The organism is Pedobacter sp. ASV28 (genome assembly GCF_016428855.1).
Lineage (GTDB): Bacteria > Bacteroidota > Bacteroidia > Sphingobacteriales > Sphingobacteriaceae > Pedobacter.
On the sequence record NZ_JAELTN010000006.1, the window covers coordinates 1 to 57,671 of the forward strand.

46 protein-coding genes, 2 tRNA genes and 1 pseudogene (1 of these 49 running past the window's edge) are annotated in these 57,671 nt (G+C 45.9%); 26 read left to right on the forward strand and 23 right to left on the reverse strand.

The window, feature by feature from the left end:
- The 3 genes and pseudogenes from JHD79_RS03215 to JHD79_RS03225 form a co-directional block, all read left to right on the forward strand.
- Nucleotides 1-208: hypothetical protein (locus tag JHD79_RS03215; RefSeq protein WP_199117760.1), on the forward strand; the 208-nt coding region annotated here is incomplete at its 5' end.
- Nucleotides 192-665 (forward strand): annotated as a pseudogene (locus tag JHD79_RS03220) (redoxin domain-containing protein); the annotation flags it as partial. The gene JHD79_RS03215 and the pseudogene JHD79_RS03220, both read left to right, overlap by 17 nt.
- An 85-nt stretch (nt 666-750) precedes the next feature.
- Nucleotides 751-948, forward strand: coding sequence for a cold-shock protein (locus JHD79_RS03225; RefSeq protein ID WP_199117761.1), 198 nt, complete (start codon nt 751-753; stop codon nt 946-948).
- A 66-nt stretch (nt 949-1,014) separates the two neighbouring features.
- Here JHD79_RS03225 and JHD79_RS03230 read toward each other — a convergent pair whose 3' ends face one another.
- The 5 genes from JHD79_RS03230 to JHD79_RS03250 form a co-directional block, all read right to left on the reverse strand.
- On the reverse strand, nt 1,015-2,784 hold the full coding sequence (locus tag JHD79_RS03230) for a peptide MFS transporter (protein ID WP_199117762.1): 1,770 nt from the start codon (nt 2,782-2,784) through the stop codon (nt 1,015-1,017).
- 82 nt (nt 2,785-2,866) lie between these two features.
- On the reverse strand, nt 2,867-3,796 hold the full coding sequence (locus tag JHD79_RS03235) for a hypothetical protein (protein ID WP_233164542.1): 930 nt from the start codon (nt 3,794-3,796) through the stop codon (nt 2,867-2,869).
- Nucleotides 3,797-3,813: 17 nt separating this feature from the next.
- Nucleotides 3,814-4,992 (reverse strand): acetyl-CoA C-acyltransferase, encoded by a 1,179-nt coding sequence (locus JHD79_RS03240; RefSeq protein WP_199117763.1) that lies wholly within the window; start codon nt 4,990-4,992, stop codon nt 3,814-3,816.
- Between the two features lie 163 nt (nt 4,993-5,155).
- Nucleotides 5,156-5,338, reverse strand: a complete 183-nt coding sequence (locus JHD79_RS03245) for an Arc family DNA binding domain-containing protein (protein WP_199117764.1) — start codon at nt 5,336-5,338, stop codon at nt 5,156-5,158.
- A gap of 262 nt (nt 5,339-5,600) precedes the next feature.
- Nucleotides 5,601-6,458: an SPFH domain-containing protein gene (locus JHD79_RS03250; protein WP_199117765.1), complete on the reverse strand. Its 858-nt coding sequence runs from the start codon at nt 6,456-6,458 to the stop codon at nt 5,601-5,603.
- A 141-nt stretch (nt 6,459-6,599) separates the two neighbouring features.
- Between JHD79_RS03250 and JHD79_RS03255 the strand changes: the two genes are divergently transcribed.
- The 8 genes from JHD79_RS03255 to JHD79_RS03290 all read left to right on the forward strand — a co-directional run bounded on the left by JHD79_RS03255 (nt 6,600) and on the right by JHD79_RS03290 (nt 12,272).
- Nucleotides 6,600-8,675 carry an HD family phosphohydrolase gene (locus JHD79_RS03255; protein ID WP_370583301.1) on the forward strand — a complete coding sequence of 692 codons (2,076 nt, stop codon included), beginning with the start codon at nt 6,600-6,602 and terminating at the stop codon, nt 8,673-8,675.
- A 67-nt stretch (nt 8,676-8,742) separates the two neighbouring features.
- Nucleotides 8,743-8,829: transfer RNA gene (locus tag JHD79_RS03260), tRNA-Ser, on the forward strand.
- A 23-nt stretch (nt 8,830-8,852) separates the two neighbouring features.
- Nucleotides 8,853-8,926: transfer RNA gene (locus tag JHD79_RS03265), tRNA-Pro, on the forward strand.
- Nucleotides 8,927-9,235: 309 nt separating this feature from the next.
- Nucleotides 9,236-10,474 carry a site-specific integrase gene (locus JHD79_RS03270; protein ID WP_199117766.1) on the forward strand — a complete coding sequence of 413 codons (1,239 nt, stop codon included), beginning with the start codon at nt 9,236-9,238 and terminating at the stop codon, nt 10,472-10,474.
- A 171-nt stretch (nt 10,475-10,645) separates the two neighbouring features.
- Nucleotides 10,646-10,909 (forward strand): helix-turn-helix domain-containing protein, encoded by a 264-nt coding sequence (locus tag JHD79_RS03275; protein WP_199117767.1) that lies wholly within the window; start codon nt 10,646-10,648, stop codon nt 10,907-10,909.
- Nucleotides 10,910-11,249: 340 nt separating this feature from the next.
- Nucleotides 11,250-11,708, forward strand: a complete 459-nt coding sequence (locus tag JHD79_RS03280) for a hypothetical protein (protein ID WP_199117768.1) — start codon at nt 11,250-11,252, stop codon at nt 11,706-11,708.
- A gap of 4 nt (nt 11,709-11,712) precedes the next feature.
- Nucleotides 11,713-12,003: a hypothetical protein gene (locus tag JHD79_RS03285; protein WP_199117769.1), complete on the forward strand. Its 291-nt coding sequence runs from the start codon at nt 11,713-11,715 to the stop codon at nt 12,001-12,003.
- Between the two features lie 11 nt (nt 12,004-12,014).
- Nucleotides 12,015-12,272: a hypothetical protein gene (locus tag JHD79_RS03290; protein WP_199117770.1), complete on the forward strand. Its 258-nt coding sequence runs from the start codon at nt 12,015-12,017 to the stop codon at nt 12,270-12,272.
- Between the two features lie 212 nt (nt 12,273-12,484).
- Here the strand turns inward: JHD79_RS03290 and JHD79_RS03295 are convergent, their stop codons facing one another.
- The 7 genes from JHD79_RS03295 to JHD79_RS03325 form a co-directional block, all read right to left on the reverse strand.
- On the reverse strand, nt 12,485-13,036 hold the full coding sequence (locus JHD79_RS03295) for a hypothetical protein (protein WP_199117771.1): 552 nt from the start codon (nt 13,034-13,036) through the stop codon (nt 12,485-12,487).
- Nucleotides 13,033-16,518: a DUF6443 domain-containing protein gene (locus tag JHD79_RS03300; protein WP_233164543.1), complete on the reverse strand. Its 3,486-nt coding sequence runs from the start codon at nt 16,516-16,518 to the stop codon at nt 13,033-13,035. Before JHD79_RS03300 ends, JHD79_RS03295 begins: the two co-directional genes overlap by 4 nt.
- A 7-nt stretch (nt 16,519-16,525) precedes the next feature.
- Nucleotides 16,526-19,693 (reverse strand): hypothetical protein, encoded by a 3,168-nt coding sequence (locus JHD79_RS03305; protein ID WP_199117773.1) that lies wholly within the window; start codon nt 19,691-19,693, stop codon nt 16,526-16,528.
- Nucleotides 19,694-19,918: 225 nt separating this feature from the next.
- On the reverse strand, nt 19,919-21,823 hold the full coding sequence (locus tag JHD79_RS03310; RefSeq protein ID WP_199117774.1) for a T9SS type A sorting domain-containing protein: 1,905 nt from the start codon (nt 21,821-21,823) through the stop codon (nt 19,919-19,921).
- A gap of 347 nt (nt 21,824-22,170) precedes the next feature.
- A complete protein-coding gene (locus JHD79_RS03315) occupies nt 22,171-25,398 on the reverse strand; it encodes an error-prone DNA polymerase (protein ID WP_199117775.1) in 3,228 nt (1,075 codons plus the stop codon).
- A 3-nt stretch (nt 25,399-25,401) separates the two neighbouring features.
- Nucleotides 25,402-26,895, reverse strand: coding sequence for a DNA polymerase Y family protein (locus tag JHD79_RS03320; RefSeq protein WP_199117776.1), 1,494 nt, complete (start codon nt 26,893-26,895; stop codon nt 25,402-25,404).
- 1 nt (nt 26,896) lies between these two features.
- A complete protein-coding gene (locus tag JHD79_RS03325; RefSeq protein ID WP_199117777.1) occupies nt 26,897-27,637 on the reverse strand; it encodes an ImuA family protein in 741 nt (246 codons plus the stop codon).
- A 70-nt stretch (nt 27,638-27,707) separates the two neighbouring features.
- Between JHD79_RS03325 and JHD79_RS03330 the strand changes: the two genes are divergently transcribed.
- Nucleotides 27,708-28,520, forward strand: a complete 813-nt coding sequence (locus JHD79_RS03330) for a LexA family transcriptional regulator (RefSeq protein WP_199117778.1) — start codon at nt 27,708-27,710, stop codon at nt 28,518-28,520.
- 328 nt (nt 28,521-28,848) lie between these two features.
- On the opposite strand, the gene JHD79_RS03335 is transcribed toward JHD79_RS03330, so the two are convergent.
- Both JHD79_RS03335 and JHD79_RS03340 read right to left on the reverse strand, forming a co-directional pair.
- Complete coding sequence (locus tag JHD79_RS03335) at nt 28,849-29,157, reverse strand: hypothetical protein (RefSeq protein ID WP_199117779.1); 309 nt, start codon at nt 29,155-29,157, stop codon at nt 28,849-28,851.
- A gap of 3 nt (nt 29,158-29,160) precedes the next feature.
- Entirely contained in the window at nt 29,161-30,858 is a 1,698-nt protein-coding gene (locus tag JHD79_RS03340; RefSeq protein WP_199117780.1) for a hypothetical protein, read from the reverse strand.
- Nucleotides 30,859-31,014: 156 nt separating this feature from the next.
- On the opposite strand from JHD79_RS03340, the gene JHD79_RS03345 reads away from it, so the two are divergent.
- The 3 genes from JHD79_RS03345 (at nt 31,015) to JHD79_RS03355 (ending at nt 33,113) form a co-directional block, all read left to right on the forward strand.
- Entirely contained in the window at nt 31,015-31,377 is a 363-nt protein-coding gene (locus JHD79_RS03345) for a helix-turn-helix domain-containing protein (RefSeq protein WP_199117781.1), read from the forward strand.
- 246 nt (nt 31,378-31,623) lie between these two features.
- Nucleotides 31,624-32,361, forward strand: coding sequence for a hypothetical protein (locus JHD79_RS03350; protein ID WP_199117782.1), 738 nt, complete (start codon nt 31,624-31,626; stop codon nt 32,359-32,361).
- Between the two features lie 17 nt (nt 32,362-32,378).
- Nucleotides 32,379-33,113, forward strand: a complete 735-nt coding sequence (locus tag JHD79_RS03355) for a hypothetical protein (RefSeq protein WP_199117783.1) — start codon at nt 32,379-32,381, stop codon at nt 33,111-33,113.
- A 94-nt stretch (nt 33,114-33,207) separates the two neighbouring features.
- Here JHD79_RS03355 and JHD79_RS03360 read toward each other — a convergent pair whose 3' ends face one another.
- Entirely contained in the window at nt 33,208-34,605 is a 1,398-nt protein-coding gene (locus tag JHD79_RS03360; RefSeq protein WP_199117784.1) for a DUF4403 family protein, read from the reverse strand.
- 114 nt (nt 34,606-34,719) lie between these two features.
- Nucleotides 34,720-35,094: a hypothetical protein gene (locus JHD79_RS03365; protein WP_199117785.1), complete on the reverse strand. Its 375-nt coding sequence runs from the start codon at nt 35,092-35,094 to the stop codon at nt 34,720-34,722.
- Nucleotides 35,095-35,189: 95 nt separating this feature from the next.
- Here JHD79_RS03365 and JHD79_RS03370 point away from each other — a divergent pair, with 95 nt between their 5' ends.
- Nucleotides 35,190-36,059 carry a LytTR family DNA-binding domain-containing protein gene (locus JHD79_RS03370; protein WP_199117786.1) on the forward strand — a complete coding sequence of 290 codons (870 nt, stop codon included), beginning with the start codon at nt 35,190-35,192 and terminating at the stop codon, nt 36,057-36,059.
- A gap of 167 nt (nt 36,060-36,226) precedes the next feature.
- The gene (locus tag JHD79_RS03375) at nt 36,227-36,700 is read left to right on the forward strand and encodes a MauE/DoxX family redox-associated membrane protein (protein ID WP_199117787.1); all 474 of its coding nucleotides are present in this window, start codon (nt 36,227-36,229) and stop codon (nt 36,698-36,700) included.
- Between the two features lie 347 nt (nt 36,701-37,047).
- Here the strand turns inward: JHD79_RS03375 and JHD79_RS03380 are convergent, their stop codons facing one another.
- The 7 genes from JHD79_RS03380 to JHD79_RS03410 all read right to left on the reverse strand — a co-directional run bounded on the left by JHD79_RS03380 (nt 37,048) and on the right by JHD79_RS03410 (nt 47,700).
- The gene (locus tag JHD79_RS03380) at nt 37,048-38,583 is read right to left on the reverse strand and encodes a TlpA disulfide reductase family protein (RefSeq protein ID WP_199117788.1); all 1,536 of its coding nucleotides are present in this window, start codon (nt 38,581-38,583) and stop codon (nt 37,048-37,050) included.
- 9 nt (nt 38,584-38,592) lie between these two features.
- Nucleotides 38,593-39,957: a RagB/SusD family nutrient uptake outer membrane protein gene (locus tag JHD79_RS03385; protein WP_199117789.1), complete on the reverse strand. Its 1,365-nt coding sequence runs from the start codon at nt 39,955-39,957 to the stop codon at nt 38,593-38,595.
- A 17-nt stretch (nt 39,958-39,974) separates the two neighbouring features.
- A complete protein-coding gene (locus JHD79_RS03390; protein ID WP_199117790.1) occupies nt 39,975-43,589 on the reverse strand; it encodes a SusC/RagA family TonB-linked outer membrane protein in 3,615 nt (1,204 codons plus the stop codon).
- Between the two features lie 192 nt (nt 43,590-43,781).
- A complete protein-coding gene (locus JHD79_RS03395; protein WP_199117791.1) occupies nt 43,782-45,005 on the reverse strand; it encodes a FecR family protein in 1,224 nt (407 codons plus the stop codon).
- 168 nt (nt 45,006-45,173) lie between these two features.
- The gene (locus tag JHD79_RS03400) at nt 45,174-46,595 is read right to left on the reverse strand and encodes a serine hydrolase (RefSeq protein WP_199117792.1); all 1,422 of its coding nucleotides are present in this window, start codon (nt 46,593-46,595) and stop codon (nt 45,174-45,176) included.
- 100 nt (nt 46,596-46,695) lie between these two features.
- A complete protein-coding gene (locus JHD79_RS03405; protein WP_199117793.1) occupies nt 46,696-47,313 on the reverse strand; it encodes an RNA polymerase sigma factor in 618 nt (205 codons plus the stop codon).
- Nucleotides 47,314-47,322: 9 nt separating this feature from the next.
- Nucleotides 47,323-47,700, reverse strand: a complete 378-nt coding sequence (locus JHD79_RS03410) for a hypothetical protein (RefSeq protein ID WP_199117794.1) — start codon at nt 47,698-47,700, stop codon at nt 47,323-47,325.
- 141 nt (nt 47,701-47,841) lie between these two features.
- Between JHD79_RS03410 and JHD79_RS03415 the strand changes: the two genes are divergently transcribed.
- From JHD79_RS03415 to JHD79_RS03455, 9 genes are all read left to right on the forward strand, one after another.
- Entirely contained in the window at nt 47,842-48,750 is a 909-nt protein-coding gene (locus JHD79_RS03415) for a LytTR family DNA-binding domain-containing protein (protein WP_199117795.1), read from the forward strand.
- 355 nt (nt 48,751-49,105) lie between these two features.
- Nucleotides 49,106-50,347 carry a hypothetical protein gene (locus JHD79_RS03420; protein ID WP_199117796.1) on the forward strand — a complete coding sequence of 414 codons (1,242 nt, stop codon included), beginning with the start codon at nt 49,106-49,108 and terminating at the stop codon, nt 50,345-50,347.
- Nucleotides 50,348-50,498: 151 nt separating this feature from the next.
- A complete protein-coding gene (locus JHD79_RS03425) occupies nt 50,499-50,813 on the forward strand; it encodes a helix-turn-helix domain-containing protein (RefSeq protein ID WP_199117797.1) in 315 nt (104 codons plus the stop codon).
- 77 nt (nt 50,814-50,890) lie between these two features.
- Nucleotides 50,891-52,342, forward strand: a complete 1,452-nt coding sequence (locus JHD79_RS03430) for a DUF3945 domain-containing protein (protein ID WP_199117798.1) — start codon at nt 50,891-50,893, stop codon at nt 52,340-52,342.
- Between the two features lie 16 nt (nt 52,343-52,358).
- On the forward strand, nt 52,359-54,446 hold the full coding sequence (locus JHD79_RS03435) for a type IA DNA topoisomerase (protein WP_199117799.1): 2,088 nt from the start codon (nt 52,359-52,361) through the stop codon (nt 54,444-54,446).
- A complete protein-coding gene (locus tag JHD79_RS03440; protein WP_199117800.1) occupies nt 54,443-55,324 on the forward strand; it encodes an ORF6N domain-containing protein in 882 nt (293 codons plus the stop codon). Before JHD79_RS03435 ends, JHD79_RS03440 begins: the two co-directional genes overlap by 4 nt.
- Nucleotides 55,325-55,500: 176 nt before the next feature.
- A complete protein-coding gene (locus JHD79_RS03445) occupies nt 55,501-56,094 on the forward strand; it encodes an MT-A70 family methyltransferase (RefSeq protein ID WP_199117801.1) in 594 nt (197 codons plus the stop codon).
- A gap of 99 nt (nt 56,095-56,193) precedes the next feature.
- A complete protein-coding gene (locus JHD79_RS03450; RefSeq protein WP_199117802.1) occupies nt 56,194-56,631 on the forward strand; it encodes a DUF1896 domain-containing protein in 438 nt (145 codons plus the stop codon).
- Nucleotides 56,618-57,671 carry the start of an N-6 DNA methylase gene (locus tag JHD79_RS03455; RefSeq protein ID WP_199117803.1) on the forward strand. 4,301 nt of this gene lie beyond the right edge of the window, so only the first 1,054 of its 5,355 coding nucleotides appear in the window; its start codon is at nt 56,618-56,620; the stop codon falls past the right edge of the window. Before JHD79_RS03450 ends, JHD79_RS03455 begins: the two co-directional genes overlap by 14 nt.

Genomic DNA, 57,671 nt, shown 5'->3' on the forward strand with positions numbered 1-57,671 from the left:
CCCCCCCCCCCCCCCCCCCCCCCCCCCCCCCCCCCCCCCCCCCCCCCCCCCCCCCCCCCCCCCCCCCCCCCCCCCCCCCCCCCCCCCCCCCCCCCCCCCCCCCCCCCCCCCCCCCCCTTTTCAAGCACAAGACGCCATACGAGATGGTAACGCAGGTCTCGTGGGCTCGGAGATGTGTATAAGAGACAGCCTTAAAGCAAGAATTTGATCAAAGAAATGTAAAAGTTTTGGCCTTGAGTGTAGATCCGGTAGATTCTCACCTTGGTTGGATCAAGGATATTAATGAGACACAAAATACGACCGTAGATTTTCCAATTATTGCCGATCAGGATAAGACTGTAGCAAATCTATATGATATGATCCATCCAAATGCATCAGAAACCACTACGGTACGTTCATTATTTGTGATTTCTCCAGATAAAAAAGTGAAGTTGATCATTACCTATCCTGCTTCCACTGGTAGAAACTTTACCGAGGTATTGAGGGTGATAGATTCATTGCAACTGACAGCGAATTACAGTGTAGCTACACCGGCCGATTGGAAAGATGGGGAAGACGTGATTGTAGTGAATAGCATTAAGACCGAAGATATACCGGCCAAGTTTCCTAAAGGACATAAGGTAATCAAGCCCTACTTGAGAACTACACCTCAACCCAATAAATAATCAGTAAAAAATAAATATTGCTTTCATTTATAATTAATTAGTTTTACTTTAGAGAGAAGTAAATAATTAAAATACAGAATACAACATGAGTACCGGAAAAGTAAAATGGTTTAATACCGAAAAAGGCTATGGATTTATTGTTCATGATGCCAACAAAGAAATCTTTGTACATTTTAAGGATGTTGCTGGCGGCATCAATGCAATTAAAGAGAACGACGAAGTAGAATTTGAAATAGCGGAAGGTAAGAAAGGTCCTCAGGCCGTAAATGTAAAAAAGATATAAAGCCCCTAATAATAATTATTGGTTAAAATAAGAAAGGCCCCGAAATTTCGGGGCCTTTCTTATTTTTTATTTTACGCCATGCATTAATTTCTTTAGCAGAGGTGTTAATAGCATGATAAATATGCCCAGTGCAAATGGAATAAAGGTGAAGATCAGAAAAAAGGTCTGCATGGAGTACTGAGCAGTAATTTCATCGATCATCCCCCCCATTTTGCCTGCAATTTTATTGCCTATGGCAATAGCTAAATACCAAATACCAAACATAATGGCAATCATTCTTCCAGGTACCAGTTTGCTCACATATGATAAACCAACAGGTGAAATGAACAATTCACCTAAAGTATGGAAGAGATAGGCCAATATCAGCCATATCATGCTCACGGCAGCTACTTTGGCTCCCGGAGCAATACTGCTTGAACCATAAGCTAAGGCTGCAAAGCCAATGCCCAACAAAATCATTCCTATACCATTTTTTATAGTGGCAAACGGAGAATATTTACTTTCCCACAATTTAGAAACAATAGGGGCCAATGAGATGATGAAAAGCGAGTTTAGTACACCAAACCAAGTGGCTGGAACTTCTGCTTTTACATCTGCATATTGTTCTTTAAGCATATAGATAACCAATCCCCATATAATAAGGAAACCTATTGCAAGTATGATATTTCCCAAGGCAAATCTTTTAAAAGTCTTGGTGAATAGTTTGATGAGTACAAAAGAAATGATGACCAAAGGAATAACGGTGATCAAGGTATTAGCGATGTTGAACATCAGCTTTTGGTTACCTTCCAGTATCCTTGCGGTATAATCTTTGGCAAAGATGGTCATCGAACCACCTGCTTGTTCAAATGAGGCCCAAAAAAAGATGGTAATAAAAGCCAATATAATAACGGCTATCATTTTGTCCCGCAGTAGGGAGGTATATTGGCTAATCCGTTTAATCAAAATGAACACAAAGAGGATCAATGCCGCAAGAATGGCAAAGTTGCTGCCAGATAGGCTTCCTACATTAAAATTGAAGAAATTGATGCTGGTAATCTTTGAAAGGGGATCATTGATGGTCCATAAAAGTCCTACCACTGAAATGATGGCAATGATGGAAATATCAAATTTGGAGAATGGATTTCTAGTAGCTTCTTCTGGGGCTTCATTTTCGTCGACCACTTCATTTTTTTCCGGTTTGGTACCTATGTTTCCAAAAATATTTCTGGTGAAATAAAATTGTAACATACCTATAAACATGAAAACCCCTGCCAGGCCAAAGCCGTAACTCCATCCCCAATTAGGACTTTCTCCTATGTATCCACACAGTAGCATTCCCAAAAAGGCGCCAGAGTTTACACCCATATAAAAAATGGTATAGGCACCATCTTTTTTCTGCGGATGTTTTTTGTACATGTGTGATAGGATGGAGGTCATATTTGGTTTGAAGAAACCATTGCCCACTACCAAAAGACCCAAGCCTAGGTACATGAATATGGGACTAAATTCAAAGGCCATTGATAAGTGGCCTAAAGTCATTAATAAGGCACCTACAATAACTGCAGCTCTATAACCTATAATTTTGTCGGCAATATATCCTCCTAAAATGGGGGTTAAATAGGCTAGTGAAGTATAAGATCCATAAATGGCCAAGGCAGTTTCCCTGGGCCAACCCCAGCCTGGGTTTGCTCCAATTATAGAAGAGGTTAAAAAAAGCACCAATAGCGCCCTCATGCCATAGTAAGAGAAACGTTCCCACATTTCAGTGAAGAACAACACGAAAAGTCCTGCCGGATGACCTATTACCTTGTCGGTAAAAAAATCATTCGAGTTTTCTGCAGTAGTTGTTTGCATAGTTTATCAATAAGTTAGTGTTAGTTTTGTGTGTAATTTTTGGCGCAATATAGGCTAATCCCTCGATATTTTAACAAAAAAATTAGTGTTTGCCTTTTTGATATAGGGTGGTTGCCTTAATAGGCGTACTATAAAATTCGTCCATATTGGAGGGCTCATTCTTTAGTTCTACGTTCTCTCTTAGTCTTAGTTTGTTATAATTGATCACATAAGCATCGAAACTTAGATCAGAAGCATAGTATTCATAATTGCCTGCCATTTCCTCCTGGTAAGGGACCAGATGATCGAATACAATCAAGTTTACATTTTTGTCGAAAGATAAGGTCATGCTATTTTGTTTGCTGTATTCAAACACCATCCTGTTCCTAAGGGCAGTGGTTTTTGGCATTTCAAAAATATTTCTGCCAAATATGGCTTCCCCCTTGTCAATGGACAGTATTTCGATTACTTTTTTGGTGGTTTTGTCATTATTGCCTTTCCAACCTAAAAGTAGATAGTATGGTGGTTTTTCTCCCAAGGTAACGGGGATAATGTCATAATAACGAGCTCCGTACCACTTTTTGTGGTTAGTAATGGCATTGTCATCGGCAAAATTAGCCGTATCGTCATTTAATGGAATAAGCTTAAGCTGGCCATCTTTGGTGGCCAGCTGTATGGTGCCATAGAACTTATAAGTGCCGTCGTTAAATGGCAAAGTCCAGGTAATGATCTTGAAAGATTGATTTGGGGCTCTAAGTATGGAAATATTGTTCAGCAACTCGAAATTAAAATTAAAAGAATAAGGCGTTTTCAATGCAGCAATCAATCTTTTGACAAATAAGGTGTTATAGGCCAACTTCTCTACATCGTCCTTTATGGCATAGGTAGAATCGCTGATGCTGACCAGGGTATCCTGTAATTTGTTTAATATTGTGAGGTTATTAGCGCTAAGCTGGGTTTGTGCCTTAGTTGTTCCATGAAAAAAAATAACTGAAAGCAATAAGCAGGTTGCAATATAAACTCTTTTTTGCATTGAAGATCTTTAATTCGTTAACGTAGGTTTTCAATTACTATTGCGCTGGCACCACCACCACCATTACAAATTCCAGCCACACCAATTTTGCCTTTGTTTTGTTGTAGTACATTCAATAATGTAACTACAATTCTAGCTCCAGAAGCACCTAGAGGATGACCTATAGCTACTGCACCACCATTGAGATTAACTTTATTTGGGCTAAGGCCTAATTCTTTATTGTTGGCCAGGGAAACTACGGCAAAAGCTTCGTTAATTTCAAAGAAATCAACATCATTAATATTTATATTGGCTTTTTTCAAGGCCAAAGGTATCGCTTTGGAAGGAGCGGTAGTGAACCACTCGGGGGCTTGCTGGGCATCGGCATAAGCCAGAATTTTGGCTATAGGTTTTAAACCTAGTTCATTTGCTTTTGTTGCACTCATTAAGATCAATGCGGCTGCGCCATCGTTAAGCGTAGAGGCATTTGCAGCGGTTACGGTGCCCTCTTTTTTAAATACGGGTTTTAATGAAGGGATTTTATCGAACTTTACTGCAGAAGGCTCTTCGTCTTCGCTTATCCACGCTGATTCGCCCTTTTTGTTTTTGACCTCTATGGCTATAATTTCCCCTTTGAATTTACCTTCTGTTTGGGCAGCCTGAGCTCTTTTGTAGGATTCGATGGCGAATTGATCTTGTTCTTCTCTACTAATGTGGCAGGTGTCTGCACAAAGTTCGGCCGCATTTCCCATATGGTAGTCGTTATAAACGTCCCATAATCCATCTTTTATTAGTCCATCTGTGATCTGGCCATGTCCCAATCGGTAACCATTTCTTGCTTTGTCCAAGTAATATGGAACGTTGCTCATACTTTCCATTCCGCCGGCAATCACAATTTCGTTATCTCCAAGGGCAATACTCTGAGCGGCCAACATAATGGCCTTTGTGCCTGAAGCGCAAACTTTATTGACCGTGGTTGCTGGTAGGTCAGGTAGGCCGCCAAATTTAGCGGCTTGGGTGGCAGGGGCTTGTCCTAGATTTGCCGAAAGCACATTGCCCATGTAAACCTCCTGAATTTGTGCGGCTGGTATGCCGGCTTTCTCTATTACGGCCTTAATGGCAAAACCACCAAGCTGTGTCGCCGTAAATCCTGATAATGAACCTCCAAAGCTGCCAATAGGTGTTCTAACAGCAGCAACAATAACTACTTCTTTCATCTACAATGTATTTATATATATTTGGTTGGTCGCAATTTAACCATTTACCCTTATAATCGAATATAAAATTGTTGATATAACCTTAATATGGCATTGGTTATGGGGGCAGTTTCCACATGGAGTTTTATCAGATTGACTTATAGCCTAGTTTCCACGTTATAGATTATTCTTTTTCTGTAACGTTTTTTGATGAACGTTTTCTCTTCAGTTTAATGGCTTCATTCAATAAATATTCTATTTGACCATTGGTGCTTCTGAATTCGTCGGCAGCCCATTGTTCAATTTCTTTTAATAGGTTGTGGCTGATTCTTAAAACAAATGCTTTCTTTTCTTTGTCTGTTGCCATCGATTTAATGGTTTGGAAATGATATTCATTTATTAATTTTCTAGCGAGATACGCTTAAAAAGATGGTCGTGTAAATTAGAGGGTGTTCAAAACGTACCATCATTATTTTGAAAATGGTCCTCCAAAGGATTCTGCGAAGTCAATCTTTTTAACTAAAATGCTAATTGACGCACATAAGTGCGGAACAGTCGAATAATGGAAGACAATAGTTGGGAATTTTGAACAGCCCAATAAATTTATGCGGGCGTGTATTCGAATACCGTTAATTATATAATGTACCGGTATTCACTACAGGTTGTGCATTTCTATCACCACATAATACCACCAATAAATTACTTACCATCGCAGCTTTACGTTCTTCATCAAGTGTAACAATTCCCTTTTCCGACAGCTTTTCTAATGCCATTTCTACCATGCCCACCGCACCTTCTACAATGAGCTTTCGAGCTGCAATTACAGCGGTTGCCTGTTGGCGTTGAAGCATGGCACTGGCTATTTCCTGTGCATAGGCCAAATGCGAAATCCTGGCTTCAACAACTTCTATTCCTGCCCTGGAAAGACGTTCATTTAGTTCATCTTCCAAGAGAGAATTTACCTTTTCAGCACCATCTTTCAAGGTGATTTGTGCATGTTCATCTTCTAAGCTGTCGTAAGCAAAACTATTGGCTAAGTGTCTAACAGCTGCTTCGCTCTGTATATTAACATATTGGAGGTAGTCCTCTACAGAAAAACTGGCTTTTGCTGTTTCTTTCACCTGCCAAACAATAACGGCAGCAATTTCTATAGGATTGCCCATCTTATCGTTCACCTTTAGCTGTTGGCCGTTAAGATTTCTAGCCCTTAATGATAATTTCTTTTTTTCTGCTAAGGGGTTTACCCAAAAGAAACCATCTGATTTTACGGTACCTATGTATTTACCAAAGAGGACCAATACTTTAGATTCATTAGGATTCACGATGATCAATCCGGGAAGGATAAGGATGAAATCAAAAACCAATACCAATGATCCAATGAGGAAATTTCGTGTGGCTAATGCAGCTATGCCACCTAAAAGTAATAAGAGGAAAAAAGCTAAGGTAAGATAGCCAGAAGGAGGGTTGATAATTTTTTCTGTTTGCATAATGATATTATTTTGATATCAAATATAATAAAAAAATAAAACAAAATGTAAGGAACTGGTGCAAGTTGTTTTCATCTGGACATAACGATTGTAGGCTATTGCAGAAATAAATATTAATTTTGATAGTTAAAGGATTATATTTTGGCCAAGATTAAAAAGAATTCCCATAAAATACTTTACCGTAAGTATTCGTCTAATATTAAATATGTAATGATGGCGGTTTGCGTGCTGATCATTACCTTGTACCTACCTAAACAACCCCGCTTCAGATATGAATTTGAAAAAGGTAAAACTTGGTTAAACAAGGACTTGGTTTCTCCTTTTAGTTTTGCCATTCTAAAAGATAACCAACAGGTAGAGCAGGACAAGAAAAGTGCGCTAGATAATGTACTTCCCATTTATCAATACAAAGAGGATGTTTTTAAAGGGCAAAGTGAGGCTTATTTGAATGAATTTGATGTGAAATGGAAGTCGAAATCATTGGAAGATTCTGAAAAAGATGGCTATAAGCAGCGTTCTTTTAATATTTTGAAAGCCATTTATGACAAAGGTATTATCGGCCTTAATCCCAAACATCAGAAGAGTGGACAGTATTATGATTTCTCATTAGTGCGAAACAACGTGTCTGGTAAATATAGCTCGCAAGATGTATACACCATAGAAAGTGCTCTGAGGTATGTAAAGGATAATTTTAAGTCCAATAGTGAGGCGGTGAAAAACCTGGTGTTTGATCTGGTAGAGAGCCATTTGAAGCCTAATATTTTATTCGATGAAAACCTCACCAATATTGTACAGGGCAACACGCTCAAGAGCTTATCTACTACGAAAGGTATGGTGCAAAAGGGAGAAGTAATTGTAGCTAGGGGAACGGTAGTTGATGAAGAAGTCTATCAAAAATTAGTATCGTTTAGGGAAACGTATGAAACACAGACCAAAACCGTTGGAGATAAGAGGCTTGTGTTCTTAGGTCAGGTGTTTTTGGTAGGTTTTATCGTTACCCTGCTAATGGTGTTTCTCTATCTCTTTAGAAAGGATATTTTTGCGGATAATCGGCAGTTGTCATTATTGTTATTGGTAATTACCTCTATGCTATTGGTACTTACCTGGGCTATCAAGTTTAACCTGTCCAGCATATACCTTATCCCATTTTGTATCGTGCCCATTATTATCAGGATACTGTTTGATACCCGGTTGGCGCTTAACCTGCATTTATTGGTCATTTTAATTGCCGGATTTTTTGTGTCCAACAGCTTTGAGTTTGTGTTTTACCAGACCACCGCAGGTATGGTAGCCATCTATAGCATAAAGAACTTGGTGAAAAGAGAGCAGTTGTTGATTTCTGCTTCATTTATACTGGCATCTTATTTGGTCTCTTTTGTAGGCATTGCCCTTTTGCGTGAAGGATCTTTTAGTCATATAGAATGGGTCAACTTCCTACCGTTTTTATTTAGCGTATTACTTTCGTTATTGGCTTATCCATTAATTTATGCATTTGAACGAGTATTTGGTATTACTTCAGATGTAGCCTTAATAGAACTGACCAATACCAACAACAAACTGTTGAGGGAATTGGCTTTTAAGGCTCCCGGAACTTTTCAGCATTCGTTACAGGTAGCCAATTTAGCGGAGGCTGCCATATTCAAGATTGGAGGAAATGCGCTTTTGGTAAGGGCGGGAGCATTGTACCATGATATTGGCAAAATGGAAAATCCACAATATTTTATCGAAAACCAAACAGGGGTGAGTCCGCATGATAAGCTGCCTTATGAGCAGAGTGCCCAGATCATCATTAGGCATGTGCATAAAGGTATTGAGATTACCAGAAAGCATAAATTACCCGAATCGATCATTGATTTTATCCGTACCCATCATGGGAATACGAGGGTCGATTATTTCTACCAGTCTTTTCTGAAAAATTCTCCAGAAAAATTTATCGACGAGAACATTTTTCGTTATCCCGGACCTATTCCTTTTTCTAAGGAAACTGGGGTGTTAATGTTGGCAGATTCGGTAGAGGCTGCCTCGAGAAGCTTAAAAAATCCGGATGCACAACGTATCAATGACCTTGTGGAAAGGATTATTGACTATAAATTAGAACAAAATCAATTAGATAATTGCGATTTAACGCTAAAAGATTTAGAAACTATTAAACTGATATTCAAGACGATGCTGATGAGCATCTATCATGTTCGCGTAGATTATTCACAAACAACATAATTTTTTTTTGCAAACATCAATGAATTGCTATATTTGCAACCTCGAAACGCAATAACGCGCAACGACAGGAGAGGTGCCTGAGAGGCCGAAAGGAACAGTTTGCTAAACTGTCGTACTGGTAACGGTACCGCGGGTTCGAATCCCGCCCTCTCCGCAAAACAAAGGTGATACCACCATCGGGGTGTAGCGTAGCCCGGTATCGCGCCACATTTGGGATGTGGAGGTCGTAGGTTCGAATCCTGCCACCCCGACAACAAAGCCTTTCAAAGGCTGTCAGAACCCCTTAAATCGTATGGTTTAAGGGGTTTTTTCATTTATTTTACCCCAATGTATTTCAAGTTTTATCAAAGAAAATGGGACCTATTCGGTTACCCCTTTTCGTTTCCTAAGTTTGGGTCTCAGAACTGAGGTTAAAAAATTCAATTTCAGTCATTTGTATTTTCTTTGTAGGGTTTTGGTCGCTTTTGGTGGCAAATTTTTCCTTTTGGAATTATGTAGCGCTTCAAACGGCCACAAGCCCTGCCGGATCGTATGATGTTGGATTTTAAATTAGGAAGGTTATGAAAACGAAGAACAGCACGTTTGGGGTATTATTCTACCTCAAGAAACAAAAGACCACTGCTAAGGGCACCGCGCCAATATGTGCAAGGATAACGGTAAACGGCAGACGCACCGAGATTTCGGTAAAGCGTTCGATATCGGTTTCCCAATGGGATGCCAAAAAAGGCTTGGCCAAAGGTAGCCGTAAGGAAGTTGTGGAATTTAATATGTTCCTGGACCAGTTCAAAGCCAAGATCATCAATACCTACCAGCAGATGCTGGTCACGGGAGCCGATATACACGGGGAGGCCATCCGCGACAAGGTTTTGGGCAAAGCTCAATTAGGTCAAACTATCGAATCATTGATAGACTTCCATAACCAGCACCAAAAAGCGATACTGGCACAAGGCACAATGAAGAACTATTACACGACGCAAAGGTATTTGAGCCGGTTTCTAAGGGACCGATACGGAAGGTGTGATATGCGACTTTCAGAACTTGACTACAAATTCATAGTTGGTTTCGAGAATTACCTGTTGAACTCCGAGCCTAAGGACCATCAAAAACCGCTAAGGAACAACGGGGTCATGAAACACATCGAAAGGCTCCGCAAGATGGTCAGTATTGCTATCAAATTGGGTTGGATACCGAAAGATCCGTTTGGAAACTTCAAGAAGCACTTTGACAAGGTGGAACGTAAACCGCTTACTGCCGACGAGCTGGGCAGGCTTAGCAAAAGACAATTTGAAATCGAACGCCTGAAACATGTAAGGGACATGTTTCTTTTCAGCTGCTATACGGGCCTTGCCTATATTGATCTGGCACAACTCAGGCCCGATAACATCGTAATAGGCATCAACGGAGGCTTATGGCTATCGACATGCAGGGAAAAGACCGAGACGACCGTAAGTGTGCCATTGTTGCCTCAGGCAAGGGAGCTGATGGACAAATACAAGGGTGATCCCCGATCTGTAAACAAGGGAACCGTATTCCCGGTTATTTCCAATCAACGGATGAACGGCTATCTGAAAGAGATCGCGGATATATGCGGCATAAGAAAGAAACTGACCTTCCATACAGCCCGCCATACCTTCGCCACTACTATTACCTTGAGCAACGGCGTGCCGATTGAAAGCGTATCGAAAATGCTCGGCCACACCAGTATCCGAACTACACAGATTTACGCCAAGGTCGTAGAGCTGAAACTTAGTGAGGATATGCAAAATCTCGAACGGCGCATCTCCGGAGCGGGTTCTTAGCAAATAGTGCTGTCCACCAATCCAATCATCGGTCGGCAAAGCGATGCCAACGCCGGCCAAATGGGTACACGTTCTTTCCATTGCCATCCCAGGCGTTTAACTTCCGGTCAATGAAATGGATGCCCAAAATACAAGTGTCCATGGATATCGTTTTATGTAAACCAGGAAAAGATGAATGTAGACATGATTACACGGGACGACCTTGAGAGATTCAAAAGGGAGTTGTTCGAAGAGATACGCAAGTATCATTCCCATCCCCGCAAACAGGGGCAGGAAGCGCGGGACTGGCTCAAAAGTTATGAGGTGCGCAAACTGCTCGGCATATCGGCGGGAACATTACAGAACCTGCGTGTGAACGGCACGCTGCCATCCAACAAAGTAGGCGGATTGATTTATTATCGTTATGAGGACATTCGGAAGCTCATGGACGGATGATGTCCGCCTTAACGCACAAATTTCCAGTCTGTGTTGGATGATTTGGATCAGTTTGCTTCAAGCGCCCCACGCTCTTCGACTTTCGCCGGGTCATTTATCTCAGAAGATAGCGGCATCCCGATCTTTGAGCATAGCCGAAAAAATTTCCACATCGATAAAAGGGTGCTTCGTCACTGGAAAAAGTCCTTCTGAATAAGATGGCTGCCAGCCATTTTCTAATTCAGAATTTAATGGTGAGATTGGTTCAAATTAATGTTTCATCCCAAGAACCAGGCACTTCGTGTAAAATATTATTTCATCTCAGTCCAATCCATAACATTTGACCAAACAAATCTAAATTATGCAAAAAATCAAAATGCTTACAGTGGTGGCCATAATGGCCTCATTGTCGCTGCAGCTGACCAGCTGCAAATCCCAAAACAAGACACTGCCGGAAATAAAGGAGGCAGTCAGAAATGACGCATTGTTTATTCAGTACAAGGAATCGTCACAATCCTTAGTCTCGGAAACCCTCGCTGGCAAAATCAGCATGAAAGGTGCCGACAGAAGCCTGATCGCAAGCAAGATGGCCAAAATAGGAAATCTTGATGAGCTCAAAGCCTTGATGAGGGAGGCGAAGGTAGTCGGAGCGGACGAATTTGCCACACTGCTCTATACCCAAAACCGAAGTAGTAAAGCGCTGCTGGCGAAATATCCCGAGTTGAAGGGAATTCCAAAAAGTGATCTGGCGGATGTCCTCCATGTGGATATCGCACCGACAACAACTGAAATCAACAATTCCGCAAACAATCATCTATAAACCAATGAAAAAATTTCTTTTAATGCTTCTGATAGTCTGCCTCGGCGTGACTACCACTTTTGCTGATCCATGCCTTACCGAGTACAACGTACAGATTGTCAAAGCCGACAGTGACTACAGTTCAGCGATGGACTCCTGTATTCAGGCCATAGCCATCAGTTGGCTTTCCGCCGACGCGACATCAATGTTCAATATAAATTGCGCAATGGACGCTTACTGGGGATGGTATACGGCATACGACAATGCTGCCTATTTTTTAGCGGCCTGCGCGGGAGTACCTGAACGTTTTAACTAATAAGCGACTTAATGAGCACACAAACGCTAATCATCTCTACTATAATATTGGCAACAATTATTATTGCCTACCAACTATACGTGTTTAAAAGTTTTCGGAAACAAACCAAAGATGGGAGAAAACACGATTCGGGTGGCGCCTTGGGGTTGTTCTTTAAGATGTCGCCATTCAGAAGTTTTTTCTATAACCTTTTTTTAAAGGACAAAATACAGCCCGGCAAGAAAAGGTATAGAGCACCGAAGACCGATGAGACTGAAGATGAAGTGTAATAAATGAGCCCTCAACATTTGAGGGCTTTTTTCATATAAGAAATTCGTATTTAAAGTCTAGGCCACTAAAAAATAATATGTTGTCTCGGGGAGTTAAAGAATTATTAGCGTGACACGTAAATAGCCACTACTGTTCTAAATTGGCTCGCCGAATCAACAACCAGTGCAATCTGGAACGTGTAGAGACATTTATTGATTTTATTATGGCTTTCCTAATAATGACCTATATGTTGCTTTAGTATTTTACGGTCCATATTACTATCAGGCCAAATTTCAATCCTGTAGAAGTCGTTGTCCGTATCGTGTGGCAAGTCAGGCTCTTTTACACTTGCAAAATTAGACCCGTAGACCCTTAACCTATATTTACCGGGGTGTACTTTTAGAGAAAATTCAACCTCACTATTTGGACAATCCAAGATTTGCAATTCTCCGGAACTGATATTAATTCCTCCTTCGACGATATTGTCAAACAATTTGTAGTCAATGTGTTCTGGAGGCGTTTGCAAAAGTTCTATTTCTCCTTTAATGTTGCCATAGCTGTGAGTACCAATCGCGGCAAAACCATTTGCAAGAGCTAACTTTGCATCATAGGCTTCTTCAGACCAATATGAACCTGGGTCAAATTCAGATTTGTTTTCTTTGTCCACAATATAAAATTGATTGTACTGGGTTTGAAAATTGAAGCTGTGTTTCATATTTGTCTTCTTTTTATAATGACATTGGCAAAGTAAAGCTAAACCAAACAAAATTAAATATTTTCTCATATTCCTACTGGGGATAATAAAATCATTGTTATGACAAGTAATACCGTGGCAGTTGTAGCAGCAGGCTTGACTGTTTTATTCATGGTTTCAGCGCTTGGCACGGGTATTCTCCTGTAAACAGGAACTGGATCAGGCACAGCGTCAGGCTCCTTATCTCTAGGTACTGCAAGTACCAAAAAGGCATCACCAGAGTTTAGCGTTTTGTAGAGAGCCGATAAACTGCCTCCTTGAGAACTATTTTCTTTACCAGGAACGTAGGCAACATCAGCTCCAGCACCTCCCTCTGTTGTGGATGCATAAGGATATTCGTCTCTCTGTAGTCCCTCAGAATATCTTGAAGGAAAGTTTTTCAACGCATCATCTCTTCTTTCATCTGAATTTTTCTTATCTGCATCGTAATGTAGCACGTTAGGTTTCCCATTCCTAAATGAGTTTAACGTGTGTCTGTAAATGTTCGGGGTTTTAGCTTCGCGAACAAAATGAATACCTTTGATGCCTCCATTGCTTTGGATTTGTTTTTTTATAGCGCCAAATGCCAGTAGAGCATCATTACCAGTATACTTTACTCCGCCCTGAACATTTAAAATTTCTCTGCCGTCAGGATCGATAAACCTTACAGGGTTATCAACGCAGTAGTTGTATGGCGACCATCTGCGAGATTTTTCTGAAAGAGGGTCAATGCATGTCCATCTACCGATCGCGGGATCATAGTCTCGAAATCCATAGGTATACATATTAAGTCCAAGCTCATCCTGCCACTCCTTACCGTTGTATCGATAATTATAATCTAAAGGCACCTTGTCATTAATAGGATTCCCGGGCCTTAGTACAACAGCTGCCTGCACCTCTCTGAAATCCCTACGGTCGGTCGAATAGTTAGCGTGCTTCAATCCAAAAGGATAATAGTGGCTTTCTTCCAAAACTTTCGTAGTCCCATCGTCAGGGTCGCGCGCAAAATTCATCCGGATGTCACCGAGATGGTCCTTGTATTGGAAAACGTAATTAAAATTGTCCAACCCGTAAATTATGGTATTTCTGACATATCCCTCAGCATGCGGGAAAAATTCCAGGTTATTGTTTTTATATTGGAATCCGTCGAGGTAGTCAACCGTCATGGTGGCGGCTGGAGTCACTATCTTTTTGGCCACTTTAGAGCCGAGTGCATCGTAGGTATACAGAATCTTGTTGTTGTTAGAGAAATCGACTTGCGTAGGCAGATTCAGATGGTTGTAAAAGATGCGATCGATCCCTTTGTTGGCATCACGACTCATATTGCCGTTATCGTCATACTCATAGTCGTCAGTTTGGGAGTCACCCTCATCGGAGAAGCCCGATGGGTTGGCGCTGAAGTCAGTAATGTCCATAAGCTTATTCGACCCTGGCACGTATCGGTAGGCCAGATCGTCTATCTGTATCGGTAGGTTGGCGGCATCTATATCGCCGTAGCGCTGCAGGGTCAGGATATTGCCGTTCCTGTCGTAGGTAAGCGACTCGTCATAGTTGCCGTTCGGCATGGTTTCTACAACTTTTTGGTAATGAGCCGTGGTAAGCCGGTTAAGGGCATCGTAAACGTATCCATACTTCCGCCATACGGGCGATCCGCTGCCTTTCCAGTATGTTTCGCTGATGTTGCCATTGTAAAGCGGTAGCACGTCTCCGTGCAGGTTATCGGGATCCTGATAACGGAGATTAAAGCCGAACAAATCATCGTTCACGCATCTGTAACAGTCGATATCAGGATTGATGGCCGTCAACCAGCCGCGTATGTTGTAGCTGTAGTCAATTTGCTGTAGCCTATCTAATCCGGAAGCGCTATCTCCACCGACCGATTTGTTGAGCAGGGCGCCCACTTCATCGTAACGGTTGAGGGCGATGAGTTGTGGGGTGCCAGAGCCTATTTGGTGAACGTGAGTACGCAATCGGTCCTGTGCATCGTAGACGAATGTTTCCTTTATGAAGCGATCGGTCACGTTTGCTGTACGTTTATGCAGTGTCTCGCCGACCAGCGTTTTGCCGGAAAAATCGATCCCGAAATGCCTGCGCGTGAACCCGCCGAGATAATTTGCAGTGTATTCCGCCACTACGCGGGCCTGATCGTCGTATTGGCGATAGGAAATATCGGCCAGATAGTCCGTGCTGTTTTGCAGGACGCGCACCCAGCTGCCGGTGTTCAGGCTTCTTGGTTTTCTGGTTTGGTTGTAATAGATGGCTTGGCTACCATCGCTTAGCACGTTGGCGAACGAGGTCGGCCCGCCCGGGAAATCGTAATCGTCGTAGTACTGAAGCGTAAGGGGTTCCAGTCGCCATGCGGGCATGATGCTTTGGGAGTAATAGTCGAAGACCGTGGAACCCGAATTGCCCATTTTGGTTTCGCTGAGGATAGTACTGGAGTCAAAATCCATCTGCAATTCGGCACGAGTCTTGTCATTGGCGTCTCTTGAGAGCCAAGCAGTAATCAAGACGCGATCGAATTTATCGTATTTTGTTATGATCCAGCCTTCAGTGCCTTTGGAATCGTCAAAAGGAGAAAATACAGGACCCATTGCCACCGGCCTGTCGAGTTTGTCATAGACGACGAACTCCCATTGCTTGCCGGGAAGCTTTTTCTCGATGAGACGGTTTCGCCTGTCGTAAACGTATTGGTAACATAGCTCGTTCCGCTGTACCAACGACTGAGGTTCGTCCGCCGCCGGTGGAATAACGTAGGTAAGATTGCCATACTGGTCATAAACGTAATAGGTATTGTGGGCGATGCCACTCTCGAACGTCCTCCTAAGAATAACGCGCCCTTCCTTGTCCCTATATTCCTCTGTGGAGTGGTCCGGATCGTTCGTAGCGTCCCAGTTCTCGTCCCTGGTGATGGATTTGTAAAGTAAGTTTTTTCCATATTCTGCACTGCCATCGTCTAGCAGCGAGATGTCAAATCTTCGGTCGGTAGCGTTCCACTGGGCGTTGGCCGAAAAAATAAGGACATGGTCGCTACCAGCATTTGTCTGATAAGAGAACCTTATTTCGTGGTTCTGTCCCATCGCCCACGGATCACCAGGTGCCGCCTGACTTATTATCCGGTTCAGCGGGGAGCCGTCATACTCTGTCTGGCTGAAGCCGTTTTGGGTGCCTTCACGGAAATGCGCATAGAAACTCATCTGGTCAAACGGTGCCGACGTCTGGAAGTCAAGGGAATTGTCAGTACTGGGGTATGGAAGGAACTGTAGCGGTTGCCTGCCGAGTTCGTCATACTGCATATGCGTTACCATGCTCGCGCCTTCAGACGAGCCGTAGCGCGCTATTTTTTGTATGGGCCGCCCCAAACCGTCTAGATAGCCTACGGTCTGGCTCGCTTCCATCGGAGAGGGGTTTGCTATAGGAGCCTGTACGGGCTGCTTGTATATGGTTGTCTTGACGTAGTTCTGGTTGGTGCTTTGGGCGAGTGCCGCCAACGGGAAAACAAGTAGCGTAAGAAAGTGTAAGTGCTTTTTCATATTTTCTTTATTGGCGGTAGTTATAATCGTTTTCACTAAGAATGTTGTTGTCCTTATCCTTGACGTATTGCAGGCGGCAGAAATCGTCATAGGTATACGTCTTCAGGTCGCCTTTGGCATCGGTAATCGTGCTGACTCCAATTCCTGGCTTATAAGTGTAAGTGGTTACCATCGCATCGGGATGGCTTTGACGCAGTTGGGACATAAGGTTAAGGAGCGTTGCTTCGGAACCGGTCGGTAATGACGATTCCGTTTGTATACCAGTGATCACGCTATTGAGGTTGTCGTAAGCAACGCCTTCCACCTTTGCGACCGGATAATTTTTGTTGTATCCCCAGACGACAGATACGTTGATTCCGTCCTGCAGGTGATATTGTAAAATATTCCCTTTCTCGTCATAAAGGTCGACCGTAGCCCTCAGTTCCATGTTGTCAGGCGTCCCGCCCTTTAAGGAATATAGATATTTGGATTGCGTCCTGTTGGCGGTAGTCGGGTCGTTCGCGAATCCGTTCTTTGTCGTGGAAAGGATCGTGTTATTGCGCAAATTTTCCGTCTTTATAGGTATGTTGATCATATTGGCATCGGCCATAGTCTGCTCGATCATTTGTCCGAAAGGGCTGTCACTGGAGTATTTTGTGCGTGTTTCCACAGAACTGCCGTCGCTTCCAAAGGTTGACACACTCTTCGTCTGTCCTTTGTCATTAAACTGATAGTCGACCTCTGAAGTTAGCGCATTCCCGTTATAAAACTGGTCTGTCTGTGTCGATGCCAACTTTGTCCAACTGCAGTACAGCGGATAGGTAACGAATGAATACTTGTGAAAAAACATGTTTACGCCATAATGTACAACATTACTACCGCTAATATTTTCCCATTGGCTGTAGGACTGCGTGTCCAGGACAATTCCGAAAAATGTGGTATCTGGGTAAGGAAGATAGGAATACGTATTCCTTTTTTCTTCTACTATCGTTGAATTTTTGTCATATGTCCTTTCCTTAGAAAGAAGGCCATTTAAACGGTTTGGCGAGTTCGGGAACCCTGTCCGGCCCGCGTTTGGTTCATTGATATAAAAGTATTGCCTCTTGCCGCCGGTGTTTTGGGTATCGACGTAACGCTCCTCCACCATGTCGTATCCTACTGGGTTGCCCGAGTCGTGTCCGAAATTCTCGGTGGATAGCTCTACCCGCTTCGCAAAAACCGTCGTCCAATTGTAGGCATACCCGTCCCAAGTGTAGTTGACGTTATACTTGCAAGGGGTAACTTTTAAAGGGGTAAATTGGTTTAAAAGCTTGCCTCCGCTGTAAGAATATGTCCGGTAGGATGCCAAAGCATTGTCTTCCGAATAATTCTTTATCTCCTTTATCCGGAAACCGCATTGCGAACTGATGTGTGGAATCGAAAGCTTGTTATAGAAACGGGCCGAAGCCTTTACGCCTACGGGAGCCAGGTTGGGCAGGCTCGGATAGGAAGAAGGGGAGTTCGGCAATGGCGGACAGCTTACCACTAGTTTATAAGTCGCGCCTGGTTCGTAGTAAATATGGAAATTTTCGGAAATGTTAGTCCCGCTGCTGTTCTGAAACTGTACGACTGAAGTGTTGTTGTAGGCAGGATTCCAGGTTTTTAAGGTATCGACAACGCCCAATGCATTTTTTTTCTCTATTTGTACGTAAGCTTGGTTATACATATTGCCGGTAACGGTCGTGTTCAAATTTCCAGCTATCTGTGGAGAACCGTGATTGAAATTGATCAGCATAGCCATTTCCGTGTCTTCAGAAATATCCAAATCCTGCGTGCAACCATTTGCCGACGGATAATAAGGTCCGACACTGCAGGATGGACTTTTGTACATCGCGGTAAGCTGCTGATTGGTCGGTATGAATTGGTTTTCGAAAGTATGGGGCTCAAAATAGTATTCCGTATAGCCTCCGGTTGGATATTTTACCTTTTTTAGCATATAGGCCTTCGCAAATGAATTGTCGGTATACCTGTTTGCTTTGTACAATGGATGATAGTCAAATGCCGGGGTTCCGTCAAAATCGGTGATTTGGTGCCGGTAATCGAAAAAATCCAAGTCGGGGATCAGTGTCGAATTGGGCTGGCCGTTGTAATACCCCCAAAAATCCTGACTGTAAGAATTTTTCGCAGGCAGGTTAACTGTTTCATCGTAATCGAAGACATATGCGGGTTTCGACAGGTTTGCCGTCTGTGTGATTTCGTCATAACCTATTTCCTTGACACTTTGCAACTTCAGTCTTTTGCTCTGATAGGTAGAATTCGGATTGAAGTACCCATAATCAAATTGGTAAGCTTTCAATAGCTTGCCGGTGACCGTTGAACGTATCTCGATCCTGTCGAGTTTACTGATGGTGTTCGTCGAATTTTGCAGGAAATCCTGTCTTGGTGAGGTTATAAAGGATATGGTTACTTCCGAGTTAACGATCTGCGAGAGTCTCTTCTTTACTCCGGTGGTGATGTTTACGCCATTTGCATAAGGTGGCGTAGCACTTTCGTAAGCGTTGAAGACAATATTGGCATTGTTATAAAAGCTTGAATACTGCTCATCTTCATAGCTGAAGGCAATGTTGTGTCCTGAATCGGGAAACTGTACGCTCGTTACTTTGAATGTTTTTCCCGACACTTCCAATCCGCCGCCGGCATTCGAATACTCTAAATTGCCAAAGTTATAGGTTATCCCGTTAGGGGTAACTGCCTGTATGGTGTTGCTATAGGGAACGTGTACGAACTTTACTTCATCGCTTTTATCCAATAGCGTCAATTTATTGTTTTCCGTGTTTATGAAGTAAGAACCCGAAACACCGGGCAGGTTGTAATGATAGATGTCGGGCTGGCCTCTGCCAGCCAGCAAATTCGCGAGGATCACATAGGCGTCACTTGTTGGCCCACAGGGAAATTGTTCGAAACCCGGAACAAAGGAATTCATGCAATAGCCAGTTTGGGGGGTGGAGGAATAATTGATTCCCTGCAAGTGCGCCTTAAATAATGCGTACTCTGCGGCTGAACCTCCTAAAGTGTTAGAATAATTGTAGTTGTCATAAGTGTCACTTTTTCCCCTAATTTCCTGTTGGATGCTAGGTTCGGGATCGAGCGACCATCCCAAACCGACCCAGGTGGCCTCGTCGGTCACTTTGATGCCCGAAGGCTGGTACCGCAACACGATAGGCAAATCGACACCTTTGCCCTTAATGGTGTATAGCGGAATCGATATGTCTGGGCTTCCCGTATAATAACTGACCGGAATCTCTCCGAAGCGTCCCAAAAGTGCGGCTTCGGGTGAGCTTGGTATCGCGTTGATTTTAGGCACGAAACTTCCCGACTGCTGTGCATTGAGAAAGCCAAAAAATAAAAAAGTCAAAAAAGTATTTATCGTTTTCATGTTCAATTATTTCCTGTTCGTTTTCATTACTTTAACCGAGTCGTCGGATTTGTCCGTCCTGATATTCGCTATGTAAATCCCTTCGGGCAATCCGGCAAGGCTTACCGGAATGGTCTGCCCGGTAATCGGAAAAGATTGCAACTGTCGCCCGCTCAAGTCGAATACCGTCGCCGTCCCTTTTTCATACTCATATCCAACGATCACATTGGTATATTCATTCGTCGGATTTGGAAACGCTTCGATATTCTGTTTTGGCTTGTCCTTTTTATCCTTGTCTTTCAGCTTTACCACCCAAAAGTCACTCTTACCCAAATTGTTGGACTTTTGGCGCGACACAGGCAGCTTTTTCGCATTTGATCCAGATGCATTGCCGTTTTTGCCGGAACCAGTGCCTGAATTACCGTTGTCGCCTTTCAAAACGTCGCCCGGAGTTCCGACGCTGAATTTCGCCGCGCCATCCTGTTGGCCCACGGCGTCGTTGATCGAACTGGAAACGGCTGATGCATGCTCCTTATAGTAGTCGTTGGCCGAACTCGTCGCTCTGTCCACATAGCTGTCCATTTGCTTTTGCGCCTTGTCGGCCGCGGCAAGGTTCTGTCCGTTGCTTAGTTTGGAGGAGACGTTTTTTGGTTTTCTTGTATTTTTCTTTTTCACGCCTTCTGGATTCGAGGTGCCTGCGAGCAGGTATCCGCCGTCGCGCGTCCCGACGAGTTTGTAGAGCACGTCTTCTCCGTCGCTGCCAATCGTCCGGCTCCAGATTTCCGTGCCATCGGGTTTCACTTTCAGGGCTATATAGTCGTTGGTGCCTTCCGCATCGCTGGCCTGGCGCGGATCCGATTTGGCGTGGCCTGCGATAAGCAGCGTTCCGTCAGGGTTCTCAACGACCGAAGTCAGGATGTCGTATTTTCCGAAATCATATGATTCCTGCCAAAGGCTGTTGCCATCCGCGTTCATTTTTACAACCCAGAAGTCGCTGCCGTCTTTACTGGAAGTGGTCTTGTTGAAGCCCGATCCCGAGTTGGAATATCCTGCCGCTATAAAATTGCCGTCCGCGGTCTGCAAAACGGCCTTGAGCTCGTCGTCCTTTGCGCCCCCGTAGGTTTGTTGCCATAAGATTTCGCCATTTTCGTCGAGTCTCAATACCCAGAAATCACCGTCGCCATGGCATTTTCCAAGTTTCTCTCCATATTCCGAAGAATTCGAATAAGAACCTACTATGAATCCGCCGTCCGCGGTGAGCGCCATACTCCTTAGCTCATCCTCTGCACTTCCGCCATAAGTCCTTTGCCATTTGATATTCCCCGAACCGTCGAGCTTCACGATCCACAAGTCTGAATTACCGCGCGATTTTTCGGTTTTGTCGCCGTTGGCGTCCGACGATGACGTTCCTCCTAATAGAAATCCGCCGTCTTTTGTCTGCAACACGCTCACTAACCTGTCCGAACCATAGCCGCCTAGTGTCTTCTGCCATCTTTCGGCACCGCCTGCATCTAATTTTAGGATCCAGAAGTCGTTTCCGCCTCGGCCGTCCTCGAGCTTGTCGCCACTTTTCGGACTGTCGGAGGTTCCCGCGAGTACAAAGCCGCCGTCACCCGTGAGCTTTATGCTTTGCAGCAAGTCGATGCCCGACCCGCCGAAGCTTTTCTGCCAGACCGCCTCGCCTTTCTCGTCCATCTTCCAGACCCAATAGTCGAGGTTTCCCTTGTTCAGGGAAGTTTTATTGCCCGTCTTGCCAGACAGTGAACTGCCGGCCAATATAAATCCATAGTCAGCTGTTGGGACGGCGTCAAAAAGATATTCGGCTTCTTTTCCTCCATAAGATTTTTCCCATTGGATATCCTGACCTGTAGCGACAAGCGAAAACAGTAAGCCCGCGCAAAGGAAGCGCCAGCCGGTAAGTTTTACTTCCATAATTGATAACTTTAAAACAGATGTTAGAATTTGGCTAATTTATTTGGCCAGTGTACTATCCTAAAAGGCGAGAAATACGATTGTCGCAAATTGAAATAACCTCGAACGGAAACCTCGCATTTTGTCACGTATAATGTTGTTTGTTTGGGCTTTAGGATTTGATGTGAATAAATATTTTAGCGGTGCCAAAGATTCATAAAAAAATCTTAATACACAATTTCTCACATATATAACACAAAAAAATACCGGATTTTAGGGATGGCGAAAAATTTTAGGTTTTGAGTCCGATACCACTAACGGTCGGCGTTATAGTGAAATTGATGTTTTTGGATTGGATAAAATTATTTTTATCTAAAGTTCCTTCCCTTATAGAAAATATCTTCCGGTTCGGTCTTCTGGGCAACTGTTTTCTGATTGTGCATATAAGGCCCATTATTCTCGTCCGACCTCGAAAGTGTGAGCACGTTTGGCTCCTTGTCGCGGTCGATAGCCATGTTTTTAAGCAGGCTGGAAAGATTGAAACATTTATCGGCGATGACGTGGATCACTTCACCTTCTATCTGCACCTTTCCCTCCACCATAAACAAACGAGCCTGTATAATTTCCTTGCGGTATTTTTCAAAGGTTTTTTCCCATATAACCAGATTAGCGAATCCGCTTTCGTCCTCAATAGTCACAAAGAGCACGCCCTTTGCCGTTCCAGGTCTTTGACGCACGGTAATCAGCCCGGCAACTTTTACTATCCCACCGTTTGCCAGCTTGCTCAAATCTCCCGTACGGGTAACGCGGAGCGTGTCCAGCTGCCCACGCACAAAACTCACCGGATGCGCTTTGAGCGACAGTCCCATAGTGGCGTAGTCCTCGATTACATGTCCCGCATCGGTGAGCAACGGTAACGAAAGCTGGGGTTCGTCTCGGCTTTCGGAAGGCTGTCCTTCAAACATGCCTATGGGACTGTCCGAAAGTGCGGAAACTTCCCACAACGCCCGTCGGCGGTCGAGCCCTATGGAACAGAATGCATCTGCATCGGCCAGTTTTTCCAGTGCTGCAAGCGGAACACCAGCATCCAAAAGTGCATTAATATTCTGAAATGCCCCATTACGGGAGGCTGTCAACAGTTGCATGTCGTCTTCCCGGATTCCTTTTATCTGGCGGAAACCCAACCGCAAAGCGCGGTAGGGGCCAGATTGTTCTTCCAGCGTATTGTCCCATTGGGAATGATTAATGTCTACAGGTCTAACCTCAACAGCATGTTTACGTGCATCGATCACGATCTGTGCGGGCTGATAGAAGCCCATTGGCATCGAGTTTAACAGCGCGGCCGCAAACACGTCTGGGTAATAGTATTTAATCCACGATGATACGTAGACCAGAAGTGCAAAACTTGCCGCGTGGCTCTCGGGGAATCCATAAGATCCGAACCCCTCCAGCTGGCGGAAAACGCGTTTCGCAAATTCCTCATCATAGCCTTTGGCCACCATTCCCTCAACAAGCTTTATTTCCCAGTCGCTGACCTTGCCCTTCGCTTTGAACGTCGCCATACTCCGGCGCAGACCATCTGCCTCAGCTGGAGTAAAACCTGCCGCAACAATAGCAATCTCCATGGCCTGTTCCTGGAAGAGCGGCACGCCGAGTGTGCGGCCCAGTATTTCTTCAAGTTCTTTGGATGGATATTCAACCGGGTCCTGCCCACTTCGCCTCCTCAGATATGGGTGGACCATATCGCCCTGTATCGGACCGGGCCGTACTATGGCCACTTCGATTACCAGATCATAGAAGCACTTGGGCCTAAGTCGGGGGAGCATCGACATTTGGGCACGGCTCTCGATCTGAAATACGCCGAGCGTGTCGGCATGGCTGATCATTTCATATACTTTCGGGTCATCCTTTTCGTTAATTTTTGCCAATGTCAGGTCCAGTCCATAGTGCTGCTTTGCAAGGTCGAATGCCTTACGGATACAGGTGAGCATGCCCAGGGCCAGAACATCTATTTTAAGAAAACCCAATGCTTCGATGTCGTCCTTGTTCCATTCGATGTTGGTTCGTTTTTCCATCCTGGCATTGAGTATCGGGCAAAGGTCGGACAGTTTGCCCTGTGTGATCACAAAACCACCCGTATGCTGTCCCAGCTGTCGGGGAAAACCAATGTACTGACTGGTTAACTGAAGCACTTTCACCAGGTTTGGATCTTGCGCATCGAAACCTTCCGATGAAATGCGCTCACCGTCAATCCACTCATCCGTAAATTCCCAAACCGAAGAGGATAACCGGTTGACGGCATCAACTGAAAGGCCCATGGCTTTTGCGACATCGCGGATGGCTCCCTTTTGGTGAACCTGCGTAACGGTCGCGACGATCGCTGCACGGTCACGTCCATATTTTTCATAGATATACTGGATGACTTCCTCACGCCGTTCGTGCTCAAAGTCCACATCGATATCGGGCGGCTCGTTCCTCGCATCGCTCATAAAACGTGCAAACAGCAGCTTAAACTTGGAAGGGTCGACGGAGGTAATCCCGAGGCAGTAGCAGACTACGGAATTTGCGGCAGAACCGCGCCCCTGACAGAGAATTTCCCTGCTTCTGGCAAATTTGACAAGATCATATACGGTAAGGAAATAGGGCGCATAGTTTTTTCTTTCCATGAATTCGAGCTCGTGATCGATGGCTTGTCTGATACCGGAAGGAATGTTTTCCCCAAACCTTTCGTGGGCACCCTGCCATGCCAGCATGACCAGTTCTTCCTGTGGCGTGCGTCCCCCGGACGTGATTTCTTCGGGATACACGTATTCCAGACTATCGAGTGAAAATTGGCAGGTATCGGCAATTTCCTGTGTCGCGGCAAGCGCACCCGGATGTTGGCGAAAGAGCCTTTCCATCTCCGCAATCGGCTTTAGGTGGCGTTCAGAATTCTGATACAGGCGGAAGCCTGCATTGTAGATCGTACATTTTTCGCGGATGCAGGTCAGCACATCCTGCAATTGCCTACGTTCCGGATGATGGTAATGGACATCGTTGACCGCGACCAATTGTATGTCAAAGCGTTCGGACAGCTGTTGCAAACGGAATAGCCTTTTGCTGTCATTGGCCTGATAGGAACGGCTGGCTCCTAGATACAGCGCCCTGCCCAGAGCTTGGCGGTATTCCTGCAGTGAAGATTTAAAATCATCGTTAAAGTCAAAAGCGGTATTCAGGGAAAATGGTGGAACCGCGATAAACCGGATTCCTTTCTTATATCTATAAACGTCAGCTTTGTACAAATGACACTGGCCTTTTTCAGCACGGAGATTGCCTTCAGAGAGTAGCGCAGACAGCCCTGAATAAGCTTCACGGTCGGTCGGATAAGCCAACAGGGGCGGCCCATCCAACAGTTCCAAGTGGCATCCGATGATAATGCCGATGCCCGCTTTTTTTGCCGCGACATGTGCCCGGACAACACCTGCAAGCGTATTGTGGTCGGTAATGGCAATCCGGTCATAGCCAAGTTCGGCGGCCTGCAGGGCCATCTCCTCGGGATGTGATCCGCCACGTAGAAAGCTAAAGTTCGTTGTTACTTGTAATTCTGTATAAGCCATTTCTCAAGCAAAAAAACCGTGAATAAACCATTCTGGGCGGCCCAGATCGTATGGGCCTGACCGGAAAAGCCAATATCTATTTCCTTTTTCATCCTCTATGCAGTAGTAGTCCCGATACAGTTCTTCGGCAAGCCACCATTCCTGCTCGATCCGTTCTGGCCCTTCAGCTTTTGCGACATGGTACAGTTCACCTTTATAGCGGAACAGCATCGGCGGATAGTCCGGGATCGGGGCCGTCACTTCAATCCGTTCAGGCTTTGGCAGCAGGTGAATTGGGCGTGGTAGGTCATCACGCCAAGATGTGTCGGCTTTTTCGTGCAATGCACCTGCCTCCTTGATGGACCGTTCAGGCCAGTGGTGCTCGTCGGGCAGGTAGCGGTGGATATGGCCGTTGCCGACTTTTCCCGCCAGCCTGTCCAACAGTTCTGCTACCTTCATGTCATTCTGGTAAGAAGTTTCCCAAAGTGCATCCTGTTTGTCATTTGCCGGCTCGACAATTGGGGCCACGATGACAAAAAGTTCAAAACCCAGATCGGGTTTCAGCGTCGCTATCTTCAGTTCGAAAAGTTTAAAGAGGTGCGCAATATTAAAAGAGGGATGGCCTGTGCCGATCTGTATCTGTTGGATATTGCCATCAATCCTATGAGCGGAAAAAATGCAGGTGCGCAATCCCATACCCTCGCTTTCGAGGCGTTTGCAGAGCATCTGCAACAGTTCCTGCAAGGCGATTTCAATTCCTTTTGCTGTGCGGATGGGTTCCAGGCTCGGCAGCCGTTCCTGATACGGATCGACTGGCTTCACCGGTTTTATGACTTCAGGAAGTTGCCCGAGCGCTTGCTCTATTCTATCTAGCAGGCCTTGTCCAAAGCGTCTTCTCAGCGCAGGACGTGGCATCGCAATAAAATCGGCAGTGCGGTGCAGACCCAATTTTTTCATTCGGCTCAGCACCTGCGGTTCGAGACGCAGGGCTGCCGGCGGTAATGCTTGCAATGCCTGCAACTGCTGCTGGGTGCCCACGATGGATGGTTCCCGCCCAAAACGGGCTACGGCCCAAGCCGTTCCGATGGTATCGGCAATCGCACCGCGCACATCATATCCGAGAGCGACTAGCTTTCTCTGTATGTCCTCGAGATAGGACTCTTCTCCGCCCCAGAGATGGGCACAGCCGCTGGTGTCAAGAAACAGGCCATTTGGCTCGTCTACTCCGACCAATGGCGTATAGCGTATGCACCATTCGGCTATTGCAGAGAGCAGTTTTACTTCTGTTCCTGGCTCATAATCCAGTATTTCCAACTCTGGAAGGATGGCTTTGCAATCGGCTACAACCATCCCGCAGCCCACGCCCTGGCTTTCCGCCAAGGAATTTGCCGCCTTGATTACCATACGGCCGTGATGTGGCGCAGCCAGTACGAAAGGCATGGACTGAAGACGATGCTGTTTGCGGGAGACAAAGTCGGTCAGCAGGTGTGGAAAACATATAGATGCAAATCTTGCCATGTCACACGATTTTGCGTTCTTCGAAAGTTGACGGGAGCGAGAAAAGCTTATTGTCGAACTGCTCAAAATTTCCTTCCGACCATTCTATCTGCCATGCACTTGGCTTTCCGTTCCTCACTTTGAGCAACTGTACGTCCCAACGCGGGTAGCCAATGCCCGGCAAACCTTCACTGGAGACAGTACTGAGCGGACTTATCCGCCAGCGCGTGGTACAGGCAATCGTATTTTCCTTTAACGGCTGATGGCGGTGGATGAAACCGCTTACGCCACTGCGTTCAACAGCCAGCATTAGCCGGCGGGACTGAGAGAAATCAACTTCTCTGATTTCCGCGACCACGGCGGTAAGCGCTTCGCATTTTAACGATTCTTCTATGCACCATAGTATGTCTTTCTGCCTATGCAGGTCCAAAAAAACAATCCGTTCTGGATCGATCCCGAAATTTTTTACCGCCGGTGGAAACAGTTTCCGTCCTGCGCCGATCCATAGGCAAATGCCTTCTCTGACCATCAGCTTTCCAGCAATCGCGGCGATGAAACCGTTCGTAGATGCGGCTTCACCAGATTCATAACTGATAAACTCATGCACTGTCCCTGTTGGGAAAGTATGGTCAGGAAAGGCAGATTCAAAGGGCTGAAATCCACCTTCCGCTGTTCTGCCAATAGATTTTCCCAAACCCTGCAAAGCGTCTATTTCCTTTTGCAGCCTGCGCACCAGCTCTATTTTTTCGATCCTGCTTTCCATTTTTCACTTGCATTCTATATATTTGTTTCTAATAAGAACAAAAGTATGTTCTCAATAGTATCAAAGTAAAATGACAAATCAAAATATTTTTTGGGGTAGCAACATCAAATTTTTGCGTAACCGGAAGAAAATGAGCCAGGAAGAACTTTCTTTAAAATTAGTAATTTCCAGATCGAAGCTGGCAGCGCATGAAAGCGGCAAGACAATCAATCCACCGGTTGAAGACCTGTACAGGTTCTCCGATTTCTTTAAGGTTAGTATCGACACACTGCTGAAAGTAAACCTGGAAAAACTGGGTGAACTGAAACTCCGCGATCTGGAGGCCGGAAATGACGTCTATCTTGCGGGCGGCAACATCAGAGTCTTGGCGATTACGGTAGATAAGAGCAACCGCGAAAACATGGAGTATGTTCCGATCAAGGCAAAGGCTGGATACGCCGCCGGCCATAACGATCCCGAATTTCTGGCAACCCTGCCAAAATTCAGTTTGCCCAACCTGCCAAAAGAAGGGACTTTCAGAATGTTCCCCACTGTAGGCGACAGCATGCTGCCGATTCCCGAAGGAAGCGATATCATTTGCCGGTACGTGGAAAACTGGACAGCAATTAAGCCCGAAACATTGTGTATTGTCATTCTTAAGGCCAACCAGGATTTTGTCTTCAAGCAGGTGACCTTAAAAGAAAAAACTTTTCTGCTAAAATCGCTCAACACCATCTACGAGCCATACGAAATCAGAGCCGACGAAGTGCTTGAACTTTGGCAATTTCATAGCCTGCACACCACACAACTACCGGAAAACGGAACAGATATGGACAAATTGATGAAGATGATGCTGGATATGAAAAGAGAGATCGGCTCTATAAAGAATGGTCGATTACTGTAATCGTTTGCCTTACTAAGTCAGATGCTTTTCGGGAAAGTATCCGGGAATAAAAAAATCATCTTCAAGGATCCAGTCCATTTGGAAGTCAAATTCAAGCTGTCGGTCATTTTCGATTGCAGGCATCGTATGAGGATAGATATTTCGCTTTCTTATCGACGAAGAGAAAAACAGGCAACATAAGCATATGAAAATTGTGCGTAATAATATCATACCTGAAAGTTATACGAGTTAAATTGAAAACCGGCGATAGCCGAGTATGAAATATTTGATTTCTCGAATATATGAAGCTTTGCCCTAATTTCAAAATACTGCACCTTAAATATTTAATCTAAAGAAGATCGCGAACTTTGTCCAATAACTCCATTTCTTCTAGTGGAACAATTCCAATCAGCGTTTGTAGCACGCCACTGACGGCTGATGCAACGTTTCTCACTTCTGTCACGCTCTCTGCTTCGGCGTCAAGGGCGGCTACTGATACCTTTATAACGTCGATCAGGTAGTGGCTAAGTTCTGAGTAGCTGTTCATTGTAATTTGCACTGTTCCCCGTCGTTTACGGTGTTCAGACTTTGTTATAACATTTATCGAGCGAGATGCGACCTCTTTTAAATCTTCTATGGTATTAATCTTATCGTTCATCAGTCAAGTATTTACAATTTTATCGTTCAGTTGTTGTAATCTTTCCAGCTCTAACTCTGCCAATCTACGGGCCTGCTTTACAAATTCGTGCTGACGGCATCTTAACACCTCAAAATCATGTTGAGAGAAATTGTTAGCAATACCGTATCGCATTGTTCCTGCACCCGCGGAAAGAACTCGAAGCAGTTTCTTGTCGTAGTCGGTTTTTCTGGGAAAGACTTCCGCCGTCAGCACTGAAAAGAGTTCACATAGCTCGAATAAATGTTTTAAAGAAAATTGGTTCGGGGCATAGCCCAGAAACACGCGGATCAAGCCAAGGCAGGTTTGTTCAATAGCTATTTGCATGAAATAAACCGTTATTGTAGTAGCGCGACTCCCGCTAGAATTGACGGTCCGCATTAGAAAGTCTATCGCGTTTTGTCGCTCGGTCCAATACGATTTTGCTGCAGTCAGATTTCTAGCTGGAGTTTTACCTATCGGCGGGAGCGGCAGCTTTGCTGCTTCTTGAAATAAAAGCCTGCCTTGCATAACCTGATACAGAAAATGTTGCTGGTCACCGTGAGCTTGCCGAAGCGACTTTACAGAGTGCATTATAAGCGTTGCTGTAAATCTGCCCGCTGTCCGAGCGCTGATATTGTAGGCGATATTGCCAGGAGCATCTGCCTGAAAGTCATCCACAATCAAAAAAAGATAGTAATGCGTCGTTTGGTAGTCGTTGTCACCGTTGCCTTGTTTAAAAAAATTCAAAGTGGATCTCTCAGTTCTACGTTGACCAAAACAATAGATTGCTAGGGTGTCGACAGCGCCTGAGACGATTTGAACGACTAGTTTTAGTGGATCAGACTTGTCGATTGCAATTAATGGGCTTTTTGAGCGGAAAAATTCAAACTTGCAACGGCAAAGGCATTCCTTAAAAAGTCTGTCCACCTCAGCCCTCAGCCATTCTTTTTTAACCTCGGCCATCCTAATTAGTTCTGCCGAAAGATCATTTGGAACTTGTTCCCCGCACTGTACTGATCTACGTGCGCCCTTAAGAAGTTTAAGTAGTTCCATATCTTCAGGGATTTCCTTATCAAAGACTTTTCCAAGCGATGTAGAGAATTTGCCAAGGTGCATTTGATGGATGCTAAGATCTTGATCGACTAACCATTCGCCCGTTAGAAAGTTTTCTGCGGCAATGAAAAGCAATCTCATATTTTGATGGATGTTGTAAGCGCCTTGAAGATGATTCCGCTGTTTTTGGTAAAATCGAAGATCAATTCCCACAATAAAAGCGCAATGATGCTCTATTTGAAATTTACTTTTCGCTTTTTTCAGGAAGCGCTTCTTCTTAAGATTCTCTGTAAATTCAAATTCCTCCGTCTCTTCCGTCGAATATACAAGGCTGTTTCTTGTACAGTGCATTGCAAAGAACGGATTGCCGTCTTTTAGTTCGTCCTTAACCCATTGTACACTGAAAACCCTAAAAGAGAATTGTTTAAAAGTTTCGAATACTTTCCAGTAGCTTTCGTTAAGTTCATCCCAAGAGTGAGGACTGTCTTCGCTAATTATCACCATCACTATGCCGGCATTATGGTCGTCTTCAATGTGCGGTGAAAAATAAATTGAGGTGACACAAGAAAAGGTCAAGATAAATTCGACGGCTTTTTCAAGTTCAATTGCGTCTGGATGGTCCTTCGCGGACAAAACGTTGTGGTACATAATTTCAGGATTTCATAAAATACATTTCTGAAAAATTGTATTTTTGTTAGCCTCGGCAAGTAAAGCAGTCTCTAGTATGTAAAATATCAGAGTTTTGCGGTATGATACGAGTTTTTTACATTTATGAAATTCTAATACAATAAATACCTTTAAATTATGACACCAACTAAAAACCATATGGGCCGAAAAATTGGTCGTATTAGAGAAATAAAAGGTATGAAACAGGAAGAACTTGCGCAGAAAATGGGTACAAATCAACAGGCCATTTCCGCAATGGAAAATAACGAAACCATTAGTGATGAAAAATTGGCACAGGTGGCTGAAGCGTTAGATATAAGTCCAGAGGCAATTGAGAATTTTTCTGAAGAGCGTGTCAATAATTTGTTCTTTACCTTTAAAGACAACAGCAGTAACAATGGTCACAATGGGTTTAACTCGATTTTCCACTTTAATCCAATAGATAAAATTGTTGAGCTATATGAGAGATTGTTAGAAGCCGAAAAACGTACAAAGAACTAAGCGTTTACAGAGTAGAATAGTAAAAAGGCCGCGTAGCGGTCTTTTTCTTTTTTATTGAGGGCTGTAAAATCGTAGTTGCCTAGGATGAACTTTCGATTTGATAACCAAGGGGTTAGAAGCTTGTTCATTTTAAAATAAATTTCATTATTGCGGCTCGCTGTCCGTATATTTATTCTTGTATTAAGAATAACGCACTCATTCTTAAGTGGTGATAGACGGGATTGGTAAACCTTTTATTCGCATATAATGAAGAAACTATTGTTATCAACCATTGCCCTAGCCCTTGTTTCATGCGCTAAGGAAAACACGACATTATCTGCTCAGCATGATCTCTCGCTATCTAGCAAGATTGAGCTGTCAAATTCAGCGATTGTTGCTGTTGACCCCGCCAGGAATCCCAACAATCCGTTTGACGAAGTTGGAAAAGTCCACGATCAATTGTTCGAAGCCTATTTCGCAATGACAACGCATGACAAATCTATTGCGGGCATCGCTGCAGAAGTAGAATCTCTTGCTGCCGCGAGCCATGCGTTTTCGGGTATTCGTGGTGCAAGCACATCAAGAAACACCGCGGCAAAATTGCAGAGCCTTGTGGGAACTGAAACTACGGCAGTATCAGATGCCATCAACAAGTCCAGCCTTAGCCAATACGCAAAATCAAGCTTGCAGAATTTCTGCGACAAGATTGTGGTGCTTTACCCTTCTGTAGATGAATTTGATCCATTGTTTACCTTCATAGCAAATTATGAATCTCAGCTTGCTGGGGATAGCAAGCTAACTCCGGTTGAAAGAGAAAAAATCTTAACCGTGACTTCAATTACGCGATACTCAACCTATAAAGGCAAGAAAAAACCAAAGAAAAATAATGACAGCGACTGGGACATGATGGGTTTTGGATTGGCGGGCAGCATAGATGGGATAGAGAAAAATCCAGCTGAATCTATTATCACTGCTTTTTCTGCCAAAGTCCTCCAAAACAAATAATTTTAATTGCACTCAAAATGAAGAAATTAGCTCTATTTGCGCTCGCAGTAGCGTTTGCGTCTTGCAATAAAGCTGAAACGATTTTATCCGTTCAGCATAATTTTGAACTATCGAACAAGTCAGAATCATCCAGTTTCTCACTTACAGCAACCGATCCGAGTAATTCTGACAATCCCTTTGACGAAATTGGGAGAGTTCATAACCAGTTGTTCGATACCTATTTTGCAAATACGACGCATGATAAATCGGTTGCCGGTATAGCAACTGAAGTAGAAATGATTGCATCTGCAAATCACGCATTCCAGAATATCCACGGTGCAGGGACGAACAGAAATACCATGGCTAATTTGCAGAGTCTCGTCGGAAATGAAATCACTGCGGTATCAGATGCCATCAGTAAGTCCAGCATTAGCCAATACGCCAAGGCAAGTTTACAAGATTTTTGCAGCAAGGTAATCACGCTTAATTCTAGCGTTGACGATTTCGCCCCGCTTTACACGTTGATCAAAAATTATGAAGTCCAGACGCTTCAAGACAACGAGTTGACTCCAGTGGAAAAAGAAAAGATTTTGACCGTAACTTCGATTACGCGATATTCAACGTATAAAGGGAAGAAAAAGCCGAAGAAAAACACAGATTCCGATTGGGATATGATGATTTTTGGATTGGCTGGTAGCATCGGTGGAGCGGAGAACAGCCCCGCTGAAGCTATCGTCAATGCGTTATCGGCGAAAATCCTCCAGAATAAATAGTCAAAAAGAAATTTTTTTTGTTTTGGATTTTGCAAACCTTATTTTTTGCGGTTCCTTTTCATTTTGAATAATACAAAAGCAATTAAATTTTTCTTCACCTAATTTGGAGAGACAAACCCCCTTGTATTTTTGATCTAATTAGTAAGTTTTCTGAAGTTGGAAAAAGACCTAAAATATTAATTTCGTTAACATGACACTTGCTTGTAACTTTAGGCGATATCTTTTTTGAAAGTCCTAATTCAATTGACGATTGCGCTCTAATAAGAAGGTCGCTTAAATCATATTGAACACCATTCCTCAACTGATTGGTTATTCGACTATTTAGCATCCATGCGGCTGTGCGTAGCAAAAGACTATTGGTCTTTATATCAAAGTCTAAATCATTAACTACTATTTTATGTGAGACTGTGTCAAATGTCGGGCTTCCCGTGAAATAAATAGTTCCCTTTCTTGTACCTTTAAACGACAACATAACAATTATTTTATTATTTCCGTATCCATAAATTTCCGCTTTTGTAAATTTAAATTTTTTTGACCCTACAAAAATCTCTTTTCCCTCGACAATTCTATTTAAAGATGACGATAAAGTTTTGTAATCTAAATATAAATCAGTTATGATATTAAAATTATCCCCCATTTTACAGGTGGTCAAATCGGGTAGTTTTGTATCTGCATAAGGAGTGCTAACTTGACTGACAACTGGTAAGCATGTTAAACCCAAAGTAACTCTTAGTCGTGTGTTATCTGTTTCTATATTGCTTAGTCGCAGTTGTTTGGGATTAACTTTAATAAAACCAATATTTTCTATAGAAATTTCTTTGTTTAATATTTTCCAAGTCTCGTTAGCACTAGAAAGATAGTCGATGGTCGATATGTATTCATCTACCTTTTTCCCCATATCAATCATCGTTCCTGTTAATTTATCTTTGAGGGTTGGCAAAGCATTAATTCTAAGTATAGAGGCTGGACAGCTTCCCGAGGTATTAAACGTTTGTAAACTCGTCAGAGTTTTCACCTTATAATTTGGAGTAAAATCAATTTTCGATTTATAAAGAATATCAAAACCTGGGTCACCGTCACCCATTCCGCAACTTCCAGAAATTTTGGGAAAGAAACAGCGTAAGTCACCTCTTCCTAAAATCCGTCCGCATTTTTTACAATACGTAGCTTTTAACGAATTGATTTTAATTTTTAGTCCTAATGAAATTTCATTTCCTGAGCCTTCAAAATCTATTGTATTCCGTGTTACTTCATAAGAATAACGAAGTCCCTCGCATGGATCATCTCCTCCGGAAAATCGAAATGGAAATGAATTGTCCGCTTGATGAATGTAATGCGTTAGATCTGCATCTAGTACTACATTAATTTCTGACGGCTCTGCTGGGAAATATTGACTTGCTTTATAAGAAACAGAGGGTTCGATTGCGGTAATTTTGCAGGAGGTCACACAAATTGAAAGAGTGACTAACGAAAGGATGTAAAAGCTTTTCATGCATATGTTATTTATTTTTAGTAACTTATGCATTAGTAGGTGCCTCGGTATAGTAAAGTTAACGAATTGGATTTAACAACGTTACTTTTTCTATAGAAAGTGCCTTTTTTTATGCTATCTATAAGCAATTGTAAAAATTACCTCACCTTTTGCATCTGCTTGCCCGCTGCCGTTAGCTTCAATACCGATGGTGCTTGAAGCAACTACCCACTTTGCATAACCTGGCAAGGGTTCTGGTTGCACCAAGGAAATTGGTAGCCGATAAGAAAAACAAATAGCGCATAGCGCACCATAGTCGCTTGCCGCCCGGTCATTGGTGCCATGGAGATGAGTTTCCTGGTGTGCGTTAAGGTGAAAGTTTTCTTTCATCCATTTCTTGAAATCAGTTTTGATGGCATTTGCCTGAACATTCAGTAAATGATCAGGTAAGGCATAAAGTTCTGTAAGTTTGTCCGCGACACCTTTCGGCGTGAATTGAAAAGTTGACATATTGAGAGGTTTTTATAAAGGGAGATGCACAAATATAGTTAATTTTGCGAACAGCATAGATCGAACACCCACCAACATTTTATTTCGAAATCCTTATGACTGTTCAGTATCGCAATAAAAAATTGCGCCTGGCAGCAGCGTTAGTGGCATCAGTGTATATTCTTTTTCATGGAAAACCATTTGCGTTGCACAAGGCGCTGCATTCTCCGGCCTTCTACACTGCACTGGCGGTCAGTTTTTGCGTTGCATTGCTTTTGCTGAACATTATACACCATGTGACATTATGGTTGGACAGGGAATTGGACTGGCGGGAGCGCCCTTTTGTGCGTAGTGCCGTTCAATCCGTTTTGGGCATCCTATTACCCGCTTTCACCGATCTCATCCTTATCTATCTGTATTTCGAGACATTGGGTCAGAATATCATAGATAATGGCTTTTTGCTTATCGACTTTCCGGTAATTGTGATGTTCATCGTACTTTTTAACGCATACTACCTGATACATTATCTTTTGCTTTCGGAAAGAAAGATCGTGGCCGAAATTAGGAAGGAAAAGCCTGATCGAAATGATGTCGCCTATTTAACCGGTGATATGGACCTGGTAATAGATCAAAAAGGGACACACATACGCTTTTCACTTGAGGACGTGCTTTATTTTTACCGGTATGGGAAAAAAGTGAACCTGTTTATGATAAACGGTGTTGAACACATTGTGCCGCTTACCATCGCTACCCTTGCCGAACGTTACGTGCCTTTTGGCTTTAGCCAGATCAACAGGGGCGTAATCATCAACAATAAAATAGTTAAGGGCTATTATGCCGGATACCGTAAGAACACCTTGCAAATTATCGTCAGGCACAAGTACGCAAATCTTCTGCCTGATCACAGCCAAACCTATTTTCAGGTAACGAAGGATTATATTTCCGGCTTTAAAAATTCCTTTGAGCAGTTATCAGGTAAACTATAGGCCATTTTTGTGAAATCATTTCGTACCGGTTTAGGTATGGTTTCATACCCAGATAAGTATCGTTTCATACCTTTTTCCGAATATTTGATGCCCGTCAACCATTTGACCTATTGTGCTAAATGACTGTTTTCCAATAACTTTGACATCGAACCAACAAGCCAAACGTTATGAGGAAGCATAGCAAAATATTCGTTGAGGTCGCGGTAATTCTTTTGGTGATATTATTTCTCCACACGGCGTTGAGCAAGATTTTAGATTTTAAAGGTTTCGTTTACGATCTGAACAATCAGCCTTTTCCGAACAGCCTTACACCGTTCCTGTCATATCTACTGCCCGGCAGCGAAATAGCTATTGCGTTTTGCCTATGTATAGAGCGAAGCCGCCTAACAGGACTTTACGTATCGTTGGTATTGATGAGCCTGTTTACGATCTACACCGCGCTGGTACTGTTTGGCGCATTTGCCTATGTACCCTGTAGCTGTGGTGGCGTTGTCAAATACTTGACCTGGCCACAGCATCTTGCACTGAACATATTTTTTGTCACCATAACCGCGACTGCCATAGCATTGAAAAATCGAAGTAGAAATTACCAAACTAAAGACCGATACCTAACACAAACCCATATTTCTGGCCAGGAATAGCAGGAGATGCCCAACGCCTTAAAAGGTTGGACGAACCGATAAAACTTTATAATCATGAAAAATTTCAAATTTTTGCTCGTGGCAGCCGTTGTTTTCGCGGCAGGCAGTGCGTTTACAACAGCCAAAAGCGCACCTGGAGAATACGTTAATTCTCTGTCAGGATGGATACCCAAAGACACTGCGCCTGGCCGGTGCATTGCCGCAGACAACCAAGTCTGTACTTTCGTTCTAAGTGGATCGTCCTATGTTCCGGCCGATCAGAACGAAAACGCGACCTACATTGAGTAATTTCAATAAGACAAGTCAGGGAAGCACTATGCTTCCCTGATTTGTTTTTTCAGCGATTGTCAATCATATTTGGAAGCGAGCCTTTGCAAGTACAGTAGGAAACTAAGAGAGCTTTCGCGAGAGTTTGGGCGATTAGTTTGTGAATTTATTATATTCAGATTTCTATCGATAATAAGTAGTTGGGGACAACCACTATACCCATAATAGGTAAATGCCTGATGGCGTGTGCCAAGGCCGAATGTGGAAATGTTTTTATTACCCATATCTGTGTATTGTCCCGATTTCAGCCCCTTTATCCAATTCTCTTTTTTTAGATCGACATTTATGCTGATAAATATGATATCATCCCGATCTTCTAAAGCTTTTCTGACCGGTCGCATGTATTCCTCCAATTCGGCGCATGCCGCGCAGGACAAAAACCAAAAATCGACGACAATAAGCTTACCCTTAAAGTCTTCCAACGCCACCATCTTGCCATCGATATCCGGAAGGCTGAAAAGAAATGCGGGCGCACCGGTTTGCGCCACTAAGTAGTTTGCCAATATCTCTTTATATCCTCTCTTCGAAATCATTTTATCGACAGTCACACAGTACTTGCTAAAATCCGGATGGCTGCCCAGCGACATGTCGGCAATGAACTCCATTAGCATTCGCTCCCTGAACAAGCCGGAATAATTTTTGCAAATTGTATCGAAGAGCACGGGAACCAGCTCTTGGGACCGATAAACAAAATTTTTATTGTCAAACTTAATTTTATCCTTTAAATATCCAAGCTCGGCAAAGGCGTAAAAAGGAACGTCAGCTAAGCTGGAGGATTGGTCTGCAACAGGATTATGCCCGTGAACTTGTTGCACGTAGAACCGCAGTATGGCATCCCTTTTTCTTTCATCATAATAGTTGAAAGCGTTATTAAAATGGCCGCCGACGGTATATGTACGGCTTAACTTTTCACCTTCGTAAAATGCTAAAATTTTATCTAAAAGACCGGCGTCAAACTTATCCTTATAACTTTCAATAATCTCTTTTTTTAACTTATAATATTGGTCAAGTTTGTTCAGCATAAACTGGATAAGATCACTGGTTACTAGGTTCTTTTGTACGCTGTCTGCAGCAATTGGATTTTGCTCAAAGAACGATTTTGGAACTTTATTAGCCTCAAACTGCGCTCGCAGTATTTCAGAACCATTTCCACTGAAAGAGATGCTTTGGGGCGCGATTTTCATAAATATTTGGCTGCCTGCCTTTATCAATACCATGCGAAGGGTGCTCAGGTCTATTTTAATGCCATCGGTGCCATGATAAAAAATTGATACGTACCCACAACTATCTATGTTATCTGTCACAAATTTAAATTCGTTGTTCACGATATTCACTGTGTCTGCTTTGCTATCGAGAAATGACCTGGCCGGAAAGAAATATTTATGTATCCGAAGGGAAATCTTTCCCTCTACAGGCAACTCGAATTTTCCGGAGATCATTGTCCGTTTGCGTTCACTGGCAAGCGATACGGAGGTCAACGACAATAGAACGCAAATCGATACATATACCCATTTTCTCGATAAAAACTTTGTTTTAATTAGCTTTATGGTGCTCATGATATTCTCTTATCTTTCGTTTTGTTCTACACCGTTTATCCTGATCTCGATGTTTGGGATGGGATAGACGTATTTTACGCTATTCGCCTCTAATGTATAGGTTTGATTATTTAATTGGCGCGTCAGAACAGTGGCAAATCTTTGGTCTGTATTCAGCCTACGCAAATCCTCCCATCTTAAGGAAGCGGTAAAGGGCATTTCTTTTCTTCTCTCTCTCAGAATATGTTGCAGTGCCTCCGTCTCATTTGTCGCGCTTAAGTCCAGATAAGTTGAGGAAGAAGACCAACGAGTTTTCAATAGATTGTTAAGATCCGTCATCGCTTCCTGCACCCTATTAGTTCTAGCAGCTGCTTCAGCGCGAATAAGAAACAATTCGTTTGTGGCGATCCCTGAAAATATGTAGCCGTTCCTCCCGCTGTAATAGCCCCTGAAAAAAGTTCCGTTGACGTTGGCGTTGTAGAACAAGCTTCTTCGCAGGTCGGCAATTTGATATTCGTTGAAAATATCTGGTGTGACCTGTATTCTCGAAGCGATGAAAGAGGCATAGCCTACTGCGGTTGCATAGAAAATGACCTCTGCGTTCTTGTTTTGGAAGGTCGGAAACGGATACGTTGCGGCAGCATTTAGCGTGTTGAAGTTGATGAGTACACTATAGAGCTTAAGAGCCTCGTTTGAGTTTATATAAGCGTTGGGATAATCGCCCATCGCTAAATAAATGCGTCCCAACAGACCATATACCACCGCTTTCGACGGTTTGGTTGTTATCGTCTGTAGATTTGGAAGGTCCGGCAATGCCGCGTTCAGGTCAGAAATTATTTTATCGTAAGTTTCCTTGACGGTTGATCTGGGAACAGTTTTGTTCACGTCACTTCCTAAACGTAAAACAATTCCAGGTTTAGCAAGATTGGCCGAATTGTAAGGAGGGGAGAACAAGGCCGCCAGCGAATAGAAAGCGAAGGCCCTATAGAATAATGCACTGGCCCTAATGGTTTTATATGCAATGCTGGTTTTGTCCTGTACCTTTTCCAGTCCTTCCAACACTATATTGGCGTAAGCAACCTTTTGGTACTGAGAGGACCAATCGGCAGACGATGCCCCTTCAAAAATATCCGACGCCCAGAGGTAGGAATTCCTTTCGGTCGCATTTCCCGATTGCCAGGCATTAAGGGCTAGAAACAAGTTGTCGGAACCAAGAATTCCCAATCCCGGGTAGTTGTCGTTCATAATTAGATCATTATCCAACAGTGCTTGAAAGTCGGTCAACGTCGTCGGCACGATATCGGCCTTATTGGATTTTACGTCCAACCACCGGTCTTGTTTTTTACACGAGACCAGGCATATTATAACAAATATTGTAAGTACGGTTCTTTTCATTTTTTTTCCTCTCTTTCTTAATTTAGACCTACCCTTAATCCAAAAGCCACGGTTAGCGGTTCGGGATAGCTGCGGAATACGATATAGTCTGGATCCAATCCGGATTTATTTGCACGCCATAAAAGCCCTAGATTTTTTGCATATACGTAAGGCTGGAAACTGCGGAAAGGCATTCTCTTCCATATCGTTTTGTCAATATTGTAGTCCAGACTTATATCCTGCAATCTGACGTGGTCCGCTTTTTCCACCAGTATTTCAGAATGCTGATAGAATGTTGTCCTGTTGGCGTTGGTCAGATAAACCAAAGAAGGAACGTTCGAGTTGAGTTCATCACCCGGTTTTTGCCATCTGTTCACATAGTCGGAATGGGAAAGCAGGTCTATTCCCTGATAATTTAGGGCGGTGGTTCTTTTGCGAAAGTAATAGCCGAGCTTATAGGTAATGTTTGCCGATACCGATATGTTCTTGTAGCTAAAACTGTTGCGTAGGCTGCCATAAACGGTGGGTACTGCAGAACCGTTGAAAATAAGATTATTGGCATTGGCGCTGTTCAAAATCGCCAGATAGTCCTTGCTCACCGCACCATTAAGATAACCTTGCGGGTCGCCGTTAGCAGGATCGATACCCGCCCATTGATAACTGAAAATGGCAAAAAGCGGTTTGCCCACGACCGGCCGTATGATGCTTGGCGAGCCCGGGGTCTGTAAATTGTAGCCGGTTGCTAGCGTGCTGCCTGCAAAAGTTGGGTCGTAAGCCGTAACCTTGTCCTTTTGGGTACTAAGCAGGAAATTGGTATTCCATTTTAGCTTACCGGTCAGGTTTCTGCTATTAAGAACGATGTCGATACCCTTTGTGAGCGTACTGGCGGCATTTCCCTGAAAATTCTGAAAACCGGTGGACGGAGCCAGTGGGGCACTCTCTATCAGGTCTAGCCCATATTTTCTATACAGTTCTATCGAACCGCTGATTATGTCGCCTTTAGTCGCGAAATCAAATCCGATATTGATGTTTTTGACTTTTTCCCAACTTAATTCTGGATTTGGTGGCGCTGTAATGTTTGCGTATTGAAGTCCCGTCAGACTGCTTGTGGCATATTGAGCGGTAAGATATGCCGAGGCGTTGTACACATTGCCGTTGAAGCCGTATGTAGCCCGTAATTTTGCGTACGGGAGAAAGGCTAGCGGATAAAAATCTTCCTTGCTTATTTGGTAACCCACGCCCGCCGACCACAACGGCACTACCTTGTCATTGGTTTTTACGCCAAATATATTCGCTCCATCTTTTCTTGCGCTTGCGGAAATCAAATATCTTTCTTTATAGGAATAGGTTGCCGCCGTATAGTAGGAAACGTAGCGGTTAGTTGTCCCACCCACGCTGACAGAAGGCAATGGCAATGTGGCGGAACCGGATGGATTGTTGGGATAGGAAATAGTTGGATTGATATTATTTACGGAAGTGCCGAAATCGTCGTTATATCCCCATAAGTATTGGGGTATGCTACCGGTCTTCACCTCGCGTATTTCTGCCCCGGCAATTGCGTTGACTTGATGGTCTTTGCCGATATGATGGTCGAAGTTTAGCTGCCATCTAAGGTTGTTTGAAGTAAGGTCACTCTTATTTAGTTCCAAAATACCTCCCATAGGGAATGGATAGGTGTAGGTTTTGGTGCTGCTGTTATATTGGCTAAAGCGATTGATAAGATCCCTTGTGTAAAAAGTTTGTTGGCTTCTGTAATTTCTGGTAGTCGAGTTCTGCTTTTCCAACTGATATTGTACCTCCGTACTGAGAAAATCGAAAATTCTATATTTTACACCGGTTCGGAAAAGTACATTGTTTATTTTGGACGTATTATCGCTCTGGTCAATTTCGTCCAATGGGCTATAGCGCCAATTCAGCAGTCCGTTATTTTGTGCACTTACCAAATAGCTTGTCCTAAAGGCACGTTCAACGTTCAAATGGTTGCCCTCATCATCTGCCAGTCGTGCATAGGGGAATATACGTCCCCATTTATTGCCAATGCCCTGGTTGACGGTAGCGAAATCAAATTGGGTCGCGTTGTTTTCCGAACTGTTCTGAACGTAGTTTAGCCCGAAGGTTATTTCGAGATTATTTGTAGGCTTGAGTGACGTAAAGGAGTTTAGGGTAAGCCTGTTAGAACCTGTACGGATCAGGCTGCTTTTGTTGTTGTCATATCCGAGCGAAACAGAATAGGCAGCTTTTGCACTTCCGCCTCTCAGGCCTAGCGAATTTTGTTGGAATACGCTGTTACGGTAAACGTATTTGTCGTAGTCGTTGCGCAGGTCGTTGTCCTTTAACGCTGCCAGTTTGGCTTCCACTTCATTAGCCAAGGCGGGGTTTGCTCTTTTCTGGGCCAGTAATTCCACAACTGGCGACAAGACGGGCCAGGTGACAGTATTGGCAAGATCATTGTCAAAGTAACCAAAATTAAAAAGGGTCCTTTCCAGTTCTACAGTTTCGGCCGCATTGAGGTAATCCGGGCTGTAAAAAAGGTCTGGCTTGGCCCCAATAGTAATATTGCTGTTGAATTGGATGTTTAAGGCATCGTTGTAACGGCCTTTCTTTGTCGTAATTACAATCACCCCATTACCCGATCTTGCGCCCCATATTGCGGCGGCGGCGGCGTCTTTTAAGATGGTGATGCTCTCTACATCATTTGGGTTGATATTGTTTATGTCTCCCTCGTATGGAAAATTGTCCACAACTACAAGTGGACTGGCATTTACCTTTACGTCAATGGTGCTTCTGCCTCTAATATTGATCCCCAATCGGTCGTTTTGCGTTTTTGTACTTGCGCTATTAAATATTAAACCGCTGGTTACCCCATCCAGTCTGTCAAGGATATTCGTGCCCACCCGTCGGTCAATCAACTGGTTATCTATCTGAACGAACGATCCCGTTGCCCTTTCTTTGGGCAGGGACTGATAACCGGTGGAAACCACAGATACCTCATTGAGGTTGGCAGTGGCAGATTGCAGCCTGATTACAACGTTGTTGCCCGCCTTTACCTCGCGGGTCTGGAAACCGATGTAGGAGACGATCAAGGTAGCGTTCTCCTCCACATCGGCCAGCCTAAACCTGCCCTCGGCATCGGTGGTTGTTTTTCTGTCCGTTCCCTTTACGGCAACCGAGGCCCCGGCCAGCGGCTTGTCCTGCTCATCGAACACCTGACCGTTAACGGTTTGCCTGTTGCTGCCCTGCGCCGGTTTTTTTTCCTTTTCCAAGATCACGATGGTGTTCTCCACAATGTCGTAGGTAAAGGGCTGGCCGTTCATTACGCGGTCCAGCGCTTCACGTAAAGGCACATTCTTCAGTTCCAGACTAACGTTCGCGGCCTCTTTGAGGCGCACGTTCCGGTAGAAGAACAGGTAGCCCGACTGTTTCCTGATCTTCTCGAAAACGGTTTTTATGGGCTCGTTGTTCACTTTAAGGGTAATGGACTGCGCATTGACACTGGCCGCGGCTACCTGTAGGCAGGCAATGGTTACGGACAATATGACAAGGTTTATGCGCATGATGATCTTGGTTTTGAGCCCTTCGGGAAATTTTCCGTGCAGGCGGCCGGCCACCGGCCAACGCGGGGGCGCATGGCGGCGGATATTAAAAAAATTCATACTTTAGTGTTGGGTTTAGTTGAAAAATCTGTGTAGTAGCTGGTTTTCGCAATTGGCCCTTTTAGCCGGGAACGTCTCCAAACGTTTCCCGGCTTTTTATTTGGGGCCTATTTAATTAACCTAAATTAAATTCGTGTTACTTCATGGGCAATTGGGTTTAAGGGTATGCAATTCTGTTGCTTTGGTGTTCATTTATGGTTCAATAATCAGTTTTTTTCTGGTGCCCTGCATCTGCAGGGTGGCCTGTACGCCGCTTAGCCGTAGTACCTTGAGCATGGACGAGAGGCTTGCCCCACGGCTAATGCCTCCGGTAAACAGTTCGGCAGATGGCGCGGCCTTATATTCGATATCCACGTCGTACCAGCGGGAAACCTCCTCCAGTACGCGGACAAGGTCTGTATCGGCAAAATAGAGCTGGCCGTTCTTCCAGGCCAGTGCCGCCTCAAGGTTGGCAGGGCCTACCGTTATGCCGGTGCCCTGTGCTGTGGCCTGCTGGCCAGGGCTAAGCACCACGCCCTGGGTCAGTCGGTCTGAACCGAGCACACGCACCGAGCCTTCCTCAAGCGTGGTCACTGTTCTATTTCTTTGGTAGGTGTTGATGTTGAAATGGGTTCCCAGAACCTTTACCTGCTGCCCGTCGCTTTCCACGATGAAAGGATGCCTGCTGTCTTTGGCCACTTCAAAATAGGCTTCGCCGCTCAGTTTCACCTTTCGCTCAGCCCCGGTAAAGCGGCTCGGGTAACTTAAGGTTGTCGCAGCGTTCAGCCAAACCCGTGTCCCGTCGGGCAAAAGGAGGCGGTATTCGCCGCCACGGGGCGTGCTGATGGTATTGGGCTGTGCGGTTCCGGAGCCGTTGGCTTCGTAGACCACCTGCCCGCCCGCGGTCTTGCTGATGCGCATGCCGCCCACCTCGGCAAGTTGCCCGGTGCGGGCGCTGTCAAGCAGTATGCTCCTGCCGTCGGCAAGGGTAAGCGTGGCACGGTTGCCACCGGGCGGAAGATCGGTTGCCGCCGCAAACTGCGATGATGGTTTTACGACGCTCTGGGCCGATAGGTAGAAGTACCAGATGGTGGCAATGCCCCCAATAATTATGGCCGCGGCCGAAAGCCAGGGCAGCAGTTTTCTGATGGTCTGTCTCGGTCCGGTTTCGTCGGGTAGGGGTTTATTGGTCTGGGCTTGCGCGTCATGTAGCTTTCGCTTCAGGCTCTGGTGCACATCCGAGAGCATCGCTTGTATGTCGGGCTGTTGCTCGAACTCCGGTGGCATCTCGCCATCCAGGTGTTCCGCTATCAGATCCTGTAGGTATTCGCCGTCCTTGCCCGACCTGAAATGTTCGAGCAAAGCTTCCGCTTCCTCTTCAGATGCCTCTTTGCTGACGTAGCGCAGAAAAATTTCCCGTAGTTGTCGTGTTTCCAAAACCTGCCTTTTACAGCTAATACGGTCGGCACGAGAAAACTCCCTGCTGGCAAACGAAAAAAAATTAATTAATTGTAAAAAATGCCGAAAGCACGATCACGGATAGTATCTGGCCCTGATGCGGTAAGATCGGAAACGATTAGATCGAACGTATTAAAACTTGATTTATTAAAAATCTTTTCTCCTCGCAATCTCTTGTATCCCTGCAATTAATTTACCCATGTTAACCCGGTTGTTGACCAGTATCACACAGCCGCTGTTCAGTTCAGGAAATCCCGAGAGGTGAGAATTAAAGCCCATGGTGCTGCCGTTGTGTTGTATATCGCGGTAACCCTTGCGTGGGGCGACCCCCCAAGCTAAGCCGAGGTTATTCGCGGTGGGCTGATGGGTGAGTTTGACTGCGGCATCCGTTTCGCTGATCTGCTGCGATAAGTAAGTGAGCAGGTCAGCAATAGATGAATGGATATAGCCGGCCGGCCCGAACATTCCCTCCTGCTCATAAATATTAGACCGGCCGTTATCACTGTAAGGAACAGCCATCTTTTGCTTTAGGGCGGGCGTAAGTGTATACCAGGTATCTTTCATACCAAAGGGAACGGTGATATATTTTTTCAACAGCACAGCGTAGGGCTGACCATAAACCTTTTCGAGCAGATGCCCGAGGAGCGCGTAACCCCAGTTCGAATAACGGAATTTGAAACCGGGGACAGTATCCAGTTTCACCCGGTGCAGCGCCGCGTAAAAATGCCCGGCATCATAATTCAGTTCCGGCATCAGCGGGTCGTAACCCGGCTGTGAGCCGATATCCTCGGGCATTTCCGGTAAGCCCGAAGTATGGTTGGCGAGATCCCGGAAAGTGACCGGGCTACCGTTAAAGCTAAGGTTGGGATAATCACCCGGCAGGTATTTGCGGATATCATCGTCCATCGCTACTTTGTGCGCAATGACCGCATGGGCCAGCAAAGTAGCGGTAAAGGTTTTGGTAATGGACCCGATCTCATAAACGGTAGCATCGGTAGGCAGCACGTCGGTGCCTTTTTTAATCTCCCCATAATGGTAAATGTAGCGCTTGCCGTTCCTGATGATACCGATGGAAAGTGCCGTACTGTTAGGGTTGCGGAAATAGGCGCGGGCCACACTGTCTACCGCCCGGTCCAGCGGCGTGCGCAAAGGGTTGCTGCTGCGCACTTGCTTGGGCTGTTCCAGCAAGTGCTGTACGACCGTTGAAAAACCAAAATCGGTGAACTTTTTTTCCGGGGTGACCTGCAAGGTCAGTTTGAGATCCCTGCTTTGGCATTCCAGCAAATAAACGTATTTGCCATTGACCGCTGATAAGAGAGTGTCTTTGATAATATTGCCCGAATTACGGTTATTGCTTAAGAAAGTGACCAGTTTTTGTTCGCTGATGTGATGAGAAAAACTGGTATCCGCCAGCTTGTAAATGCCCCTAAAATCATTGCGATTGTAGCGCGTCACGATGGAATCCTTAACCTCATCCACCAATATGCGGGCAGTCTGGGCTTTACTATCGAACGTGATACCTGTTAATGCGAACACGGCGGTTAAAATAATAAGACTGGATTTGTTCATATAGGTCAATTATTGTTTACCTCTACAAATGACGCCAATAACTTAAAAATATTGCATCCTGCAATGGCAGGTCGGCCAGAGACAGCCACGCGGTCTGCCATCAAAAGTGGATATTGTCTGTCATTAAAAAAGAAAAATCACAAATTTTAAAAAATGCCGAAAGTACGATCACGGAAAGTATCTGGGCCCTGATGAAGCGGTTGGCTTTCAGCAGGTGGTCGCTTATGGTGGAGGTGGAAATGCCCAGTATCTCGCTGATCTCGTTATAGCTCTTGCCTTCGAGTTTAAACAGGGTAAACACCTGCTTGCGCTGCGGCGGTAGTTTGTCTATGGCTTTTTTTAGCAGCAGGCTGCTCTCTTTGAGCTCCAGCTCTTCCTCCACATGCGTATAAAGTTCGGTATTTACCGCCGTCAGGTAGCACTGCACCTTTTTTTCCAGTTCCCCAGTACGGAAATAATCATACACCAGATGTTTAGAGACCGTAAAGAGATAGGACCGGAAAGACTGTTCGGGATTTATGGTGGAACGTTTCTGCCATATTTTCAAGAAAACGTCCTGCAAAAGTTCCTTGGCAATCTCGCGGTCGTTTACCATCTTTAGGATATTGCCCAGTATGCGCCCGCTGTACCGGCGGTAGAGAAGATCAAAGGCCTGTCCGTCTCCAACAATTAGTTTTTGCAGAAGTTCCCTTTCATCGGTGGCGGCGGTCAGTTTCAATCGGTAATGCTAAGTGTGGCCAATCCTGAGTTTCAGTTCTCCGGAAATCTCTTCGCGCAGCCCGGTAGTGAACGTGGCTATGATGGTGCTTTCAAACCTGAAGAACTTGCTGCTACGGTCTATGATTTCACCGTCTTTCGTTAGCGTAACGGGCAGGCGGTTTCGCAGTGCTTTTACCAATTCCGCCGAAAGCAGGTCGAGATAAGTGCTCGGCAGCCCGTCGAGGTAACTGTCCTGCAGCCCGGTAAGGTCAAAATTAGTTCGCGTCCATTGTTTAAGGTCCGAACTGATGGCCGCGAGCTCATTTTCAAGTGCTGCCTTGCCCAGTCCGAGCAGGTCTTTGACCTTGCTGTTTACACCTTCCTGCGTAAGCAATTCTTGTTGCATTCTTAAAATCTCCTTTCAAATGGCTGGTTACGTTTAGATTATAAGCAATTATAATAGTTTTTCGATAAAATATCAATAAAATTTTAACATTGGGCATGATTATGGATTTCGGCTAACCCATCATTTTGAGAGCTACCGCCTATGCCTTTTTTGAACCGAACGCCACAGATTGATCCAATAGATTATAATGACCGATACCTGCGCATAGCGCTCTGCCTGGTCGCTGCCCACATCATCGTCCTTTACAACGAAGATCATACCTTCTTCCAGGCCCTGTTCACGTTTTCCTATTGGCGCGGCCTTTTGGGAAGCTTTGTGATTGCGACCCTGCTGGTAAACTACATACATTGGGTTACCGTGCGGCTCGACAAACGTTTCGACTGGCATGCCGATACCCTGAACCGGTTGCTGTGGCAGCTGCTTATCGGCTTTTTTGCCCCGGCGCTCTTCGCCTTTTTGCTGGCGGCCTTCTTCTTCGGCATATTTGGGAAAAATATCCTCGAAACTACCTACCTGCAGCAGGATTATACCTTGGTGGTGACTATGCTGCTCACCATGAACCTCTATTACTTCGGGCTGAACTCGTTTCTGCGCTTAAAAAGTTCAAGTGCCAACGATCGTGTCCAAGAGCCTTTGGCCGGAAAGGAGCCGGAACGCCGCGATAACGGCAAGGAGATCTTGGTTGTCAACACGCCTACGGTTTCGGTTCCGTTGAGGCCCGAGAACATCAGCTATTGCTACCTTTTGCAAAACTGTGTTTTTGTGCGTACCGCGGACATGAAAACGCTAAGTGAAAGCTACCAGATAGCCGGTAGCCTGAAAGAGCTGGAGGCCAAACTGGACAGGCGCATGTTTTTCCGTATCAACAGGCAAATGATCATAAATTTCAACGCCTGCGGTTCTTATCGGCCCGGCAAAAACAAGACGCTGGAGGTCTTTCCAGACCCAGCACCATACGAAAAGGGCACCAAAATACCCGACCAGCACAAACGGCTTTGCATGGTGAGCGAAGACCGGGTTGCGGCCTTCAGGCTTTGGATGGACCGATAGAATTGAGGTGACGGTTGGCCGGAAACATTTTATTTAGTAACTTAATTCTCACACAATGGGTTTTGTGGCGAAAGCCTTTTGACCCGCACAAGCTTGTGATGACTGTATTGATTTCTGGCCAGGAATAGTACTGTTATTTGTACAGGCGAGTATTTACGGCCTTTCGCCCCAAAAGATAAGTGCCGAATACCGCTTATTACATGATGAGCCCTCCCTGAACTTTCCCGAGTTCCGCCGGATTTTATTTGAATGCCCCCAACAAAAAGGCGCATTCGTATTCCCGTAACGCCTGTCGTTTTACCCCGAAAATGGCAAGGCCTGATTATTATTCCCACTAAGCCAAATCTTTCCCGTCATGGAACCTACTCTAATCCCGGTAAGCCAGATTTCAAAAGAATGCAACGACTATCCCCTGCAATGGCTGGATATGCTCATCAGGCATACCCTTGATCCCGAAAGTGGACAAGCCCTTACCCTGGGCGCAAAAGAATTACGCATAATCACCGACAGGCTGAAGAATGAAAATACCAAACTCCAATTGACCCTCAGCGCAAAGGTATTTGCAATGGACCACAAGAAAAAAATAGGTCTTGTGGTCAAACAGCACTACTGCGGACTGATCGCTTTGCTTGACAAGAACGCCGAAAACCGAAAGCGGGCCTTGGACAGAAACGCTCAGGACATTTCCTGCCTGTACGTGGAAATATCCGCCTGCCTGGAGCAATTGGTCTCCTTCATCGAAACCCGCTTCCCACAATACCTTAGCATGGACGTTCAGGTGCACGACGCCTACCTGAAGATGGCCAAGAGTTCGCTTGGAAAAAGGATCGACAAACTGGTCGCCAAAGCCCCGGAGGCCGCCCTTAACAATCCGGTCTGCAAGATCGTGATGAAAATACTGCGCCGATTTACAAACTCTCCCAAAGCGAGGTTTGTGGCCACCATGCGCAGCATACTCTACTATCAGAAGCTGGTGGGCAGGCTCGAAGATCTCGACTGGCAGGCAACCGAGGCCGATTTTGTGCGGCAGCTGAACGAGGCGCTGATCTACATGAATTTTAACAGCAAGGCCTATATCGCTAATTTGACGCACAGTTTTGGCCAGATGATCGCCTCGGGCCAAAATTTGAACGAAAAGACCGAGCGGCTGCTGCTCTGCCAGAAAAACTTCAACCAGACCCCCCGAAAGCCCGGGCTGGTCTTCAATCCGGACTACCATGACCTGCCAAAGGTAATAGGCAATTGGTTCGGTCAGGAACTGACGTATCTGAAGATGAGGGCCAGCCTAACGGATGTTCCTGCTCCCGACATCGGGATCGGCGGCAAAAAAAGCGGAAACGAGTTACAAAAGGTACGCTGCGCACTTTCCAGCGACCAGATCGGCATGATCATCAGGGCGGCGGACGAGCTCAGGATTTTGGTGGCCAAATCCATGAACGAGGTTTTCCGTACCATCGTGCCGCACCTCTCCACACCCCATCGGGAAAACCTTTCCTACGACGGTATGCGCAGCAAATCTTACGTCGCCGAAGAGCGGGACAAAGAGATCGCCATAGCGGCACTGGAGAAAATGATAGAAAAGATAAAGGGGTACTGAATTCCGATCGCAACCTATGCCTGCCTCGGCCGACAAAGCCGCAGGCCTACCAAAGGTTCCAGCGGTTCCAGAAAGGGTACGGCAAAAGTTGGACTTGTAGGCCCAATGGCCCGACAGTTACTTTGTGTCGGACAATTTGATTTGGGAAGCTATGAATATCGACAGAATGGAATTTATGGCCTGGATGGAGCGTATCATGGAGCGCTTCGACATCCTGGGCGAGCGTCTCAACCAGGCGCAGACGAACTGTAACGCTTTGGATGGCGAGGTGCTGCTGGACAGCCAGGACCTGTTCCGCATGCTTAAGGTGAGCAACCGCTCGCTGCAGCGCTACCGCTCATCGGGAAGGTTGCCCTATTATACCATCAGCGGTAAGCTCTACTATAAGCTGTCGGACGTACACCATTTTATGCGGGAAAGCTTCAGTGTGCCAATGGCCAGGACAAAGACAACCGCTGACAAATGATGCCGACGGGGGACGGAGAAAGCCGCAAGGCAAAGACACCCTTTATTTTCGGCACTGCAACCCAAAAAAAATAGGTAATGGACAAACAGCGTATAGAGAAGCAGCAGGTTCCCGAGCAGTTATCGGATATCCTTCTGGTGCTGGACAGGGCGAAGAAGAAGATACAGGCCGTAAAGGACCTCGACAAGAACGGAAAACTGAAAGCGGTCAATCCCGACAGGAAGCACCAGGAGCAGTTCATGAAGGTGGACAGAGGGGGCGACCTATTTTCCAACTTCTTTTCCAATTTTATCCGCCAGTTGAAAAATCCGACCAACTTCTCGTTTTTCAGGGTGCCGGCCTCCGTTGCGATCGAGGCCGCCGAAAAGATGCAGCAGCACCTGAAAAGCCCAACACCCGAAGGCGAAAAGCTAATGAGACAGCATGAGGTAAAAGCCGATGCGGTGAAGAATAACAAACAAGAAAATAAAAACGATATGGAAACTACACACACACCACCGGAAACGGGAGAATTCCGTTATAGACCGGAGCAGATTGACTGGGAAACCATGAACAACCTTGGGTTGAGCAAGGAAAAACTCGAAAAATGGAAGGTTCTAGAACCATTACTGAAAGGTTACAAGACCAACGAGCTGTACCCTGTCAGCGTGAACCTGGAAAGTGCCATTATCAGGATGGATGCGAGGATTTCCCTCCAGCCAAACGGTGAAGGCAAAGTTGTTGCAGCTATCCACGGCATCAGAAAAGCGCCCAACCTGGACTTTGCTTTTTTTGGCCACGAGTTCAGTAAGGAAGACAAGGAAAACCTGCTCAAAACCCGAAATATGGGGCGTGTGGTCGATCTGATACATCCCAAAACCAACGAAGTTATGCCATCGATTATCAGCGTTGACAAACTCACCAACGAATTGATTGCACTGCAAACTAAGTACATGAAAATCCCCGACGAAATCAAGGGCGTCGCGCTGAGTGAGGAACAGAAGCAAACGCTCATGGAAGGCAAACCCGTGTACCTTGAGGGGATGCTCTCCAAAAAAGGCGAACCATTTGACACATTGGTGCAGTTTAATGCGGACAAACGTTTTGTTGAATTTATGTTCGACAGGACCGGCCCAAATGCGCACTCGCAGGAAAGTGGGCAAAACCAGTCCGGCGAGCTTTCCAGATCGTTTAGGGGAAAAGAACTCGACGACAACCAGTACCAGCAGCTGAAGGAAGGCCAAACCGTCTATCTGAGTGGTCTGAAAGACAAGAAAGGCAGTGAGTACCAAGGCTATATCACGCTAAACAAGGAAACTAACAAAGTGGAGTTCGCGTTCAAAAATCCCAACCAGCTTAAGGATCAGATTAAGCCTACCGAGCCGCATAAAACGCAGACGGCGGTCAACTCGGAAGGAAAGACCAACGAGGCGACAAAGAAGATCAAGGAACCGCTGAAATCTGGACAGCAGGACCCTGATAGCCAAAAACAGCAGGCGCAACAGGAAAAACCCGAAAAACCTGCTAAATCCAAAGGCAGAAAGCTCTAACTAAACAGATACGGCAATGAAAACAGTTATTGCAGAAAAACCAAGTGTAGCCCGGGAGATCGCCGGCCTGTTGGGCGCATCCGAAAAAAAGGACGGCTACCTGATGGGCAACGGCTATTTCGTCACCTGGGCCTTTGGGCACCTTGTGGGCTTGGGCATGCCGGAAGATTACGGCATTTCTGGGTTTCAGCAAGCTTCCCTGCCGATACTGCCCGATCCATTCTTGCTCACGGTGCGCAAAATAAAGAAGGACAAGGCCTACAGCGCCGATTCCGGTGCCGTCAGGCAACTGAAGATAATCGGCGAGCTCATCGGGCGCAGCGAAAGCATTATTGCCGCAACCGATGCCGGACGCGAGGGCGAACTGATATTCCGCTACATCTACGACTATCTCAAATGCGACAAGCCTTTCCAGCGGCTCTGGATCAGTTCACTGACCGAGAAAGCCATCAGGCAAGGCTTTGACAACCTGAAGCCCGGCCGAGATTTTGACCGCCTATACCAGGCCGCCGAAGCCAGGAGCCGGGCCGACTGGCTCGTGGGCATCAACGCTTCCCAAGCGCTGAGCATCGCCGCTGCCGACGGCATATATTCACTCGGAAGGGTGCAGACCCCAACGCTGGCGCTGATCTGCAGGCGCTATCTGGAGCATACGGATTTCCAAGTGCGCCACTACTGGCAGATACAGCTGTCCCACACCCGGGAGTTCATCGACTTCAAAAGCCTTTCCAAAAACACCTGGGAAGAAAAAAAACTGGCCGAAGATGTCCTGAAGTCCCTACAGAGAAACGGGAATATGGCCAAGGTCAGCCTCGTCACCACGAAGGCGGTTGCCGAACAGCCGCCTTTGCTCTTTGACCTTACCGGCCTTCAGAAGGAGGCCAACAAAAAGCTGGGCCTCTCAGCCGGGGAAACCCTGGAGATTGCCCAAAGCCTGTACGAAAAGAAGTTCATCACCTACCCGCGTACCGGAAGCCGGTACATTCCCGAGGACATGTGGGCCGAAATACCCAACCTGGTCAGGGCTCTGCAGGATCGGGAAACCTGCAGGCAGGCGGTGGAAAAAGTGAAATGGGCCCGCTACAACAAACGCATGGTGAACGATCTGCGGGTAACGGACCATCATGGGCTGCTCATTACCGGGAAGATCCCGTCGGCACTGCCGGCAAAGGACAACGCCGTTTACGACATGATCGCCTTGCGGCTTCTGGAAGCCATTTCCCAACCCTGCACCAAGGAACTGACCGATATCACCTTGGCGGCGCAGCACCATGATTTTGCCCTGAAAGGCTGCAAGATACTGGAAGCCGGCTGGCGTGCCATCAAGGGAAATTTCTCCGATGATGATGCGGAAGCCTTGCAGGAGCTGCCCGAACTGAGGGAAGGCGACGAACTCAAAATAAGGCAGGCCGGCGTTGTGGAAAGGAAAACCAGACCACCGGCGCTCTATACCGAGGCCGGCCTGTTGTCGGCTATGGAAACCGCCGGCAGGGAAATAGACAACCAGGAGGAGCGAAAAGCCCTACAGCACATCGGCATCGGCACACCGGCCACCAGGGCCGCCATAATCGAGACGCTGTTTGCCCGTAACTATATCCAAAGGGAAAAGAAATCACTCGTTCCCACCGCAAAAGGGCTACAGGTTTACGGACTGGTCAAGGACAGGAAAATTGCCGATGTGGGCATGACCGCCGAATGGGAAGTGGCGCTTCAGAAAATCGAAAACGAACAGGCAGACGCGCGGACTTTCCAGAAGCAGATGGAAAGCTATGCCTTATCCATTACCCAAGAACTGCTGCAAACTTGTGCGGCACCGTCCAACCTGCCAAAGCTTGCCTGTCCGAAGTGCAAAAAGCAGCAACTGGTCATTCGGGAGAAAATCGTCAAGTGCCCCCACGAGGGCTGCAACTGGTTGCAGTTCCGTAACGTGTGCGGCGTTCAGATCGGCCTGAACGATATCGAAAGTCTTGTAAATACGGGCAGGACCGCCCTTATCAAGGGCATGAGAAGCAAAGCCGGCAAAACGTTCAATGCACATATCGTACTGAACGAAAAAGCGGAAAGCTCGTTCGAATTCGAAAAAAGCAAACCCCAAACGAAATGACGGACAATGGCATTGTCACCCAAAAAGAAATCGGCCGCCAGATCTATGGTATCAGGGGACAACAGGTGATGCTCGACAGCGACCTGGCCCTGCTTTACCAGGTGGAAACCAAAATACTCAACAAAGCGGTGAAGAGGAACCTCGACCGGTTTCCAGAGACGTTTTGTTTCCGGGTGACCGAAGCGGAAAGCGAAAGCTTGAGGTTCCAATCTGGAACCTCAAGCACCGGACACGGGGGACGGCGCTATCTGCCTTACGTGTTTACCGAACAGGGCGTAGCCATGCTCTCGGCGGTACTCCGCAGCGAAACCGCCGTAAAGGTGAGTGTCGAGATCATGAACGCCTTTGTGGAAATGCGCAGGATGCTGGTCAACAACGCCGCACTGTTCCACCGGTTGGACAGGATGGAGCTCAAATTCTTCGAGGCGGACCAAAAATTCGGGGAAATCTTCAGGGCGCTGGAAAACGGAAAGCTCCACAGCGAAAAAGGCGTTTTCTACGACGGACAGGTTTTTGACGCCTATACCTTTGTCTGCGACATTATCCGCAGCGCAAAACGCTCTGTTATCCTCATTGATAATTACGTGGACGATACGGTGCTTACCCTTTTGGGGAAACGCTCCGCCGCGGTTGCGGCCACCATCTACACCAAAAGGATCAGCGATCAGCTGCGGCTGGACAGCCAGCGGCACGACAGCCAGTATCCCGCCATCGGGATTGAAATTCTTCATCAGGCACACGACCGATTTCTGATTATCGACGATACCCAGCTCTACCACATCGGGGCCTCCCTGAAGGACCTGGGCAAGAAATGGTTCGCCTTTTCGAGAATGGACACCGAGGCTGGTCGGATGCTGCAGATCTTGAAAAGGCCATGAAGCCTCCGAGTTTTCGGAGGCTTTTTTTATCCCGTCAACTTCCGACGACGAATTTTCCAATGCCATGCCTATGGCCGCCTTGCGACGCCTTTGGAAGCCACCATTACGCCTCCCGTATCGTGCCGCCATACATTAGCCATCAACATGGCAAACAGGTGTAACCAATTGGAAGGCAGATGAATGGGAAGGCCAAAAAATATGACATCATTTACGCGGACCCTCCGTGGCACTTCAACGTGTGGGGCATGAAGGGGGCCGGACGGAGTGCGCAGCGACACTACCCGACCCAAAGCCCGGACTTTCTGAAAGGGATGAACATCGCCGCCCTGTGCAAGCCCGACTGTGTACTGCTCATGTGGGCAACCTATCCCTGCCTGGAACAGGCTTTGGCCCTGGGACGGGCATGGGGCTTTGTCTACAAGACGGTGGCCTTTACGTGGGTGAAGACCAACAGGAACAACGGGAGGCTTTTTGTGGGGATGGGATACTACACCAGGGCCAATGCCGAAATCGTGCTCCTGTTCACAAAAGGCAAACCGCTGGCCAGACAGGCAAAAGATGTGCCGCAGGTACTGATTTCCCCGCGTGGCCGGCATTCGGAGAAACCCGACGAGATCAGGAAGCGTGTCGTACGCCTCTTCGGGGATCTCGACCGGCTCGAACTCTTCGCAAGGCAAAGCCCGGCGGCACAAGCCAGTGCAGCCAGCCCTTTTTCCGGATGGGACGTATTCGGAAACCAGGTGGAGCATTCGATCGAAATGCCCCGATAGGCCAAATCCAGCCGCCCAAAGCCAATGCGTACCGCGTAAGCGAAGGCAGCCGCCGCCAGTGCTAATTTGGCCGTCAGGCAAATCATAACATCACATCGTATGGACACTCAACAAAAAGACCTTTCCTATTTCCGGTTGCGCTTACTGGAATTGCTCAAGACCAGCTTTCCGGAAAAAGCCCGGGACACGAAATTCATCGACCAGCGCTCCAATTGGGCCGCCACGGCCTATGAAGGGGCTTTCCTTGCTGGAAACCCCATCGGGCAATGCGAGCATATCGCCGAATACATCCTTTTCGGGGGACTGGGCTTTTCCAAGTTTGACACCGTTTTTCAGGTCGTCTGCAACGAGTTCGACACAATAATGGCAGATGAGGAACTGCGGCCCTTCGCCCTACGGATGCTGTCTGTATGCCGGGGCGTTTTTGCGGGCTACGAACTGACCGACGATTTTGCCCAGACACCGGAATTCGAACTGCTCTACACCGAACTGACCGGAACCATCGCCATCTGGATAGACGAAAATGGCCTTTGGTAAACGTCAGCATCTCCAGCAGAACATCGAGGCGCTGCGCATCGCCTTTGTACTGGAAAGGGAGCACCGAAAAGCCTCCGAAGACGAAAGGCTGCTGCTGGAGCGATATAGCGGATTTGGCGGTCTTAAGTTCGTGCTGAACCCAGCGGAGGCCGAAAACGACATCAGCCAATGGAGAAAGACCGAGCAGGATCTTTTCCCGCTTACCCGCGAACTTCACCGGCTTCTAAAAGAGAACGCAGCCGATGAAAAACAATACCGCAGGTACATCGAGAGTATGCGCAGTTCGGTGCTTACCGCATTCTATACCCCGCCGTTGGTTATCGATGCCATTTCGGCCTCCCTTAGGGAAAGCGGGGTCAGCATCCAAAAATTTTTGGAGCCCGCCGCCGGGATCGGCTCTTTCATACAGGCCTTTGTGGATAGTGACCTACCGCAGGTTACCGCTTACGAAAAGGATCTGCTTACGGGCAAAATCTTAAGGCAGCTCTATCCCGAAAGCACGATACGGATCTCAGGCTTTGAGGAAATACCAGAACGGGAACACGGCAGCTATGACGTTGTGGCCAGCAATATCCCGTTCGGCGATACGGCCGTATTCGACCTTTCTTATTCCAGAAGCAATGACCCTGCTAAAGTGCAGGCAGCGCGAAGCCTGCACAATTACTTCTTCCTGAAGGGAGCCGACATGCTCCGCGATGGCGGGATACTCGCCTTCATCACCTCGCAAGGTGTGCTGAACAGCCCGAGGAACGAAGCTATCCGCAGGGAATTGATGCGGCAGCATGATCTGGTGTCGGCCATCCGCTTGCCCAACAACCTTTTCACCGACTATGCCGGCACGCAGGTCGGCAGCGACCTGATCGTCCTTCAGAAAAATGTCGCCAAAAAGGAACTTTCGGAAATGGAAGTGCAGTTTTGCGGAAGCTACAGCAACCGGCTGTTCGCCTCGCCGCAGTCCATCATACATACCTCGATGCACAGGGCAACCGATATGTACGGTAAGCCCGCCTTGATCTACGAACATCAAGGCGGTGTGGAAG

Coding starts and splice junctions, on each gene's coding strand:
- JHD79_RS03430 (WP_199117798.1), top strand. CDS start 50,891: ATGGACAAACAGCGTATAGAGAAGCAGCAGGTTCCCGAGCAGTTATCG.
- JHD79_RS03425 (WP_199117797.1), top strand. CDS start 50,499: ATGAATATCGACAGAATGGAATTTATGGCCTGGATGGAGCGTATCATG.
- JHD79_RS03275 (WP_199117767.1), top strand. CDS start 10,646: ATGAATGTAGACATGATTACACGGGACGACCTTGAGAGATTCAAAAGG.
- JHD79_RS03385 (WP_199117789.1), bottom strand. CDS start 39,957: ATGAAAAGAACCGTACTTACAATATTTGTTATAATATGCCTGGTCTCG.
- JHD79_RS03450 (WP_199117802.1), top strand. CDS start 56,194: ATGGACACTCAACAAAAAGACCTTTCCTATTTCCGGTTGCGCTTACTG.
- JHD79_RS03380 (WP_199117788.1), bottom strand. CDS start 38,583: ATGAGCACCATAAAGCTAATTAAAACAAAGTTTTTATCGAGAAAATGG.
- JHD79_RS03235 (WP_233164542.1), bottom strand. CDS start 3,796: ATGCAAAAAAGAGTTTATATTGCAACCTGCTTATTGCTTTCAGTTATT.
- JHD79_RS03360 (WP_199117784.1), bottom strand. CDS start 34,605: ATGAAAAGCTTTTACATCCTTTCGTTAGTCACTCTTTCAATTTGTGTG.
- JHD79_RS03335 (WP_199117779.1), bottom strand. CDS start 29,157: ATGAACGATAAGATTAATACCATAGAAGATTTAAAAGAGGTCGCATCT.
- JHD79_RS03390 (WP_199117790.1), bottom strand. CDS start 43,589: ATGAATTTTTTTAATATCCGCCGCCATGCGCCCCCGCGTTGGCCGGTG.
- JHD79_RS03400 (WP_199117792.1), bottom strand. CDS start 46,595: ATGAACAAATCCAGTCTTATTATTTTAACCGCCGTGTTCGCATTAACA.
- JHD79_RS03325 (WP_199117777.1), bottom strand. CDS start 27,637: ATGGAAAGCAGGATCGAAAAAATAGAGCTGGTGCGCAGGCTGCAAAAG.
- JHD79_RS03410 (WP_199117794.1), bottom strand. CDS start 47,700: ATGCAACAAGAATTGCTTACGCAGGAAGGTGTAAACAGCAAGGTCAAA.
- JHD79_RS03340 (WP_199117780.1), bottom strand. CDS start 30,858: ATGTACCACAACGTTTTGTCCGCGAAGGACCATCCAGACGCAATTGAA.
- JHD79_RS03415 (WP_199117795.1), top strand. CDS start 47,842: ATGCCTTTTTTGAACCGAACGCCACAGATTGATCCAATAGATTATAAT.
- JHD79_RS03310 (WP_199117774.1), bottom strand. CDS start 21,823: ATGGAAGTAAAACTTACCGGCTGGCGCTTCCTTTGCGCGGGCTTACTG.
- JHD79_RS03285 (WP_199117769.1), top strand. CDS start 11,713: ATGAAAAAATTTCTTTTAATGCTTCTGATAGTCTGCCTCGGCGTGACT.
- JHD79_RS03290 (WP_199117770.1), top strand. CDS start 12,015: ATGAGCACACAAACGCTAATCATCTCTACTATAATATTGGCAACAATT.
- JHD79_RS03365 (WP_199117785.1), bottom strand. CDS start 35,094: ATGTCAACTTTTCAATTCACGCCGAAAGGTGTCGCGGACAAACTTACA.
- JHD79_RS03300 (WP_233164543.1), bottom strand. CDS start 16,518: ATGAAAAAGCACTTACACTTTCTTACGCTACTTGTTTTCCCGTTGGCG.
- JHD79_RS03355 (WP_199117783.1), top strand. CDS start 32,379: ATGAAGAAATTAGCTCTATTTGCGCTCGCAGTAGCGTTTGCGTCTTGC.
- JHD79_RS03440 (WP_199117800.1), top strand. CDS start 54,443: ATGACGGACAATGGCATTGTCACCCAAAAAGAAATCGGCCGCCAGATC.
- JHD79_RS03330 (WP_199117778.1), top strand. CDS start 27,708: ATGACAAATCAAAATATTTTTTGGGGTAGCAACATCAAATTTTTGCGT.
- JHD79_RS03420 (WP_199117796.1), top strand. CDS start 49,106: ATGGAACCTACTCTAATCCCGGTAAGCCAGATTTCAAAAGAATGCAAC.
- JHD79_RS03230 (WP_199117762.1), bottom strand. CDS start 2,784: ATGCAAACAACTACTGCAGAAAACTCGAATGATTTTTTTACCGACAAG.
- JHD79_RS03315 (WP_199117775.1), bottom strand. CDS start 25,398: ATGGCTTATACAGAATTACAAGTAACAACGAACTTTAGCTTTCTACGT.
- JHD79_RS03435 (WP_199117799.1), top strand. CDS start 52,359: ATGAAAACAGTTATTGCAGAAAAACCAAGTGTAGCCCGGGAGATCGCC.
- JHD79_RS03445 (WP_199117801.1), top strand. CDS start 55,501: ATGAATGGGAAGGCCAAAAAATATGACATCATTTACGCGGACCCTCCG.
- JHD79_RS03345 (WP_199117781.1), top strand. CDS start 31,015: ATGACACCAACTAAAAACCATATGGGCCGAAAAATTGGTCGTATTAGA.
- JHD79_RS03280 (WP_199117768.1), top strand. CDS start 11,250: ATGCAAAAAATCAAAATGCTTACAGTGGTGGCCATAATGGCCTCATTG.
- JHD79_RS03295 (WP_199117771.1), bottom strand. CDS start 13,036: ATGAGAAAATATTTAATTTTGTTTGGTTTAGCTTTACTTTGCCAATGT.
- JHD79_RS03240 (WP_199117763.1), bottom strand. CDS start 4,992: ATGAAAGAAGTAGTTATTGTTGCTGCTGTTAGAACACCTATTGGCAGC.
- JHD79_RS03370 (WP_199117786.1), top strand. CDS start 35,190: ATGACTGTTCAGTATCGCAATAAAAAATTGCGCCTGGCAGCAGCGTTA.
- JHD79_RS03350 (WP_199117782.1), top strand. CDS start 31,624: ATGAAGAAACTATTGTTATCAACCATTGCCCTAGCCCTTGTTTCATGC.
- JHD79_RS03375 (WP_199117787.1), top strand. CDS start 36,227: ATGAGGAAGCATAGCAAAATATTCGTTGAGGTCGCGGTAATTCTTTTG.
- JHD79_RS03245 (WP_199117764.1), bottom strand. CDS start 5,338: ATGGCAACAGACAAAGAAAAGAAAGCATTTGTTTTAAGAATCAGCCAC.
- JHD79_RS03270 (WP_199117766.1), top strand. CDS start 9,236: ATGAAAACGAAGAACAGCACGTTTGGGGTATTATTCTACCTCAAGAAA.
- JHD79_RS03320 (WP_199117776.1), bottom strand. CDS start 26,895: ATGGCAAGATTTGCATCTATATGTTTTCCACACCTGCTGACCGACTTT.
- JHD79_RS03250 (WP_199117765.1), bottom strand. CDS start 6,458: ATGCAAACAGAAAAAATTATCAACCCTCCTTCTGGCTATCTTACCTTA.
- JHD79_RS03225 (WP_199117761.1), top strand. CDS start 751: ATGAGTACCGGAAAAGTAAAATGGTTTAATACCGAAAAAGGCTATGGA.